Here is a 57,671-nt window from a genome sequence, read left to right as displayed (position 1 = left end):
GCCGGGGCGGGTCACGACGCAGCAGGTCCGTCGCCGACTCCGAGGGCAGGCGTCCGGGTAGCGCGGCGACGGCCCGGCGGGCAAGCTCCCGGACCGCGGTGGGCTTCGGTTCCGGCCGTACGGGAGCGCCGGGCAGCACCGCCGTCGGCAGCGCGCGGCTGACGGCGTCCGGTGCCGCGTTCTCGCGGAGTAGCAGTTCGTGCGGCGCGGCCCGTTCGACCACGGCATCCGTGGTCGCACCGGCGGCGCCCGGCCGACCGAGGTAGAGCAACCGCACGGACTCACCCCGGTCGAACGGATGCGGACGGTTCGGGTCGATGCGTGCCTGCAGCAGCCGCCGGCTGCGCCGCCGCCGACCTGACGGCTCCTCCCAGTCCTCGACCACGGCCCACCCTGTCGGCACGGCGCAGTCGTCGGCCGCCTCCAGGCTCGCCCGGTCGGCGGTCAGCGCTGCGAAGTAGGTCCACCAGGCCGGCTTGTTCTCCCGCCGGTGATAGCCGACGGCGGCGGCGAGCAGCGCCCGAGCCCGTTCCTCGGCCGACCAGGCCGTCGGCTCGGGGGGCAGCCCCGCGACCAGCGCGTCGACGAGGGCATCAGGATCGTCATCACCCGCCGGTGCGGCCGGATCGGTCCCACCCGGGAGATCGGCTCCGACGGCGCCGGGATCCACCGCGACACTCCCACGAGCCGGAACCCCTTCGGCTTCGCGCAGCCGGAGCAGCCAGCGGTGCAGCCGGTGCGTCGACACGCAGTCCACCCGGTTGTACTCGGCGATCTCGCCGAGTACCCGATCGGCCTCGGCCGTCTCCCCCGCGGCCCGGTGCTCCAGGAAGGACTCGTACGCCACGATGCTGTCGGCGGCGTTCTTCACCGCCGCCTGCCGCGCGTCCGGGAAGAACAAGGGCTCGAGATACTTGATCGAATATGACGGCTGGGAGATCCGCAGACTGCGCCGGACCACCGCGTAAAGGTCGATCAGCCGGTTGCCGGCGAGCAGCTCGTCGATCTGCCGCTCCCTCGTACCGTGCCGGGCCGCCAGCCGCCGCAGCGCGTTGAGCTCGTAGGGCGCGTAGTGGTAGATGTGGGCGCCCGGATGCTCACGCAACCGCGCCACGGCCCAGTCGACGAAGGACTCGAACGCCAGCCGCTCGCCGAGCCGGTCATGCGCCCAGAACGCCCGGAAGTCCTCCGCCGCGGCATCGCCCGCGACCCGCCCGCCCGGGGGGTCGGTCAGCGTGACGGCCCCGAAGAGGTACTCCAGACCGGCGGCGTCCAATGCATACGGATCACCCTCCATGTCGAAGTAGATGTCGGCCTGGTCCGCCACCGGCAGCGACGCGAGGCCCGCCGGATCGACCATCCGCACGGTCACCGTCCCCAGGGGGTCGTCCGTACTGCGGGTCGCATCCTGCGTCGCCTGCAACTCGGCCTGTAGGCGCAGCCCAGCGAACGCCGCAGCGGACATCGCCGCCGGCCGTTGCTCGTCGCGCGCGGCGGCAAGCTCCTCGACGGACGTGATGCCCGCGCCACGAAGCACCCGGCGCTGTTCGGTTCGCAGCCCCGCGACCAGGGACAGATCGCGGGCCGTCGCCCGGCCCTCGGCGCAGTGCTCGGTGAAGGCACAGCTTGCGCACTCCGGACGGGGCTGCGCCCACGACGGGTCGGGAACAACCACCGGCGCAGCCAGCCGGGCGTCGAGGCGGCTGCGAGCATGGCGGACCATCGGCGCAACGTCATCGACCCGGAACGAACGCACCACGCCGACGGTGGCCGCCCGGTCACCCCCGCCGCCACGCCCGGCCTCGGCGGCGCCCGGTTCCGTCGACACGGTGGCGCCCGTCGTGCCTGCTCCCCGCGCGGGATGCAGGAGGTGCATCATGCGCGGCACCGCCGCGCCGACCGACGGTAACGCCACCGCGTACGCAGCGAGCTGCAGCACAGCCCCGGGCCGGGCCTGCCGGGCAAGCTTGGCGTCGTAGGGCTCGTAGTGACCCGGCTGAGCGAGGCCGCTGTGCGCGCCGGTTCTCGGATCGAGATGCGCTGCGATCAGGAAGTCCGGACGGCCCTGGAAGGAGCCGTCGAACAGCACACCCTGATAGACCACCGGCGCGCCGGCGCCGAGAGCGCGACGCGTCCGCTCGCTAGCCTCGGCGAGAGCGTCGGGTGTTGGTGCCGGACGAGGGATCTCCACCACCCCGTCGGCACCGAAACACCGCCGTAGATGTGCCAGCCAGCGCCGTTCGTGGGCCTCGCCATGCCGGACCGCGGTCGGGTCCGGGGCGCTGATCCGCAGCCGTCCCCGCAGGCCATCCGCCGTACCCCCGGGCACCGCGTCGGCGGCGCGGATGCCGGCGGACGACGCACCGTCCGTGCCGGCATCCCCGCCGACGACATCCCCGCCGACGACGGACAGCAGGCCGGTGGCAAGCGCATGGGTAAGCCCGACCCGGTGCCCGCACTCCACGTCGTCAACGAGGTCGCCCGCGGAGACGACCCAGTGGTCGTCGAACCTCTGCACGTCACCATCCAGTCCGGACCATTCTGTCCGGACCATCCGTGCGGTCCGGGTGCCAATTGTCCCGCGTCCCTCCATCGGCATTCGGCCGGGTCCGGAGCACCAACACGAGGGCGCGGACGCTCCCGGGCGGCGAGTCCCGCAGGTCAATCGGTGCGGCGGCCCGACCATTCGGGCCACCTCGATCAGGTGCACCGTGTCCGCGCGGGCGACCGGGAGGGGGATCGAGCGGTGCGTGACAATCCTCACATCAAGATGCCAGCGCCGTCCACCCGCGAGCAGTCCGCCACGCGGAGCCAGGACATCCGGGACTGCGCCACGGTCACCCAGCGCACCGATCGCCCCCGCAATGAGACCTCGTCGACGCCGTCCGGCATCTAGAAAGAAGACCCGCTCCGAACGGCAGAGCCTGATCGACTCCACTCCAAAACGCCTCTTCGCCGAGCGGATTTCCCGGGATGCCACCGGTGGTGTGATCGCCTGCCCCGACGGATCGACGGATCGACGGATCCCACCGCGCAGCCGCAGGCCCAACCTCGGGCACAGGTCTACAGACCATGTGGCGATGAGATCCGGTGCCGACTCAGTGGTCGGTGTAGTCACCGCCACACCTGGTAGGACCTGACCCGACCGTCGCCGTCCTCGTCCGAGTAGGTGATTCTGAGATTGTCGGCGGACACTCAGCCGACGGTGGATGTGCTCTCGACCCGTACCCTCTACCAGGAATTGCCATAAGCGTTCGCGGCATCGCCACACGCGGCGTGCGGCGCCTTCTTGAGGTGGTATGCGCCCTTCATGACGCCGTATCCCTCACCGTTGTAGTCATGATCAAATTGACGTCCTCCCCCGCCTGAAGGCGGTGGATTCCCATTCCTGCACCAACCAGAAGGCAGGGCGCGTCGTGTTGAGGTTCGCGGTTCACAGGCTCGGCCGGTGCCGTGCCTCCCCGTGCAGTCACCCCACGTCCCGCGGCGATCTTCCTGGCTGCGTTCACGTCCGCGTGGCACCGCAATCCGCAGGCGACACACCAGAACCGCGCTTGGCTCTCACGCAACGCGGCGGCCACCTGCCCGCAGGCCGAACAACCCTGCGACGTGTAGACGGCGGCCGGTGTCATCTCGACCCGGCCGGCGGCTTTCTGTTCCAACCGTTGCGCGAGCAGACCCCACCCGCTGGTGAGGATCCCCCGGTTCAACCCGGCCTTCTGCCGCACGCCACGTCCCGGCTCCGCGACCGTCCCCCGCGCCGACCTGGTCATCGCCCCGATCCGCAGATCCTCGACCCGGACCAGATCGTAACGGCGAGCAAGATCCGTGGAGGTTTTCTCCGCCCGGTCCTTCCGTCGGTCGGCCTCACGGGCCTTCACCCGGGCGATCCGCGTCGTCGACCGGCCGCGCCGGGTGCTGCCCCGCTTCGCGCGGGCGAGCCGACGCTGGAGCCGGTGCAGCCGGGCGGCCTCGGCGGGCCGCAGACCGGGGCAGGACAGCAGCTCACCGGTCGACAGCGCCGCCGACACGGCCACACCCCGGTCCACCCCGACGACCTCGCCCGTACCCGGCGCTTCGATCGGCTCGGGAACCACGGCGAACGCCACATGACAGCGGCCCGCACGGCCCCGCGTGATCCGGTACGACCTCGCGTCCGGCACCGGACGGCTGCGGCGAGACCGCACCCAGCCCACTTTGGGAACACGCACCTCGGACCAGCGGCGGTTGATCTGCCGGACGTCGCCGGATCGCACCGCGACGATCCGAAAACCATCGCCGCAGCCACGCTTGCGGTATCCCGGACGCCGATGCGAACCCCGCCAGAAATTGGTCATGGCCGTGGCAAAGTCGCGTAATGCCTGCTGCTGGACGACGATGCTTCCCGCCGCGAGCCAGTCGAATGCGCGGCGGGCCTCGGTCAACTGCCGGTTCTGCTCGACATAACCCGGCGCTGGACCACGCCCCGGCCGGTACCACGACTGCTCTGTTCCACCGCGAGGTTCCACACGCACCCCGCATGTCCGCAATTGGTTTTCGGAATCACCGACTGTTCGATGGCCGGACAGCGCCAGAAACGGGCGATGCACCCATTTTATGGAAAGTCTGTTTACCGGTGAACGAGGTGGGGCTGCGTTTCCTTTCCGGCCTGACGGCCGGGGCATCCACGCCGAGACCATGGTGAGCCGAGCAGTCTGTGTCCGGCTTCGGCGAAGGCTTCACGGCCGGTCCCACGGGGGAAGCGGCCGGCACGGAAGCACCCGGCTGGGGATCGGAGGCGGACCCCGCCGTGACACCGACCGGCGGTGTGCCGGCACCCGGGCCAGTCGCCCCAGCCGAGCGCTCCTGCCCGGACCCACCGTCCCATCGCCGCGGACCCGTCCCGGTTGGCGGCCTCGCCCGGGAGCCGCCGGGTACACCTCATGGTTGTCGATCCCATATGGGCATCTCCGCGGCGGAGTGGCCCCTACTGCAACGGCTGACCGGCGCACAGACCCCGCAGTCACGACCAGGTATTACGATGGAACGAAAAGAAGATCATGAAATGGGGCGGGTGGCCCGCCGCCGCTCCTCGCGGTCCGACCTGGAGATGCGAGGGCCCTTGCCGCTTCGTAGCCAGACGTAGCCGCCTGGCGACGAGCGGGCGCTGAGCCCCGGGAGGACGCATCGTGGCAGCTTCCCAGCCAGACCGGTCGACACCTGCTTTCACCCCCGCCCGCAGGGCCGCGACGCCGGCGGCCCCGCCGCCCGGGCAGGCGGCGACGTCTCCCCTGGCTCCGTCGGCCAGTGCAGCCAGGCCGACGAGCACGGCGGCGGAACCGGGTCGGGGCGCCGAGGATGTCGTGCTCGCCGACGGCGGATCGGTCACGGTACGGTCGCTGGGCCCCGATGATGCCGGCCGACTGGGTGCCTTCCATCTGCGCCTGAGCGAGGCGAATCCGCACGACCCGGACCTTGCCGGCGCCGCGGCGAGTCCGGCGATGCTGGCCGGGCGGGTCATCTCGCCCGACAGCCAGACGTCCGCGGTGCTCGGCGCGCTCGTCGGCAACGAGATCGTCGGGATGGTGGAGTACAGCAAGGTCGGCGACGGCGGCGACGCGCGGTTCGGGATCCTGGTCGAGAACGCTCATCAGGGGCGAGGGCTCGGCACGCTGCTCATCGACATCCTCATCGACACCGCAGGGGAAAGCGGTGTGCACCGGCTTGTCGCGGACGTGCCTGCGAGCAGTCGACGGGTTCTGGAGGTTCTGCGTTCGATCGGTTTCGACCTCACACCCACGGACGACAATCAGATCCGCGTGAGCTATCCCGTGGAACCGGGAGACGACTTCCCGAGCGGTGCCAGGGCCCGCCGGGGACGGGTCGGCGGCAGTCAGGACCATCCGGACGGGTCCCGCAGCATCGACCGGCTACTACACCCTCGGGCTGTCGCCGTGATCGGGGCAAGCCGCGAGCCTGGAACGGTCGGCCACGAAGTCTTCCGCCGCCTGCTCCGGAGCGGGTTCACCGGAGCGGTGTATCCCGTCAACGCAGCGGCCACCCATGTCGCCTCGGTTTACGCCTACCAGGATCTGCGTGAGGTGCCCGCCGAGATCGATCTGGCCGTCGTGGCGGTGCCGGCGCAGCGAGTGACCGAAGTTCTGCGGGCCTGCGCGCAGAAGCGGGTCCGCAGCGTCATCGTCGTGTCGGCCGGCTTCGCAGACGGCGGAGACGAGGGCCGCGCCCTGCTTGCGGACGTCATCCGGATCGCACGCGACGGCGGCATGCGCCTGATCGGCCCGAATGCGATGGGTGTCATCAACACCGCGCCGACCACCCGGCTGCATGCCACCTTCGCCGTCGGGGAGCCCCCGGCCGGCCGGGTCGGAGTGTTCACCCAGTCCGGCGCTTTGGCCGGCACATTCCTCACGGACGCGGCCCGGCGCGCGGTGGGATTCTCCACCTTCGTCTCGACCGGAGACCGATCCGACGTCTCGACGAACGATCTCCTGGAGTACTGGCAGTCCGACCCACGGACCGACGTGATCATGCTGCATCTGCAGAGCTTCGGCAATCCGAGGCACTTCGCCCGGATTGCCCGCCAACTCGGTCGGCACAAGCCCGTCGTGGCGTTGAAGAGCGGCCAAGAGTCCGCAGACACCGGGGTGGATGCGCTGTTCACCAGCGCCGGAGTGGTCCGCGCCGACACCCTGAACCAGCTCTTCGACGCCGTGCAGCTGCTGGCCCACCAACCACTGCCCGCCGGACGACGGGTTGGCATCGTGGGAACAAGCAGCGCACTCGCGGCGCTCGCCACGGACGCCTGCCGTACCTACGGACTCGAGGTCCCCCCGCTGTCCGAGGAGACCTGGTCCGATCTCGCCGCTCTCGTCGGCCACCGGTATGCCACGAACCCGGTCGATTTCGGTCCGCTGGCCGATCCCGAGCGCTTCGACGCCGCGCTGCGCCTGGTCGCGGCCTCGGGCGACGTCGACGCGATCATCGCGCTAGTGACCCCGCACGCTCAAGTTGACCGGCTCGGGGCCGCCGTGCGGGCGGTGGCGGCCGACAGCGGCCTGCCGGTGCTCGCCTCCTACCTCGGTCAGGACGGCATTCCCGCCGCGCTGACGGTGCCGGACGCGACCGGCTCTGCCGGCCGAGGCTCGGTGCCGTCCTACTCGTCGCCGGAATCGGCCGCGCTGGCGCTCTCCCGTGCCGCCGATCACGCTGCCTGGCGCGCCCGGGATCACGGCCGGGTGCCCGCGCTGGATCACATCGACCTGGACGGCGCCCGCGCCGAGGTCGAGCGCCACCCGAAGAACGGCACCTGGCTGCCGGAACCGGCCGTGGCCACGCTGCTGGCCGGAGTGGGGTTGCGCGCGTGGCCCAGTGCTCGCGTCGCTGACCAGGCGCAGGCGCGGGCGGCGGCGGAGGCGCTCGGCTGGCCGGTAGCCCTCAAGATCGCCGATGAGCGCTTCCGTAGCAGGCTCGACGTCGGGGCGGTCCAGCTTGGTCTGGGTGACCCGGATGAGCTCTCGGGTGCGTGGGGGGCCGTGCGGGCCGCCGTCGGCCCGGGCGACATGCTCGTGCAACCGATGGCGCCGGCCGGGGTGTCCACCGTCGTGCGGTTGCGTCAGGACCCGACCGTCGGCCCGCTGCTCTCGCTGCGGCTGGGCGGCGCCGTCGCGGACCTGCTCGTCGATCCGCTGGCGCGCACCCTGCCCTTGACGGACCGGGACGCCGAAGAGCTGATCCACAAGATCCGCGGCAGCGTGCTGCTGGTCGGGGGGGCGGGCGCGCCGGCCGCCGACACCGAAGCGCTGGCCGATCTCCTGCACCGGGTCGCCCGGCTCGCGGAGGAACTACCGGCCATCGGCGAGATCCTGCTCGACCCGGTGCTCGTCGGCCGTCGCGGCGTGGTTCTGCTGCACGCAGGTATCCGCCTACTACCGCCCGAGACCGAGTCACGCACGCTCCTGCGAGCGCTCGCCGCCAGGACCTGACAGCCCGGTACGGTCATACACATGACCGCACGACAGAGGATCGCGTTCCAGGGCGAGCGGGGAGCCAACTCGCACATCGCCTGCCGGGATGTCTATCCGGACTACGACGCGGTCCCCTACCAGACCTTCGACGAGTGCTTCACCGCGCTGGAGGATGGTGCGGTGGACCTCGCGATGATTCCGGTCGAGAACTCCACCGCAGGTCGGGTCGCCGACATCCACCATCTGCTGCCCAGGCCGGCGGTGCACATCATCGGCGAGTACTTTCTCCCCGTCCGCCACCAGCTGCTCGGGACACCCGGCTCGGCCCTCGACGACGTGAAGACGGTACACAGCCACCCGCAGGCGCTCGCCCAGTGTCGCGAGGCGCTGCGCGAGCTGGGGCTCGTCGCCGTCGCCGCCGCCGACACCGCGGGCGCCGCGCGGGAGATCAGCGAGGCGGGCGATCCCTCCCGGGCGGCGATCGCCTCCCGGCTCGCGGCCGAGGCGTACGGGCTCCAGATCCTGCGTCCGGACCTGGAGGACGAGGAGCACAACACGACCCGCTTCCTCATCCTCTCCGGCGAGAACCTGCGTGCCGCGTCCGGGGTCGGGCCGATCGTGACCACGTTCGTCTTCAAGGTGCACAACCGTCCGGCTGCGCTGTACAAGGCGCTTGGCGGGTTCGCCACCAATGGCGTCAACATGACGAAGCTGGAAAGCTACATGGTAGGCGGAGAGTTCGTGGCCACCCAGTTTCTCGCCGATATCGAAGGCAGCCCCGAGGACTCCGCTGTCGCCCGCGCGTTCGAGGAACTGTCGTTCTACGCCGACTACCGCATTCTCGGGGTCTACCGCGCGAGCCGGTACCGGGAACGCGAACGTATCGGCGCGCGCGCCGGACTCTGATCCCGAGCGGCGGCCGCCACCAGTCCCCCCCGGCCCGGACCAGACGGAGGTTGTACCTTGCACGCCATGCCGTCCCAACCCGTCGGACCTGCAGATGGCCCTCAGCTCGGCTCACGGGGTGCCCGCGTGGAGGTGCGCCGGGGGCCGGCAGCAGAGCGCTGACACGAACCGACTGGCTCGACTCCCGGCATTCGTTCTCATTCGCCGACCACTACGATCCCACAAACACCCACCATGGCTTGCTCATCGCCAGCAACGACGATGTCATCGCGCCTAAACGCGGATTCGAGACGCATCCACACCGGGACACCGAAATCATCATCTGGGTGTTGCTGGGTTCCCTCGTCCACCAGGACTCCACCGGACAGCACGGCATCGTCTACCCGGGTCTGGCACAGCGGATGACCGCCGGCCACGGAATTCTCCATTCGGAGAAGAATGGTTCCGGGTGGTACAGACACGGCGAGCAGGACCACGAACCAGTCCACTTCGTTCAGATGTAGGTCGTTCCGGACTCGCACGGGATCGAACCCGACTATGAGCAGGCCGAGGTCGACGACGAGCTTCTCGGTGGTGCCTTGGTACCCGTCGTCTCAGGCCTACCTCTACACCGTGGCCGCAGCGCAATCCGTATCGCGAACCGCTTTGCGGCGTTGCACGTGGCTCGACTGAAAATGCGGCAGAGCATAGAGCTTCCCGAGGCTCCTTTCCTGCATCTTTTTGTCGCCCGGGGCGACCTGGAGCTGGAGGGAACGGGCAGGCTGGCTGCCGGGGACGCCGCCCGCCTGACCGCCACCAACGGCCAGCGGATCAGCGCGACCGCCCCGGCCGAAATCCTCGTCCGGGAGATGCACGCCGACCTGACTTCACTGGCACTGGCAGGCTGACCGGACTTCGACGAACGGGCCGGCCGCTGGCACGTTTCCCCGCGCCGAGTCGGGCACCCGAAGCACCAGTTCGACGGACCAGCCTCGACGGCTATTTCGCGAACGTCGAGGGACACGGCGGAATATAACCAGCTCACCTGCTCTAATTTTCCCTATTTTTGACGGTCTCGGCGTCGACGTTCGCGTGGAGTTTCCGGAACCAGCCGGTGTCCGGATACCCGACCTCTTTCCTTCGTCGACCTCCGCGCCGGGCCGGTCACCCACAGACGACATTCCGCCTTGGACGCGTGGACCGTCGTCGGAGCCATCGGTGACCAAGCAGTCGATGCCCGCCACCTCAGCGGCAGAAGGTCCGCGGTCGACAGACGGGAGCTTTCCAGCGCGAGGGCCGGGATCCCATGACGACTCGAATGTTTTCAGGACAGGCCCGGCGGCAGCCGCCGGACCAGGAGCGCCTCTCAGCAGGGTGGCGCGACTTCTGTAGCCACTCGCGCCGGGCTCTCGAGCGGGCCGCAGCCCGGATGTCGGCGATCACCGAGCAACGCCCGGAGCCGGGCACCCCCGTTTCCGCCTCCGGTCCACCGGTCGGGCTTGCACCCAGGGCGGGCGATGGGGGCGGGAACGACGGTCGGGGCGCCGGCCTGGTCCTGCCGAGGACATTGGATCCGACGTCCAGTACAACGACGGGGCATCCACGCGAGTCCGGTCTGTCTGCTGCGGCAGGCGGCAGTAGAACCGAGAGCGGACAGGAGTCAGCGCAACGCTCCCCGTTGGAACGGACCGCGGTCCTTGGACTTGACGTTGTGGCGGCCGGCCTCGCCGCGACCGCGCTTGTCCCTCCCCGGTCGCCCGGCAGATGGAACGCACATCTGCGACCACGGTTGATCCGCGGCGACCTCGACCGCCGCGTCTTAGCGAGGCAGCATGGCGTGTCCCGACAGTTCGCGGCACTCGGTGCGCTTGGTCCGGAATCCCGGTAGCGCCTCGAAGCTGGGTACGGGTGGGAGCGGGGTCAGATCCCGGTGCCCGCACAGCGCCACATCGCCCCGTTCGGGGTGGATCGCGTGCACAGGCCCGTCCGGCACCGGTGGTCCGGGGCGCTCGTGGACGACTCCGGACCGCCGGCTCTTGCTCTGGAGCCGAATCATGCGCTCAGCGCCGCGGCGATGTTCCATTTCTCGAACGTACGGTACGGGCACGCGCACGAGAAGACCCAAGATCATCAGAGGGCGGTTCCACTCAGCTCCACGATCTCCAGGCAGGAAGAGAGGCATTTCACCCAGTTGGCCGACCGGCTGGTCTACCCAGCGTCAGCCTGGCAGGCTCACCGGGATGGGGCGCGCGACGGTGAACGCACAGGCGGGCGGAAGCGGGCGTTCATGCCCGGCTCATCGCTCGGGCGGACATGGCGGCGGCCGGTCTCCGATCGGAGATCGAGGCGGCTCGCGGAGCAGCCTCCCGGATAGAGGATACGGAAGGTGACTGCACCGCCGCGGCCAGGCCCCGAGCTTCGGGTACGGTTGCCGCAGGTTGCCCCATCGGTGCGGGAGTTCCTCGCGACCGAGGCCGGCGGCGCCGTACTCCTCCTGCTCGCCGCGGTCGCCGCCCTCATCTGGGCAAACTCGCCGTGGTCGAGCAGCTACGACAGTTTCTGGAGCACCACGGCGGAGCTTCGCCTCGGGGACGCCGGGTTCGACATGACGTTGCACCACTGGGTGAACGACGGCGCGATGGCGATCTTCTTTGCCGTCGTGGGCCTGGAGATCAGCCGCGAGTTCACCACGGGCGAGCTGCGCGACCGGCGCACGATCGCCGTGCCCGCTCTCGGCGCGATCGGTGGGCTGACCCTACCGGCAGTGATCTACTTCCTCTTCAACCGATCCGGGCCGGAATCGAGCGGGTGGGGCATCCCGATGTCCACCGACACGGCGTTCGTCATCGGGATCCTCGCCCTGTTCGGCCCCCGGTGTCCGGACCGACTGCGGCTGTTCCTGCTCACCCTCGCGATCGTCGACGATATCGGCGCGATCACCGTGGTAGGGATCTTCTACACGGATCACGTGAATCTGGCCGGTCTCGCAGTTGCGGGCGCGACGGTGCTAACGATCATCGCTCTGCGCTGGCTGCGGGTGTGGCAGCTTCCCCCGTACATCCTCGCGTCGCTTGTGCTCTGGGGCGCGATCCATGCCTCCGGCGTCCATGCGACGCTGGCGGGAGTTCTCGTCGGTCTGCTCATTCCCGCCGTCCCGCCTCGTCCCGACCAGGTCGAGGAGGTGCCGGTCTACGTCCGAGCGTTGCAGGAGGATTCCAACGCCACCCGAGTCAGCCTCGCGGTGGCGGCGGCGAAGGCAACGGTGCCCGCAAACGACCGGTTGCAGCGTGTGCTGCACCCCATCAGCGCGTTCGTTGTCGTCCCGGTTTTTGGTCTGGCGAATGCAGGCGTTCACCTGGACGGCTCGACCCTGCGCGCGGCGGCGACGTCATCGGTGACGCTGGGTGTGGCGCTCGCCTTGGTCGCCGGCAATGCCTGCGGGATCACCGTGGCAAGCATGGCGGCAATCCGGACCGGTCTTGGTCAACTGCCCGGACGCGTGCGGTATGGCCACCTGCTCGGCGCGGCCACCCTGGCGGGGATCGGCTTCACCATCTCGCTGTTCATCACGGAACTGGCATTCACCGACGATGACCTGCGGGAACAAGCCAAGATCGGCATTCTCGCTGGTTCGCTCGCGGCCGCTCTCGCCGGAACTGTCATTCTTCGGGTGCTCGGAGAGCGAATGCCGCTGTGCTCGCCGATGACCGATGAACCCGTACCTCGACTACCTCCGCGACCATGGCGCGCGCCGGTGCCGGCGAAGTGACAGGCTCGCCGCCTTACGCAGCGGCGCGATCTCCGTACGCCCCCGGTAGGGCGCGCCGTTGATGAAGATCGTCGGCGTGCCGCGCACCCCCTGCTCGATCCCACGCGCATAGTCGGCCTCCACGGCATCCCCGAAGGGCTGCGCCGCGTCCCCGATGACCAGATCCCCGTCGAGGCCGAGTGACGCAGCGTAGGCCTGAAGAAACTTGTCGGCAAGCCGGTCCTGGCGGGCGAAGAGAAGATCGTGCATCCCCCAGAAACGGCCCTGCACACCGGCGGCCTCCGCGGCAAGCGCCGCGGTGAGGGCGTAGGGATGGACGTCGAAGACGGGGAAGTGCCGGAAAACCAGCCGAACCTGTCCCTCCGAGGTCTCGGCGAACTCATGCAGGACGGGTGCCGCCCGCGCGCAGTAGGGACACTGGAAGTCGGCGTACTCCACGACCACGATGGGCGCGTCCGCCGGCCCTCTCGAGTGCCGGAACGGATCGATCGGCACACCGGTTGGTACTTCGCGCCCATCCCGGCCAGCCGGAGAGCGCAACCGGCTCCACCTCCCGGTCTCTCCCAGCGAACAGGACTCGGCCGCACCAGTGGGGTCGGTCGACTCGGAAGACCTCGATGGTCTCCCCGAGTCAGACCACATCCCCACAGGCGTCGGTGCGTCCTCCATGGTGCGATTATCACCGCCGCATGACGGATGGCCATGCCAGGCCAGGAACCGGATACCAGATTATGTGTTGCGAGTCACATTCATCCGTGTGCCCCTGCTCGACCCGCCGCGGTGTATGTGACCATCGCCCCGTTGCCTGGCGTCGTCGAGGCCGCCGTCCGCAATCGCGGCTCGCCGGTGAGACGAATCGACTCGCACCAGCGTGCCCATGAGACCGCGAGGAGCACCATGCTCGACACGCAGGCGGGACTCGACGCCGATCCCCAGTCCCGCCCGAACCTGGGCCTGGCCGCCGACGGGGGAATGCATCGGGGCACCGGGCCCGGGACGCCGCTCGAGGGAGGATCGGAGGCGGCACGCGGGTTGCGCATCCACCGCATCCACACGAAGCCGGGCATCCATCCCTTCGACGAGGTCCGATGGGACCGACGGGACGTCGTCACGACCAACTGGCGGGATGGTTCAGCAAACTTCCGGCAACGCGGAGTCGAGTTTCCCTCGTTCTGGTCGTCCACCGCGGCGACCATCGTGGCCAGCAGGTACTTCCATGGCGCACCGGCCAGCATGGAACGGGAGTGGTCCCTGCGGCAGCTCATCGAGCGGGTGGTGCGTCCGTATGTTCGGGCCGGCCGTGAGCACGGGTACTTCGCGTCCGACGACGATGCGGAGATCTTCGAGCACGAGCTGATCTGGCTGCTGCTCCACCAGGCGTTCAGCTTCAACAGCCCGGTGTGGTTCAACGTAGGCACCGACCTGCCTCAACAGGTCGCCTCGTGCTTCATCCTCGCCACCGACGACAGTCTTGACTCCGTCCTTGACTGGTATCGGGACGAGGCGTTGCTCTTTCGGGGCGGCGCCGGCTCGGGGGTGAACCTCTCGCAGCTTCGATCGACGGCGGAGCTACTACCCTCGGGGCGGCCCGCGCCAGGTCCGGTGAGCTTCATGCGCGGAGCGGATGCATCGGCGGGAAGCATCCGCGCGGGCGGAGCCCCTCGGCCCGCCGCAAAGATCGTGATCCTCGATGTCGATCATCCCGACATCGGTGACTTCATCGAGTGCAAGGCACGCGAAGAGCGAAAGATCCGCGCCCTTCGGGACGCCGGCTTCGACATGGACGTCGGCGGCCGCGACATCGATTCGGTCCAGTTCCAGAACGCCAACAACGCGGTGCGGGTCAGCGATGCCTTCATGCGCGCCGTTGCGGCGGATCAACCCATCGAACTGCGAGCCCGAGGTGACGGGCAGACGGTAAGAACGGTCTCCGCTCGCACGATCTTCCGCATGATTGCGCAGGCCGCCTGGGAATGCTCCGATCCGGGACTACACTTCGACGACACGATCAACAGCTGGCATACCTGCCCCGAAAGTGGCCGGATCAGTGCCAGCAACTCCTGCAGCGAATACATGCACCTGGACAATTCCTCGTGCACTCTAGGATCCTTGAACCTCCTGCGGTTCCTCAACAAGGATCGTCGCTTCGACGCGACGAGTTTTGCTGCCGCGGTCGAGCTGGTGGTCCTCGCCATGGACATCTCGCTGTGCTTCGCCGAGGTGCCGTCCGCGCAAATCAGCAGCGTCACCCGTTCTTTTCGTCAGCTCGGTGTGGGCTACGCCAACCTCGGTGCGCTGCTCATGGCCACCGGGCATGCCTACGACAGCGAGGAGGGCCGGGCCACCGCGGCTGCCATCACCTCGCTGATGTCCGCAACGGCCTACCGTCGCTCGGCGGAGATCGCCTCGGTGCTCGGCCCCTACGCCGGTTTCACCACGAACGCCGCCGCCCACCGCCGGGTCGTGGCCCGCCATGCCGCCGCACACGCCGCGATCCGTCAGCCGAAGGCGATCCGCCAGTCGATGGAGGTGAGCATCCACGACCAGGTCCTCGTCCGCGCTGAGCAGGAGTGGGAACGGGCTATGCATCTTGGTGAGCGGTACGGCTGGCGCAACGCTCACCTGACCTTGATCGCGCCCACCGGGACAACGGGCCTTGCCATGGACTGCGCCACGATGGGCATCGAGCCTGATCTCGCTCTCGTCAAAGTCAGAAAGAGCGCGACAGGCTCGGCGATGCGTCTCGTGAATACGACTGTGCCGACGGCACTACATGCCCTCGGGTATCCGCGGGCTGCGGTGGCACGCATTGTGAGTTTCATTGCGGCGCACGGTCACGCCGTGGACGCCCCCGGGCTACACCCCGAGCATCAGCCGGTCTTCAACTGCGCCATCGGACCACATGCCATCGATCCGATGGGCCACGTCCGAATGATGGCCGCCGTACAACCGTTCCTGTCCGGCGCGATCTCGAAGACGGTCAATCTTCCGGCGTCGGCAACGGTCGACGATGTCGCTGCACTCTTATACGCCGGATGGCGTAAAGGACTAAAGGCACTGGCCGTCTACCGGGATTCGGCCAAGGTCGGTCAGCCCATCTCGGGTGTGACGCTTCCGGGCGGCCTCGCCGGTCCGTCAGACGCGTACCTGGGTCCACGATCGGCCGGGGCATCCGCGCAGGCAAAGTGAGCAGCGGCTCAGGACGAGCTCGGCCAGCCGATCGCCGGGACCCGCGACGCTCGCGGCGCCGCCCTCACGGCATCAGGCCCGCAGAAGATGCCCGTCGCACCAGCGGGCCGAGCGGTCGCATCCCGGGGAGACACAATGCCGGTCGCCTGCGCTCGCGGCCTGGCGCAGGTGCCGATGAGCATCCTGGCGCCAACGTCCAAGATCAGTGTGGATGGCGGTCAGATGCGGCCAGACGTGCCCGCTTCGAGACCTCAGGGCCAGCTTGGGCGACAGAACGGGTATCGAGCGTCCACCCGTTCCAGAGTCCGGTGGCGGGCTCCCGGCCGGCCCCAGAACAGCCCACGGAACGTCGTCGGCCAGGTCGGTGGCCACCCCACCGGTCACCGTCCACATCGCGGCCACCTGCGCACGCCGGACAATCTCGGTCAGGGCATCGACCCGTCGGAGCGCAGCAAGGCGGTCGTCCGTCCCGGTGTCCGCTCCGGTGAGCTGCGCCAACGCCGAACGCAGCGTGGCAGCGGCCTCGGCGTCAAGCTCTCCGTCGAGCCGGGTCATCCCCTCAGGCAAATCGGTCAGCCACAGACCCCGTCGGGTACGCGCGTGGTCCCGTGAGTCGGGTGTCGTGATGCCGCCGGCACGCCGATCCTGGTCGGTGCCATAGGCCGGCGGGTCACTGCCGTTGCGCAGGCTGCCGGGGGACGCGCCCATGTTCTGGGCCGGGCCTTTCTCAGCGTCGCCACCGGCACGGTCGTACGCGTTGCCAGCGTCATCGTGGCTCCCGGCGGTCGGAGCAGGGTCCGAAGCACCTGGGACAGCCTCGTCAGAGCCGTCGCCGGCCGCGCAATCGGGAGGATCGACGTCGGGAGCGTCCGCGTCGGGAGGGTCCGCGTCGGGAGGATCGGCGTCGGGAGGATCGGCGTCGTCCGATCCGGCGGTGAGCTGAGAGATCCGCTTATGGATGCGCTGACCGATTCTGGTCAGCTCGGCCGGATCGAAGGTCGCCGCGCATTCGACCAGGCATTCCTCCGCGGCCGCGATGACGTCCGCGGACGTCATCGCCGGCATCGAGCGCATCGCCTTGCAGATCACCAGCGCCTGATCGACAGTGATCCTGCCCTCGGCCAGCGCGGCGCCCGTCGCCGTCAACGGGCCGTCCAAGGCGGCCGCGAGATCGAGTAGGCGGCGCGCGTCGACCGGTCGGACCCGCAATCGCTCCCGCAGCCATGCCTGTGTGCTCTCCGCTCCTGCCCGCAAAGCCATGCCGCGTCCATGCACCTCGCGGACGAGCTGGAGTCGCGCCGCGGCCAGCCGGGAGAGCGCGGCGGCGCTGTCGTCCACGGCAAGCGCCAATTCCGCATCGGACAACGGCCACATCGGCGCGTTCAGAACCCCGTCGATAGAAGTGCGAACAGCAGCCAGCCCGACGATACATCCAGGCGGCGAAACAAAGGAATCGGTGATCACGGTCATGCGGACGACTGTAGTTCGCCGCCGCCCTCCTGTCCATTTCGTATCAGTAATTTGGCGTCTTGGTAGCCATTTCTTCAAGCACCGACACACAGAGCGTGATGGCCCTGACCGCGTCACGATCAACTCGAATCCGACCGCCACGCGAAGCGGTGAACGAGGTAAGGTCATCCCAATGCCGGATCCGCGACAGGGAGAGGAGATCAGCATTTCAAAGACACCCCGATGGTCACTCCACGGCAAGCATTTTGCGCGGCCACGCAAGATTTCCGCAACTTTTTCATCCAACAGGAGGAGGTATTCCCCGACCACCACGAGAATCAACGGCGAGCTAATACCGCCGACCCTTTTTCCACCCCGCGCCCGGCCGGGCAGCAGGCTGTCGTCCCCTGCCTTCGCCGGCCCTTCCGGCGCCGAGGACGCGCCTACGGAGGCCGAACCTTCATCCAGGACCGGTGATCGGGGCGGGGCAGCCGGCCGGCATGGTGAACAATCGAGGGCATGGCCGACGCGCGAGCTGCCCATCAACTCGGGGAAGGTCCACAGGACCGTGCGGCCGTCGTCGCCGACGTCCCGGACCCCGCGGTGTCGGCCGCCGAGCGGCCGTCCGGCAGGCAGTCGGCCGCTGGCTCCGGGGGGCATCCCCTGGACCTCAACGCCGACCTTGGTGAAGGCTTCGGCGTCTGGCGCCTCACCGAGGACGAGGCGCTACTCGGCCTGGTGACGAGCGCCAACGTGGCCTGCGGCTTTCACGCCGGGGACCCGGCGACCATGCGACGGACCTGCTATGATGCCGTCCGCCTCGGGGTACGCATCGGTGCTCAGGTCAGCTATCGGGACCTCGTGGGATTCGGTCGCCGACGCATCGATATGGATCCGGATGACCTGCGTGACGATGTCACCTACCAGCTCGGCGCGCTCGACGCCTTCGCCCGCGCCGCGGGCGATCGGGTGCGCTATGTCAAACCGCACGGGGCGCTCTACAACACGATCGTCGCCGACGAGGAACAGGCACAGGCGGTGGTCGACGCGGTCCGCGACTACGACGCGACACTGCCGGTTCTCGGCCTGCCGGGCTCGGTCTGGCTGCGGCAGGCCGCCGCCGCCGGCCTCACGACGGTCGGTGAGGCGTTCGCGGATCGCGCCTACACGCAGGCGGGCACGCTCGTGCCTCGACGCAGCCCTGGTGCCGTGCTGGACGATCCGGACGCCGTGGTCGCCCGAGGCGTACGGATGGCCACCGAGGGAATCGTGCTCAGCGAGCAGGGCACGCCGGTGCGGATACTCGCCCGGTCCCTGTGCGTCCACGGCGACACTCCCGGAGCCGTCGAGGTGGTCAGGCAGCTGCGCCACGCGCTGCATACCGCCGGAGTCGCGCTGTCGCCGTTCTGCTGAAAGGACCGTGATGCGCATCCTGCCCTGCGGGGACGAAGCACTGCTCGTCGAGGTAGCGAACCTGCAGGAAGTCGAAGATCTTTATGTGCGGCTACGACGGGACACTCCGCCCGGCGTCACCGACCTGGTACCCGCAGCGCGCACCGTCCTCGTCGCGTTCGATCCGACAACCACCGGTCCCGCCCGACTCCGGGCCCAGCTGCACGAGGTGTCACCAGGACCGGCCGGTCGGGGGTCGCGCCCCACCGGCGCCCCTGCACCCGGGACACCCGGCCGGGACACGCCGGCTTCCCCACCCGCGGCAGTGACGGGTGGGGACGGCTCCCGTGCCGCCGCCGACGCGATCGTGACCGCTGCGGAGGATGCACCATCGACCGTGATCATTCCCGTGCGTTACGACGGGCCCGACCTGGTCGACCTTGCACGACTCACCGGGCTGACACCGGCACAGATCATCCGACGGCACATGCGTGGCCCACATCGGGTCGCGTTCTGCGGCTTCGCCCCGGGTTTCGCCTACATTGCCGGTCTGGATGCGGGCCTGCGGGTTCCCCGCAGAGACAGCCCCCGCACGCGGGTGCCGGCGGGCGCCGTCGCGATCGCCGACGAGTTCACCGGCGTGTATCCCCGCGCCTCGCCCGGTGGGTGGCATCTGATTGGCCGGACTGACCTGACCGTCTTCGACCTCACGCGAGATCCGCCCGCCCTGCTCGCCCCGGGCACCCCGGTGCGCTTTGTCGCGGTTGGCGCTGCGTCGGTGCGGACGTGACGGGAGCGAGCCAGCGCTCCGCCGAGATCGCGATCGTAGCCCCCGGGCCGTTCGCCACGGTGCAGGATCTTGGCCGACCCGGACTCGCACACCTGGGGATCACCCGGTCCGGAGCCGCCGACCGCCACAGCCTGCTCCTGGCAAACCGGCTGGTGGGCAACCTAACGGGCGCGGCGGCGATCGAAGTCACCTACGGAGGCCTGATCGTCCGCTTTACCCACCCCGGAATGATCGCCGTCACCGGCGCGCCCTGTCCGCTCGAGCTCTCGGGGCGTGAGATCGGGATGTACGCGCCGGTCGACGTGCAGGCGGGCGCGCTGCTTCGGGTCGGTGCTCCCGCCCGGGGCGTACGCACGTATCTGGGAATCCGCGGCGGGGTGGACGTACCGGCCGTACTCGGCTCCAGGTCCCGAGACACCCTTGCCGGCATCGGGCCCGAACCGCTGGTGGCAGGTACGCGCCTTCCGCTCGGTGGGGAGATGTCCGATCCGCCGACGGTCGATCTCGCGCCGCATGCTCGTTATGTCGACGAGCCGGAGCTGCGGGTGCTGGCCGGTCCACGTACAGACTGGTTCACCGCGGACGCCCTGCGGACACTGTGGGCGAAGGCCTACGAGGTCACGACGGACAGCGATCGCGTCGGTGTTCGGCTGCGCGGTCCCGCGATGCGTCGGCGGACCACCGCCGAGCTGCCCTCCGAGGCGGTCGTCGCCGGCGGCATCCAGATTCCACCGAGCGGCCAGCCCGTAATCTTTCTTGCCGATCACCCGGTCACCGGCGGCTATCCCGTACTGGGTGTCGTCGCGACCGAGGACCTTCCGCTAGCCGCACAATGCCGGCCCGGTCAGCTCCTTCGATTCCGCCCAGCCCGCAGGCTCGTGAACGGCTTGCCCACCCGCTGACTTCTCGGACCAGGACTTGCCTGGGTGAGCCGACCGCCCGCGTGGCGACAGTGACTGCGAGCTCCCCCGCCGGCGGGGATGGCCGGCGATGCCGCGCGGGTAGGAGCGGGGATCCAGGTCTCATTTCGGCCGATCATCCGGATGGACTCGGACTGTCACGGGGCGAGTCAGCGCCAGGCGAAGACGGGCTGTTCGAATCCGGCGACCCGGGTGTGCCGGTCGCGCAGCACGAGCTCGGCGAACTGGTAGAGAATCGCGCCCGTCGGGGCGTGAATGAGGCTGCCGAGCAGCGGAAGCTGGATGACGGGCCGGTCCGATTCGGGAATCGTGAGGAAGCGCGGCTGCACGTCCAGCTCGTCGAGCGGCACCACGTGGACGGAGGCGACCTCTCGAGCCTCCGGGCTGGTGATCTGCAGTCTCGAGCCCGCCCACAGCACCACCGGGGTCATCACGAAACCGGAGCGGGTTCCGTAGTCGTCAAGGGTGCCGAGAACGTCCTCGGGCGGTAGCTCGACACCGACCTCTTCGGCCAGCTCGCGGCGTGCGGTGGTCGCAGCATCCTCGCCGTCCTCGGCCCGACCGCCGGGAAGTGCCCACTGCCCCGCGTGGGTGCGCATGCGGGCGGCCCGGCGGGTGAGCAGGAAGCTGGGCCGGCCCTGCACGTCCTCGCCGAGCGTCACCGCGACCGCGGCGAGGCGGCGTCCCTCTGCAGGCAGTCGCTGTCGCGGGAATCCGGCTACCGCCGACGCCACCCTGGCCCGCAGGTCGGCTATGTGGTTATGCGTCACCTTGACATGCATACCAGTATGCGTGCCGACGTGGCGTCGACATGTCACGATCCCGCGGCGGCGCTTCAGTGCCGCCGCGGGATCGTTCCGCTCAGCGATCGGTGTGGCGTCGATGGCGTCCGAGGTCACCCGTACGTTCGCCCGCGGGGAGGGCCGATCCCGCCGAGTCGACCTCGGCCGGCGTTTCCGTCCCGGATGCGGGCGCCGAGGGACGGTCACTCGGGTACACGTGCGGCTCGGACACCGGCGGCGGCAGCGTCTCCCCGCGGCCGCCACGCAAGCGCAGTGCCTTGCGCTCCCGGTGCCGGCGGGCCGCGGCGACATCACGAACTCCGCGGACACTCAACCTGCCCAAGGCCGTCGAGCCCAGGAAAAGGATCACGGCGCCCAGGCCGTAGAAGAAGCTGATCCACTCAAGAGCCTGCCGCGCGGATCCACCGAGGGGTGCCCCGATCGACCCGAGCTGCCATGGTCCGGCAAGGGTCGGACCGATGATGAACCAGGCCCCGGCGGCGATCGCCAGCCAGGCGCCGAGTACAGCGGTTCCCCTGTTGGTGCTCGCCAGCAGTAGCAAACCCCCGATGAATGCCGCGATGCCCGGCAGTACCTCCAGCCAGAACCGTGCGGAGCTCCAGGCCCAGGCATCCTGAGTGAATGCAAAATCGAAGTACGGGCCGACGAAGGGGATAAGTGCGCCCCATACGCCCAGGAGCATCAGCAGCAGGCCGCTGACAGCGCCACGGCTGCGGGGGATGTGCCAGGTGCCCAGCCCGCGGGCGTCGGCGTTGACGACGTCAGCCATCAGTTGCTCCCTCCCCTTGGCCTACAGGAGGGAGCGTGCCCCGCAGGATGTCAACGAACCACCTGGTCCGAGCTCCGCAGAACGTTGGTGGGCCAAACGGCCGACGGCCGACGTCGCGGTCAGAGCGGAACGAAGGAGAGCCCCCGCGCCCGCAGCCTCGGCAGTACGCGCTGCAGGGCCGCCACGGTCTGCGCGCGGTTTCCGCCGCCGTCGTGGCAGAGCAGGATGTCGCCGGGACGGGCGGCCCCCAGGGACCGTCGGATGGATGCGGTTCCCGGACGCGCCCAGTCGCGAGGGTCCACATCCCAGCCCAGGGACGTCATGCCCAGGCCGGCCGCAGTCTCAAGGACGGCGGAGGACCAGTCACCACCCGGCGCACGGAACAACCGAGGTGGCCCAGCGCCCGCGTCGACGATCGCCGACTGGGCGCGGGTCATCTCGCCACGGATCTGCTCCGGTGTGCGACGACCAAACGGCTGCGGATGGGTCATCGTGTGGTTACACAGCGAATGGCCTTCTGCGACGATGCGACGCACCAACCCCGGGTTCGCCACCGCCTGCACGCCCACCAGCGAGAACGTGGCGGATACCTGGTTGACGCGAAGTATGTCGAGTATCCGGGGAGTCCACACCGGATGCGGACCATCGTCGATCGTCAACGCGACGGCGTCGGCCGGCGCGTCCGGCCGTAGATCGTGGATCCGGTAGGCGGGTTGCGCGGGAGTCGACACCGCCGCGATGGGGGGCGTGCCGCCTCCGGCTTGTCCCGCCGAGCCGTGGACGGTGCCGGACCGGCCATCGGCCGGCCGGGTTGCGGAGCCGGCAGCCCCCCGGCCGGTACGGGACTCCCCGCTCGCACGCGCCGGATCGACCGCGGTGAGCAGGATGAGGCCCGCCGCGCTCGAAGCCGACCAGGCGAACAGCCCTCGACGGGAGACCTGCGGCTCCGGGTGGTCGGCGCCGGTCCGGACACCCGCCGCGAGCTCGCCACCGGACGACCTACGACCCCGGTCACCACTACTCATCCGGTGTCTCCACACCGCACCTGGCATCGCTGCTCATGTCACCGCTCCCCCGCTCTGACCTGGTGGGCCACGAATCCGCCCGGCGGAGGCCCTTCCCCGAGCCGGAGTGGCCAACGCCGCCAACCGGCCGACCCCGATGAGGACAGCGCGGATGCCGGTAGACCATACGACGGAAATACGTACCGAAAGCAAGACTGACCCCACAATCAGGTAGATCTCTTAATGGATTCACGGGAACTAACGCCTAGCGTCATGAATATGCATCTCTCGGTGCACGTGCGCGCGGACGCCGGCAGCTGTAGGCACCGCCCTGTGGCCGGGCGCACCGAGGAACACTGATCTTTGTCTCGCCGACCATCCAGCGGGCGCAGCCCGCCGGTGCCGACCAGCTCGAGCACGGCGGCAAGATCCTTGCCGGCAGGGAATGCACACCCCACCGCCACCACCGGCCGCCACGGCGAGGCGAGGCGAGGGTACCGGCGGCGAATTGCGTCGGCTCCCCCGGCACGGCACCGACGCTCCAGGCGGTGCCCCGGTCGACGAGGAGATCGACCGCGCAGCCGCCGACCGGATAGAGGACCGAGCTCGGCAAGTACCTTCTCGGTGCCGATCATGTCCACTGATGCGTGGGCGGGAGCCGGCGCATCCCACCGGGTGCCCCGGCAGCGCGGACTGCCACCATGACGAAACCCGCCGGCATGTTCCGACAGCACTGGCGGGACAGGTCATTTACCCGGTTCCGGTCCCGGCGGCGTTGCAGGTACTGGCGGCGTCGCGTGGCCAGGCCCACCCGGCTCCAGCAGGCTTCGGGTCGTTCGGCCTCAGCGTCCGCTCGGGCCGAAGCGTTCGGTCCTGACCCGGGCCGGATCATGGCCGAGCGCGACAAGCATGTCCGCGACGGACTCGACAAAGCTGTTCGGCCCGCAGACGTAGCACGTCGGCGCGAACTCGGCGGGCCACGCGACCGTGGACAGCTCGGCGAGACCGAGACGACGCGGCGGGACCGGCCAGTCCGGCGGCGTCGCTCTGGTGTAGATCCGCGTGACGTCAAGGCCCGCATCGGCGCGGGAGCGGTGCCGCAGCTCCTCGGAGTAGTAGGTGTCGCCTGGCGTGCGCACCGAGTACGCCAGGCGGAACGGCGCCCGGCTTGCCGCGGCGACCCGGGCCCGCACCATGGCCATCAGCGGCACGATGCCCGAGCCGCCGGCGACCAGGAGCACCGGTTCTCGGTCCTGCGGGCGCCATACGAACCACCCACCGATCGGGCCGCGGATCTCCACCGGGTCGCCGACGGCGAAGACCTGCGTCAGGTATGGCGAGACCTCGCCATCCGCGACCCGCTGCACCGTGAGGACGACGCGCGCCCCGTCGGTGGGGGCCGCGAGCGAGTAGCTACGGCGCGCGGTGTAGCCGTCCTCGGCGGTGAGACGCACATCGACCCGCTGACCGGCGAGATGCCCCGGCCACTGCGGCACATCGAGCACGAGAGTCCGCGCGCTCGGCGTCTCATCGCGAACCTCGGCCAGGCGGGCGACGCGCCAGGGTATCCGTGCAGCCGCCGTCCGCCGAGCCGCCGGCTCCCGCGGCGGCCCCGTCACGTCCCACCCCTCTTTCTGCCGCGCGCCCCCAGCCGACCGGCGGTGGGACGAGCGATCCCGCGAAATCCGTCAGTCGCCGCGGTACCGCTGCTCGAGCCAGGGATCACCGCGCTCGTGATACCCGGCGGCCTCCCAGAAGCCCGGCTCGTCCTCGGACAGGAGACGGATGCCACGCACCCACTTGGCGGACTTCCAGAAATACAGGTGGGGCACGAGCAGTCGGGCCGGGCCGCCGTGCTCGGGGTCCAGCTCGTTTCCGTCAAAACGGTGGACGACCCAGGCGCGCCCGTCCAGCAGGTCATCGAGCGGCAGATTGGTGGTGTAGCCACCGTAGGAGTAGGCGACGGCGAAGTCCGCCGAGGTCTCGACATCGGCGAGCAACACGTCCAGCGAGACGCCCTGCCACACCGTGTCCAGCTTGGACCACTGGGTGACACAATGGATGTCGACGGTCGGTGTCTCGCCCGGCAGGGCGAGGAACTCCTGCCAGGTCCAGCGATACCGGCGTCCAACCTCATTGGTGATCACGAACTCCCACTGGTCGCGCGTCACCCGTGGAGTCGGCCCCGCAGAGAGGACCGGGAACCCCTTTTCCAGGTACTGACCCGGCGGAAGGTGGGGACGAGCCGACCGCCGGCGGCCGTGAAAGCCCGGCGAGACGATGCCCATGGACCACACCTACCACAGCCGAGCTCACCATGCTGCTCGGTGTATTCGGTGCCGCGCGAGAGGGATATCACTCCGAGCTCCGAGCGACCATCTCCCGACCAGAGCCGGACGCCCCTTCCGGCAACCACAACGGCGGCGGCGGTCTCCTGGCAATCCGGGCGAAAGGCGTCTGTTAACATAAACAGCCCGCACAGTCCACCGATACCCGACGATCATCGATCGGCGATCGACGCGCGCCTTTGCAGGAGGACCGCTCATGGCCCGGCCAGCCGCCCCGGCGGCATCCCGCCCAGGCACATCGCAGGCACCATCCGCACCGGTCGGCGGCCGGGTGTCGGCCGAGCCACCGGGGTCCCGCCCCGCCGCCGACGATCGGATCTCCCGGGTGCCACCTCCCACCGGTTCGCTCCCGGTAAGCGCGGCACCGGTGGGCCGCCGGGTCCGCGTCCCCAAGACCGCGGAGCTCGTCGCCAGCCAACTGCGGCGGAGGATCATCCGCGGTGAGCTCACCGAGGGTGACGCCCTTCCTCCGGAACCGACCCTGATGACGCAGTTCGGCGTCTCCCGGCCCACCCTGCGCGAGGCCTTTCGCGTCCTCGAGGCGGAGGCGCTGATCTCGGTGCGCCGCGGGGCCCACGGCGGGGCACGGGTCCACACCCCGAGTCCAGCGGTCGCCGCCCGCTACGCCGGCCTCGTCCTCGAACATCGCGGTGCCACCCTGGGCGACGTCCATCAGGCCAGTGCCGTCATCGAGCCACCGTGCGCGGCGCTGCTCGCCGAACGGCGCAACCCCGCAGACGTGTCGGTCCTGCGCGGCATCCTCGCCGAGGCCGACGAGGTCACCGACGACCCCGCGGCACTCGCGGCGGCGCAGGCTGCCTTCCACCTGGCCGTGGTCGAGCTCACCGGCAACAAGTCCCTGTCGGTGGTCACGGGAATGCTGCAACATCTCGTCGAGCTGACCAACGCCCACCACGGGCACGCCACCGTAGGCGCGAGCCCCGAAGGACTGCCCGCGCCGGCGGCGGCCGTCGGCCGGGCGACGGACGATCGGTTGAGCGCCGGTGCCACCCGCCAGATCCACGCCACGCTTGTCGACCTCGTCGAGATCGGCGATACGGCGGGCGCCGACCGCCACTGGCGCCACCACCTGGCCGCGCCCGACCACGCGATCCCCGGAGGTCCGGCCGACCGCTGCGTCCTGGACCTGCTTGGCTGATCAGCGGTCACCGTCGGCGGCGTGGTCACCCGGCCACACCGTCCACTGGGTCACCGGCATCGCCGTGCGCCACCCGGTGAAGCCACCGACCGGTGACGCCCGGCTGACCGACAGACGGATCAGGTCCCCACCCCACCGCGCGTACCAGGCCGCCAGAACTCCCTCCGACTCGAGAGTCACTGCGTTGACGACGAGCCGGCCGCGCCCCCTCAACGCCGCCCAGCAGGATTCGAGCAACCCGACGGTCGTGACACCGCCACCGACGAAGACCGCGTCGGGTGCTGGCAGCCCCGCGAGGGCCTGCGGGGCACGCCCCTCGACGACCCGCAGCGCGGGTACCCCCAGCGCCGTGGCGTTGCGCCGGATCCGCTCTGCTCGATCGGCCCGGGGCTCGATGGCGATCGCCCGACAGGTGGCATGGGCGCGCATCCACTCGATGGCGATGCTGCCGGAGCCCGCCCCCACGTCCCACAGCAGCTCGCCGGGTACGGGGCCGAGCCTGGCCAGGGTGACCGCCCGGATCTCGCGCTTGGTGATCTGGCCATCGTGCTCGAAGGCGTCCTCGGGCAACCCGGGTGTACGCGGCCGGTGAGCGGCGCCCGGCGCGGGCCGCGGCTCGACGGCAACCACGTTGAGGTCGGCCGGTGGGCGCAGCGCCGGCACCATCCGGTCGCTGCTCGGCCCCACGGTGCTGCCCACCGGACTGCCCTGGCCGGACCCTGTAGGCGCGACGAGATCGTCCGCGGTCCCGCTCTCCCACCCGAGCACGCCGGCGTCGGTGCCGTCCGGTGGCCCACTGACCAGTCCGTCTCCCGCCTTGGAGCCTCCCGCCTTGAAGCCTCCCGGCGTGCTGCCGCCCGGTTCAGGCTCCGTGGCGGAGCCGTGCGGGAATTGGGAAGACGCGGCGGCCCGCCAGATGGCGGCCGCGGCCGCCCACTCGCGGGCGGTCGCCTGCTGCTGTGCCTCGTCGGCCGCACCAAGCCGCTCCAGCACCGTCATCGGACTCCCGCCGTAGCCGCGGTCGACCAGTAGATCGGCAAGCGCGATGGGCGTGGCCCTGTCGGCGCTCAGAACCAGCAGCCGGCGATTCGGCGCGAGCGCGGCGTGCACCTGGGCCAACGAGAGGCCCACCGCGCTCACGACGTCGACCCCGTCCACGGCCCACCCCAGTCGGGCGCAGGCCAGGGACGCCGACGAGGGATGGGACAGCACCCGTACCCGATCCGCCCCGAGCAGGCGAACGAGCGTGGTACCGATTCCGTGGAACATCGGGTCGCCACTGGCGAGAACACAGACGTCACTCACAGGACTCGAGCGCCGCGGAGCCAGATGTCGATGATCTCCACCGGACGCCGCGCACGTGTCGGCATCGGCACCGCCTGACCCGGCCACCGGTACGCCATGCTCCGCCAGCAGGCCGGCGAGGGCTGGCAGCAGCGGCGACGGCCAGGTCACCCGGCGCGCGTTGATCCGGTGCCCGCCGGTCCGTTCCGGGATGAGATCGAGCTGTCGCTGCGCCCCGAAGAGCACGCCGGCCGCGCGGACGGCGTCGCGCGCCGCCGGGGACAGGCCGGCCCAGCCATCCGCACCGACACCGACGACGGTCACCCGCGGTGTCGCACGCGTGTCCGCCGTTTCCGGGGCGGACGAAGGCTCCGACACCGGCACCGACGCTGGCTCTGGCGGTGACGCTGGCTCTGGCGGTGACGCTGGCTCTGGCGGTGACGCTGGCTCTGGCGGTGACGCTGGCTCTGGCGGTGACGCTGGCTCTGGCGGTGACGCTGGCTCTGGCACAGCGCGCCAGCGTAGTCCCGCACCGGACCTCAGGCCCAGGTGTCGGCCAGCCCACGAACACAGGTGCGGGCTCCGGATCAGGACCGGCTGCGGCTCGGCCCCGCAGGTCTGACGAACCGTGGGCTCCGCAACCATGGCAGCCCGTACCGTCGTGGAGTGGCACGCCGCCGTGGTATGCGGGCGTGACGACGTCCGCGGCTCCCGTAAGACGCAGACGGCGATTCCCGATGCGACGAGAGGATCCTGGACGTGACGCTGCTGTTCCCACCTCTGGACGTCGATCACGATGCTCCCGCCGTACAGGTCGGCGACGTGGTTCTCTCCCGGGCCGAGCTGCTGGGGGCCGCAGCGACCGTTGCCGGTCGCGTCGCGGGGGCCGGGACGGTCGCGGTGCACGCCGAGGCCTCGATGGCCACTGTCGTCTCCATCGTCGGATGCCTGCTCGCCGGGGTGCCGGCGGTCCCGGTGCCACCGGATTCCGGACCGCGGGAACGCGGTCACATTCTGCGGGATTCGCGCGCCGAGCTGCTGCTCGGCAGCCCGGACTGGGATGATCTTCCGATCCCGGCGGTGTCTGTCGATCCCACCCGCACGGCGTCGTCAGTGGGGACGGCGGGCGGGCAGCGACGCCCGGCCCCGGTGGTGTCCCGTACCTCGGCGGCGGGAACGGCGGTCACGGGCAGCGCCTCCGTGAGCACAGCGGGCGTGGACGGATCATTCGGAGCCACGGCCACCCCACCAGCACTCATCCTGTACACCTCCGGCACGACCGGAGCGCCCAAAGGCGTCATGGTGCCGGCCGCAGCAATCGCCGCCGACCTCGACGCCCTCGCCGACGCCTGGGCCTGGACCCCGGACGACACCCTTGTGCATGGGCTGCCGCTGTTCCACGTGCATGGCCTCGTCCTGGGTGTCCTCGGCGCGCTGCGGGTCGGCAGCCGACTGATCCACACCGTCCGGCCGACACCGACGGCGTACGCGGCGGCCGGTGGCAGCCTGTACTTCGGCGTGCCGACGGTCTGGTCCCGGGTCTGCGACGACACGGTCAGCGCGCGGGCCCTGGCCACGGCCCGGCTGCTCGTCTCCGGAAGCGCATCTCTGCCGGCGCCGATCCTTGACCGGCTCGCCACGCTTACCGGCTCGGCGCCCATCGAGCGGTACGGGATGACCGAAACTCTGATCACGACGAGCGGCCGCGCCGACGGCGAGCGTCGCGCCGGCTGGGTCGGCCCGCCGCTGAGGGGCGTACGCACCAGGCTGGTCGACGACGAGACCGGCGCCCCGCTGCCGGCCGACGGGCAGAGCATCGGCGAGTTGCAGGTCCAGGGGCCAACCCTGTTCGGAGGCTACCTGGGCCGCCCGGAGGTCACCACCGCCTCCTTCACGGCCGACGGCTGGTTCCGTACCGGTGACGCCGCGGTGATAGCCCCAGATGGGCATCACCGGATCGTCGGACGGCGGTCGACCGATCTGATCAAGTCCGGCGGATACCGGATAGGTGCGGGCGAGGTGGAGGCCGCGCTGCTGGCACATCCGGAGGTACGGGAGGCTGCCGTCGTCGGCCTTCCCGACGACGACCTTGGCCAACGGATCGCCGCCTTCGTCGTCGCCCCCGAAATGACCGGTGGCGGGAAGAGCAGCAGGTCGGCCGCCGACGACCTCACCGACTTCGTGGCCCGGGAGCTGTCCGTCCACAAACGACCACGGGAGATCCACTTCGTCGCCGAGCTACCCCGCAATCCCATGGGCAAGGTCCGCAAGTCCGCCCTGGCTCCCTCGGCGAGGCAGTAGTACCCATGATCGGTCACGGCGGCAGTCATGGATCTTGAGATCCGGACGCTGTTATCGTGGTCGTCGCGATGACTAGCATCGGCGCGAGCTCGATCGACACGCGCCCGGCAGGCGGGCCCGCGGAACCGGGCACGGGACCCGAGGCGACAGGCACGGCACCCGAGGCGAATCGAACGGCGCCGCGATCCCGCGGACCGGCGCCGCCGCCTCGTCCACCGGACGGACAGCGGCACCCGGGCCCTGACCGAGGCGGAGCGACGCATGGACGGGGTCGAGGAGGCGGGTACTCGGTTCGCTCACCCCACTGCAGTGCGACGCCCTGCGCGTCCTGCTCGACGGTGCCCTGGCGGGCTGAGGGGTCCCACCGAGCCGTCGCCGGCCGCCGGCGGTGGTCCGAACGGACCCGCCGGGGAGCACTCTTCCCGGCCAGTCCGCTCCCCCGCCGGTCCCTCGGGCCGTGACGGCGGGGCGGTGGCGAGCCCCCGATAGAACGCACTGGTCGCCATCAGCTCGTCGTGGGATCCCTCTGCGATCACGCGTCCCTCGTCCAGCACGATGATGCGGTCGGCCGCCCGGACCGTGGAGATCCGGTGGGCGATGACGAGCAGGGCACGCTCGGCCGCGATCCGACGCATCGCCAGGGTGAGCGCACGCTCGTTGACTGCGTCGAGCTGGGAGGTCGGTTCGTCCAGCAGCAGCACGGCGGGGCTCGGCAGCAGCGCGCGGGCGATCGCCACCCGCTGTCGCTCTCCACCGGAGAGCATTACGCCGTGATCGCCGACCGGGGTGTGCAGCCCGTCCGGCAGTCGGTCGACGAGATCCCGCAGCCCCGCCGTCGCCACCACCTGCGCGATCTCGTCCTCGCCTGCGTCCGGCATCGCATAGACGATGTTGTCCCGCAGGGTGCCGTGCAGCACCGGTGTGTTCTGTTCAACCAAGTTCACCCACGTCCGGGCGCTACTGCGGGGGATGGAACGGACGTCGCGGCCGGCGAAGAGGATCAGACCCTCGTCCGGCTCGTAGAACCGCTCGATGAGTTCGAGAACGGTCGACTTGCCGGCCCCCGAGGCTCCGACCAGCGCGACGTGGCCCTGCCGCGGCACGCGGAACGACACTCCACGCAGCACTGGCGTCGTGGTGTATGCAAATCGCACGTCCCGCAGCTCGATCGCCGCGAGGCGGTCGCCGTCACCTGTCATCCCCGGCGCTCCGGCCACTGCGAGCCGTTCCTCTCCGACCGCCCATTTCGGTGGGGGCCCGGACGGAATCTGCACGTGCCCCGGCGCCGCTCGCGCGAGCAGGCGGACGGGAGGCGGTGTTAGCCCGACGGGCCATGCGACCGCCATCGTGCGCAGCGGGCCGGGCAGCACGGTGTCGTCGTTCTCCCGCGGCAGGGCGAACACGGCGTTCACCCGCGCGAGCGCGCCAAGACCGCGCTGGATGGTCGCCGCGGACTCGATGAGCTGGGACAACGGCATGACCAGGTAGGTCGCATAGAGCAGGAAGGCGACGAGGCTGCCGAGCGAGACCGAACCCCGTGCCACCAGCACGCCACCTGCCAGCAGGACGACCAGGACGCTGCCCTGCACGGCCAGCTGCATGGCGGGCGCGATGATCGAGTCCAGCTTCGCCATCCGGATACCCGCCTGGTAGGCGGCGGCGGCATGATCGCCGATGCGCTCGGCCTCTCGGAGCTCGGCCCGGTTCGCCCGCACGGTACGGATCGCGACCAAGGCCCGTTCCAGGTCGGCGGTCATGCCCCCGACGCTGGCCTGCCCGCGCTCGGACACTGAGCGGATCCGGGACAGCGCACCGAGGACAACCACCCCAGCCACCGCGACGACCACGAGGACGAGCAGGAACAGCCATGGGTTGAGCCAGACCATCAGGGCGACGGCGCCGACCACCCCGATGAGGCTGGTGACCAGCGAGGTGAAGCTGTAGGCCACTGCTTCCCGCACCACGGTGGTGTCGGTGTTCGCCCGCGAGATGAGATCCCCGATCCGACGGGTGTCGAAGATCTGCACCCGCAGCTGAAGCAGATGGCCGATCAGCCGCCGGCGCAGGCTCAGCAGGATCCCCTGACCGGCTCGTTCCAGCAGGTAGTGGCCGGTGGTGTCGATGACCGCCTGGCAGACGAACAGGCCCAGAAGCGCCCCGACCAGCCACAGCGGGATGCCACCCGCCTGCGCGGTGTCGATCACCCTCATCACGAGCAGCGGTTGGAGCACCCCGACGCCGGTACCGATCACGGTCAGCACCGTGGCGATCATCACGGGCCGTCCATGCCCACGTAGCAACGCCCAGAGCTCGGCCAGGCCCTTCACCATGGCGCGCTCCCCGGTCCGACGGCGAGCAGCGCCCGCAGATACCCGGGCGGCATGGGCTCACCGACAATCGCGCCCTCCGCCTCGACCCACGCGTGCGCGGCGAACGGCGCGACGGTTCGCACCCCGACGCACCAGGTCGGCACGCTGCCCGTCATCCGGCACAGCAGGGTGGTGGCGATCGAGCGGGGCACGCAGCCCCGCGCCCCCCGGCAGGTGAGACTCACGGCCATCACCGCCTGGCGGGCGGCGAGTGCGGTGGCGTAGTCCGCCGGCTGAGCGCCGGCGCCCAGCCGGGCCAACACCCGACGGATGCGCGCCGGCGACTGGGTCGCGAGCAGCCGCGCGGCCCCGACCGCAGCCATCGCTCCCAGCCGACGACTGGGCCGCAACACCACCTCCGGCCGTTCGAGCACCGTCGGCGCGGTCACCGCCGCGCCTCCGGCTCGCCCACGTTGTTGTCGGGGCACCCGGCCTCGACCTCGGGCGACCAGCGGGCCTCGGACTCCGGCTCGATCAGGCCGACATCGGCAAGCTGGGCGAGCAGACCCTCGACGTCGCGGCGCGCGGCCTGCGGATCGACCTCTGCGGTCGCGCACAACTCCCGCACGGCGGCGGCGGTGTCACCCCCGTCCAGCATGACGCGAAGCACCAGATCACCCGACCGGTTGAGCGTCCAGTACCGCCCGTCGTCGGTGTGCAACAGCACGGCGCCGTACTCGGTCGGCGCCCGCACCACGTCGGATCGCAACATCACCATGATCACTCCTGCTGGTCGGTCGTCGGCAGATCTCCCCGGCCGGGCGTACCGGTGCCACGGGCGCCGCTCCCAACCCGCCGGCGCTCACCCGCGGCGGCCGGCGAGGGTACGCAGCCACGCGTCGGCCGCGAAAGTCGGTTGGAGCGCCTCGGCCCGGCGGTTCGAAGCGGCCCCTCGCCGGCACGCCTCCCGCAGCACGCCCGGCTCGATGAGCCCGAGCTCGGCCAACGGTGAGTCGTCGCACAGCCTGACCAGGACGCCACGATTCGCGCGCAGCCCCCGGTCCTGCTCGGCGCAGGCGTCCGTCCTGCTCTCCCGGCGCAGGCAGTCCGCGGGCACCACCTGCCGCATCGCCTCCTTGAGCAGCGGCCTGTACTCCCACGGAGAGGTGCGCTCCTCCGGCCGCACGGCGAGCGCAGCACGGACGACCCGGTCGTCGAGGAACGGCGCGCTCAGGGGCGGGCCGATCGGGCCGGCGAGCTGGTCGGACAGCCGGAAGACGGACGCGGCGGCACGGATCGCGAACAGGTCGGCGTGTCCGTCCCGCGTCGGTGCCAGGGGACCGGCTCGGCGGGCCGCATCGATGAAGGCCTCGGCGATCAGCCCCAGGGCGGCGCGGGTCAGCCAGCTCGGGACGACGGGCGGCAGCGTCCAATCCAGGGCCGTCACGTAGGGCAGGCCACGACAGGGGGAAATCCCCCCATGCCGGGCCTCGAGGGCGCGGGCCATGTCGCCGAGGCAGTCAGAGTAGTCCCGACGGCGCATCATCCGCAGGCTCGCGCCCCACGGCCAGCCCTCCTGGGCGCGGTAGCCACGCAGATGCCGCAGCGCGGTCCAGGGCCGTCGGCGAGCCAACCGAGGCAGGTAGTTCGGCGTTCCCCCGGCGATCTCGTCGCCGCCGAGCCCGGTCAGGTGCAGGCGAGGGCCGTAGAGGGCGACGCGGTCCAGCCCCGCGCGCAGCTTCGCCCGGTCGACCACGCCGACGAAGGGATGGTCGAGCGGCTCACCGGCGGAGGCGATGCCGTCGAAGGCAAGTGGAAGCTCGCTTGCGGGCAGGATCTCCCGGGCGACGCCGGGCAGCGAGGCGGCCGCCCGGGCTGCCCAGCGCGGATCGTCGTCACCGGGGTCCTGGGCGATGCCGGTGACGGCGACGATGTCGGCGGCACCACGGGCCGCCAGGCAGCACACGGAGGTCGAGTCCAGCCCGCCGGACAGGTCCGCGCTGACGGTGCGCCCGGCGGCCACCCGCACGGCCACCGCCTCGGCGAGGGCCGCACGCAGGATCGGCGCGCCCTCGGCGCGCGAGCGCACCGACGCCGGCTGCCGCCACCAGCGCATCCGCTCGACCCGCCCGTCACGATCGAGGAACAGATAATGATCGGGTGGCACGGCCTCGACCGACTCCCAGGGGACGAGGTCATCGAGCGGGTACGGCGGGGACGGGTCAAGCAGGGACAATGCAAGCACCGTGCGGTTCAGCCCGCCGCCGGTCAACTCGGCAAGGACGTCGGCACGGTCCGCGGCGATGTGCTGCCCGCCCGAAACCGCGGTGAAGATCCGCCGCGTGCCGGTCGGACTGCCCTGGATCCGGCGCTGTCCGTTGATCTCGGCGATGACGTGATAATCGCCGGCGATGGCGCGCGCGACGTCGAGGGAGTGCACGTCCCGCGCCGCCAGGAGCAGGCGCAGGAGCTGGCTGGGATTCGTCGCGGCGCAGCCGACGAGCGCTATCCGGGCTCGGCTGGTCGCTACGCTGACCAGGGCGTCATCCGGCCAGTCGCCGACGATCCACGGCCGCCCCGAGGCATGTCGCAACACCCGCCGGACCCCGGCGGGCAGCGTCACCGGACCCCGGTCCGCCAAGGCGACGAACCAGCAGCTCGGCCGGGACGACGCGGGCCGGACGGCGCAGCCCGGCTGCCGGACCGTGATGGGCGTTGTCACCGCGACCTCAGGCGCTCAGAAGAAGAACCCGCCGGCGGCGAATCCGCCACCGCCGTGTCCCCGGCCCCAGCGGCCCCGGGTGACCTCCGCACATCGACCGGCCGCCGCCAGGCGCGGAGGTTCATAGGTCGCCGTCATGCGTGCCCTCCCTGTTCGCGTTCTTCCGCCTGGCGGGCAGAAGGCAAAGCCCACCGCAGGTCGCCAGCCACCGAAAGCTCTCCCGCCCCCTGCGCGACCAGGCCGGTCCGACCGCCTATGCGAACGCCACGGCAGATCTGCGGACCGGACGATCGAGCCCGCCCGGTAGGGATTCCCGCGGAAGGTTCATTGCCGGTTCAGCGGCGCCGGCGTGCCTGCCGGCCCCCGGGAGGAACGTGACCAGCCAGGCTCCGGGTCCAGGACCTGCTGATGCACGCGGCGCAGCTCGGCACCGGGCTCGATCCCGAGCTCCGTCACCAGCCGTTGGTAGAGGACGCGGTACTCGCGCAGCGCCTCGGCCCGGCGACCGCTGCGCTCCAGGGCGACGAGCAGTTGCGCCCAGAGACGCTCCCGGGTCGGGTACTCCACGGTGAGCGCGCGCAGCGCCGGCAGCACCTGGTCGTGCTCGCCCAGGGCGAGGCGGGCGTCGATCAACGCCTCCCGGGCCGCCCACCGGGCCTCCTCGAGGCGGAGGCTCTCAGCACCACCGACCTCGGCCGGCAGCTCGTCGAATGCGCTTCCCCGCCACCAGCCGAGCGCCTGCTCGAACAGCTCGGCGGCTTGGGCCGGTGCCCCGGCTCGCGCGGCGACCCGGCCGCGTTCGACTGCCTGCTCGAAGCGGATGACGTCGATCTCGTCGGGCGCGACGACCAGCCGGTACTCCCCCGGGCGGCTCTCGATGCGACCTGGGCCGGCCGGACGGCGAAGAACCGCGGCCCGCGGGCCCACCGCCCTGATCGACGCCGGCACCGCCGAATCTCCAGGCGACGTGGGCAGCGTATGCCGCAGCTCGGACAGGTAGGTCTTGATGTTGCCGAAGGCGGACCGGGGTGGTTCGTCCTGCCAGAGCGCCAGAAGCATCTCCTCCACCGAGGTCCACCGCCCCGCGTGCAGGAGCAGGGTGAGCAGTAGCGCCCGCTTCTTGCGCTGGTCGATGCGGACGCGCTCCCCCGGCCCGCGCCAGACCTCCAGCGGGCCCAGCACGGCAAACACCACACCCGACCCGGGCCCGCTCGCCGCGGCGCCGGTCCGCCGGGAGCCGTGAACTGGTTCGCCGGGAGTCCGGGCACCGGGACGGGCGATCGGGCCCGAAACGGATCCGAGCTCGTCGACCATGATGATCCTCGTCGGTCGGAGATCCTCGCTGATCGGACCCCGTTCCACCTCCACCCGGGGACCGATGGCCCCGCCTGGGCCGGTGCAGGAAATACCCCGCTCGACCGGCGGTAGTCCTCTCCTCCCGCCGCTATGCGACGGCGCCCCCGGCCTTGGGAGGCGCTTCGTGAGGATGCGCCGGCGCCGACAGACGACGACGGCGCCGCCGGGTGGGCTGGGAACACCACCCGGCGGCGCCGTGCCGATCGAGATCGTCAGATGCCGAGGCTGGCCCGCGTCCGGGGTCCGACGACGCCGTCCACCAGCAGGCCGTGCTTGAGCTGGTAGTCCTTGACCATGTGGTTCGTCTGGTAGCCGAACTGGCCGTCGACGAGGATCGGGTAACCGAGGTCGGCCAGCTTCTGCTGAATCTGCCGGACGTCCTGGCGGTAGCCCCGACCGCTGGCAAGCGACGGATACCCCGTCGAGACCGCCGCAGCGGGCGCCGCGGGCGCGGTGTAGGAGGCCGCGGGCGCGGTGTAGGAGACGGTGCGGACGCTGACGCCACCGGAGACGGCGGCCGCGGCGGCCTGGCCGCGGCCCAGGAACCGGTTGTGCATGCCGCGGGTGTACGCGCTCCAGGCCGTGATGCCCTGGGAGTCGCAGATCCGCTTCGCCGCCCAGGCGTTGGTGGCGGGGTCGTACAGGTTGCGGTTACCCACCCAGCCGGCGTGCGCACGCATGTTGACCTGCCAGAGTCCGCGCGAGTCCTCACCGACCGTGGCGTGGGCGAAGGTGTTGCCGCCGGACTCGGCAAGAGCGACCGCGACCCAGGTGGACAGCGGTATGCCACGGCAGCCGGCGAGGCCCGCGTTCGCCGCCGCGCTGGCGATCGTGACGTCCGAGACGGTGCCGGTGGCGGCACCCGCCGGGCTCGCGGTGGCGATCATGCTGGCTCCGGCACCGATCACGCCGGCGGCGGCGATGACGGCGCCGCGGTGCCGGGTGGAATGCTTCCGATGCTTTCCCTTAGCCATTCTTTGACATCTCATTTCGGTGTCGTCGAACACAGGTTTGGAATCGGTGATGACTACCGCTCAATGGAGGGGAGCGGTTCTCTCTCACCAGATATGGGCAGCACGGACTATCTGGTTTCGAAACACCACTCTGCCGGCCCGCGAAAACGATCGGCCGAGAAGATCTCCGAGATTGGTGAGAGTTCCGGCCCGATCAGCGAGGCGACCGCATCACGCCGGGCCGCCCGCTGCGGGCGGGCCGGGGAGCGCGGTCGACCGCCGACGGCGACCCGTGCGGTCCGTCAGCTGGGCCGGTGATGTCGTACACGCACATGGCCGGCCGGCAAACGCCGGCCGCTGGCACGTTCTCGCGGCTGCGTCAGGGCGAGAACGGCGCCCGTCGTGGCGAGGGCGCATCGCAGAAAGTGCAGGTCGGCAGGGCGGTCATCGAGACCGCGGCCGAGCGTTCCCGATACACAGGCAACGTCGAGTCCTTCCCGTACGCCTGCGAGGTTAGCTGTCGGGTTCGGGCCGGGAAGCCCGGTCGTCTCCGTGGAGACGACTTAACCCCGAGGGCGGCCGTGACGGGGCCGCCCGGAGGAACCTGGTTCCCCCGCTTCTGCCCAAGCTGTCTTGGAGGGACCCCGGACCGTGGGCAGAACTCGGCGTCGGCCCGGAGCGACTAGTGCCCGGCAACCGTAGCGAACTACGTACCGTAGTGACAAGTACTAGTTCTGCCCGGATTCCGGCACATGCCCGTCACGTTACGTGCATAGCGCTGTGACGCCGCAACTCTCAGACATCGACCGAACCTTCGGGCATTGAGGACGATCACCCGTTGTTGGCGGAGTGCCCCGATTTGTTGCCCCTAGCCGAGCCAGGACGCAGCCGGTGGCAGTCGGCGGTGGAGGCCGAGAGCGCAGACAGGACCACGAAAAGCATCATCGCCGCTACGGAGAGCGCATCACGGCGCCAGAGCTGGGACCGATGCCGATGCCGGACCGATCGCGCCGGCTTCTGGGCCCACGGCGGCAGCGGGGCAGCGACGGCGGGGAGGCGGATGCCAAGGTCCGGTCGGGCGCGGCAGGGGCGACGGCTGGGGGGTGACGACGGCGGGAGGCGGGGCGGCGGGGAACGGCGTGCCCCCTGCGAGCACTGGGGCGGCAGATGTGGGCGCGCGGCCCGGTCAGGCTGGCGAGGCCGACCGTCGAGAGGAGGCCAGCCGCGGCATCCGTAGGTTCTCCAGGAAGAGTAGGACGTGCGCCCCGGCGGCGCGTCGGCCCGGGCCGGACAGCACGCCCCGGCCGCCAGGCAGGGTCGCGAGCCTCGCTCGCCGGGCGGTCCGCGTTGCCATGCGAACAAGCGGAAACGGGGTCACCCGATCGTCCTCGCCGTGCAGCAGCAGGATGGGCAGGTCCGGAAGCGATCGCGGGATCGGCTGGCCGGGGGGCTCCCCGGCGACCGCACGGTGCAGCAGCGGCAGGTCCACCAGGATGAGCGCGTCCGGGCGGACGGCGGGCGACGCGGCACCGACCAGCGCGCGCAGGGCGCCGCTGTCCGAACCGAGCAGAACGAACGGCAGCCCCGGTTCGCGCGCCTCGCCAAGGGCCAGGACAGTGTCCCTCCCATGATCGAGAAACATCACCTGATAGCCGTCAAGCGCCAGCCGGAAGGCCAGGTTCTCAAAAATCTCGGCAGATTCCCCGCGGCCGGGAAGGAGGACCACGTTCGCCCCCGCGCGCCGGGTGGGATCGCCGCTCGGCCAGTAGCGGGAACCAGGACCGCCGACGTAGCCGCGTGGACGCAGATGAGAGGGGGGCGAGGAGAGGGGAATTGACACGGCATGCTCCGATCAAAGCCGTCCGGACGCGGATGGCGGCGCGCTCCAGCACGGAAAAAGGCGCGTGTGGGGCCGCGGGAAACCCGATCGGCGCAGCCTGGCTGAACGGCGATGGGCGAAAGCGGCGGAGCACATGCGAGGCGCCGGGGAACGGTGGCGGCGCGCCGACAAGGGAGGACTAGCGAGGTACCCGGACCGGACAGACCGCGGAAGCGACACGCAGGAAGTCGATGTGGCCACGGATGACCAGAACGGTCCGTCGCCGCGCCGGATGAGGCATGGTCGCATTCTGTCGGCGCCCCGAACGAATGTCAACACAATTAACGCTGGTTACCCGAATGTTTCCGCCGGGTGCCGGCGAGGCCCAGCACATCCGCCCCGGCACCGGACGGCGGGGCGATACCCGAAGGTGCTCGCGGCGGCCCAGGCGGAGGGGCCGGTCCGGCGCGGCACCCGCACAGGTGCCGCGGGGACCCCGAACGAGACCGCCGGGTCGCCGGAGTCCGCCACGTTGCGTACTCGGGACGGACTCCGACACCCAAGACGCAGGGGCGGCAGGACCACCACAGCCGTGGAAGATCACGCAGTCACTCGGCATTAGCGGAAACGGCAGGGGCAACGCAGAGCGAGAACGCAGAGCGAGAACGCCGCAGGCCGACGGCGGGCCCCTGGTCAGCTCAGGCAGCAGCACCCGCCATCGCGTTGCAGCTGTCCAGGCAGGACCGGCAGGCCCGGGCAAGGCGTGCGAGCTGGGCGTCGCTCGGCATCTTCTCGCACATTTCGGCACAGGCGCCGCAGACCCGTGCGCACATGGCGCACATCTCGCCGTGGAACGGCGACATCCGGCACATCAGGTCGGCGCAGGTCCGGGTGACCGCCGCGCAGTCCATCATGAGCCGCAGGTTCGCGGCGTCCATCATCGTGCCGGGCATGTCCATGCAGTAGGAGATGGTCTCCTCGCACAGCGCCGAACACGACATACATTCCTCGATGGCTTTCCGCATGTTCTCGTTGATCATTTCGATATGCTGCATCAGGCACCTCCGAAGTGCGGGCGGCGGGTTGTCCGCCGCACCGGGAAGCCCGCGACAGACGGCTGTTCCCGCCTCTCCCCGGGCTCCTCCGACGATAGCTTTCGCAAGCGGATCCGCATCTCGGCAGGCAACCGCCGCCGCATACTTCGGAAATAGTCGGAAAAGAAGGAAGGAGAATGCTCCGGGAAAGAGGCCGGAGGGCTACGTACGGATAGATGATGCAGACCGATCTCGGCACACGGCCCACCCCGGTCAGCCGGTGCCGGGCCCCGACGGGAGCACCTGCTGGCCGACGGCCGCCCGGCCCGCGCCATCCGGCACCGGGCGCGCGGGCGGCGGCGGCGAGCCCGCCATCGAGGCGGGCAGCCGGGGATGCGCCAGCACCGCCCGGCCGCCGAGGAAGACGCCGCTGACCGCGTCCGGCCGCTCGAAGATCGTCAGGTCCGCCGGGTCCTCGTCGAGCAGGATCGCGTCGAACGTGTAGCCGACGGCGATCCGTCCCAACCGGTCCCCCACCCCGCACAGCCTTGCCCCGTTGGCAGTCGCCGCGAGCAACGCCTCCGGCGAGGTGAGCCCCGCCCGTCGCAGCTGGCTGATCTCGGCAAGGTTGGCGCCGTGGCGGGTGCGGTGGCGGGCGTCGCTGCCCAGCGCGACGGGCACCCCGGCCGTGCGGGCCACGGCGATCGTCTCGGCGAGCGAGGCCGCGGTCGCCTCGGCGCGCTCCACCGCCCAGCCCGGCAGCACGCCGGTGGTGGCCAGCGCCGCCAGGTCACGGTAGGGCGTCAGGGTCGGCACCAGCGTCACGCCCCGGGCGGCCATCGCCGCGGCCGCACGTTCGCTCAGCCCGAGGCCGTGCTCGACGGAACGTGCGCCGGCGGCGACCGCCGCCTCGACCGCCCGCTCGCCCAGGGCGTGCATCATCACCGGACGGCCGTAGCGGGCCGCCTCGGCGACCGCGGCGGTCAGTTCCGACTGGCCGAACTGGAAGTTGGGACTGCCGGGGCGGGCGGACATCACCCCGCCGTTGGCGTAGATCATCACCCAGTCGGCGCCGGCCCGCAGCACGCCGCGCACCGCGGCCGGCAGGCCGCCGGCCTCGGCGACCGAATGCGGCGGCCGGCCGGGATAGTCGGGCCCGAGGATGTCGTCGGCGGACTCCAGCCCGGGACCGAGGATCCCGCCGTCGCCGTGGCGCCCGGAACGGCTCAGCGCGACGACGCTGACCGCGAGCCGCGGGCCCGGCACACTGCCCGCCGCGAGCGCGTCGCGGATACCCGCGTCGGCGCCGCCGGCGTCCCGCAGATAGGTGACGCCGCCCAGCAGGGACGCCCGCAACGCGTCTGCGGTCTGCAGGTAGCGTGCGGACAGTGGGGTCGTCACCAGCTCGAACTGGTCGTAGGTCGCCTGGGTCACGTGCGCGTGGCAGTCGACGACCCCCGGCATCAGCCACAGGCCGCGGACGTCGACGTCGATGGCGTCCGGGTCGAGGCCGAGACGCGGCCCGAGGGCCCGCACGACGCCATCGCGCACCGCGACATCGAGCGGCCCGCCAAAACGGCCGGTCGCGTCGAGGACGTGCGCCGCGCGCAGCGTGAAGCTGGTCGCCGCGGGCCCCCGCAGCGGGGTGAGCCGCATGGATTCGGCGGCCGCCTGCCGGCCCGCGGGCCCGGGACGGCCGGGCGGTTCCGGCTGTTCGGATGATGCAAGGGGATCGGTCATGACCAACGCCGTTCCTGCCGGTGTCGACGACCTCCCGCCACCGGTTCATGGATCGGGTCCGAGCCGTGGTTCGGCGACGGCGCGGGCCCGAGGGGCGGGCGGCGTCCCGAGGCCCGAGGCGCGGGGAGGTCAGGGAAGCTGCGGACGTCAGCGGGGACAGGCAGCCGCGCTGACCCGACAGGTGTCGATATGCCTACGCTGCGTGAGCTCGTGCATCCCGCCGCCGGACCGGGGACGCGGCGCCGCCGCACTCCTGGACCAGTCGTCGGACACGAGGTCTCCTCACCGTCACCCGCGCGGGTTGGACATCCGCCCGCGGCTGTCGCCGCTTCCGGCATCACTCACCGAGGTCCACGGTAACCAGCGGTCAGGAACGACGCAAAGGGATCGCCGGCCTGGGCCCGGGGCCTCGCCGTTCCCAGACGATCAGTGCCATTCCTGGGCCAGCAGCTCGTACGAGCGCACCCGGTCCGCGTGGTCGTACGCGATCGTCGTGATGATCAGCTCGTTCGCCCCGGTCACGTTCCGCAACGTCTCCAGCTTGCGTGCGACGGTGGCGGGACCGCCGACGAACTGGGTCTCGACCCGGTCGGCGACGAGGGCGCGTTCCTCCGCGGTCCAGCGGTACGCCGCCGCCTGCGCCGGGCTCGGGAAGGGGCGGGCCCCCTGCCCGGACCGGATGCTGAGCACCCACAGCCCGTAGGGCGAGGCGAGCTCGGCGGCCGTGTCGTCGTCCGGGCCGACGACCACGTCCGCCGAGACCATGACGTAGGGCCGGGCGAAGGCCTCCGACGGGATGAAGGCGTCCCGGTAGGCCTGCACCGCCTCCAGCACCGAGGTCGGCGAGACGTGGTAGTTCGCGACGAACGGCAGTCCCAGCTCGCCGGCCGTCCGGGCGCTCGCGCCCGCGCTGGAGCCGAGCACCCAGATCTGCAGGTCGGCCCCCTCCGCGGCCGGCACCGTCAGGTGCTCGCCCTCGGCGGTCCGGTAGTCGCCCCGCAGGAACGCCTGGATGTCGCGGACCTGCTGGCCGTACTCGTCCCCGGCGCCCGGCCGGTAGCCGACGAGCGCGAACTGGCGGCGCAACCGTTCGGCGTTCACCCGCATCCGGGGCGGCGCCGGCAGCAGCAGCCCGTCGACGACGGTCGCCGCGCGGCCAGGCGCGGCCCCACCGGACGCCGCGCCACCGGACGCCGCGCCACCGGACGCCGCGCCACCGGAGGCGGGGCCACCGGAGGCGGGGGCCGGCTGGTCGGACCCGGGCGGCTGGCCACCACCGTTCGCGGTGGCGAACAGCCGGTCGACGGCGGGACGTCCCAGCCCGAGATCGATCCGGTCCGGATGGACCTGGGCAAGGGTGCCGAACTCCTCGGCGACGGTCACCGCGGTGTGATGGCCCATCTGGACCGCTCCCGATCCGACCCGGATTCGGGTCGTGGAGTCGGCCACGAGCGCGATGACGACCGCCGGCGCCGAGGAGACGACGCCGGGCACCAGATGATGCTCGGCGAGCCAGTACCGGTGGTAGCCGAGTTCCTCGGTGCGCCGGGCGAGGTCGAGGGTGTTGCGCAACGCGTCAGCCGCCGACGCGCCCTCCGACCGGGGCGACAGATCGAGTACGGACAACGGCACGCGATCGGCCTGGGGTACGCGATCGGCCTGGGGTACGCGATCGGCCTGGGACATGAGCACGCCACCTCCGCGCGACGACCCGGTCCCGACGGGGACGACCGACCCACGAGGCGGGGCGCCACATGACAGTGAGTAGGGGGGCGATGGACGCCAGCCGGCTCAGACCCGGGCGCCCGATCGCGGCTGGATGGCGGCGCGGGGCCACGGCCAGCGACAGGTCAGCAACAGAGGCGGCTGGCGATCAGCATGAGGTCGACCGCCCGCCGACGCACGAGCGGGATCCGGCGGCGCATCGTCACCGCCGACCAGCCGCATCCTGGCCCGCACCACGGCGGACATCCCTGGACACCAGGTCGTCCGGGGTCGGCATGATCCCACTCTGGCATGGCGGCCTCGGCGAGACAAGACGCGCCCATGGCCAGGCACAGTTGACGCCGACTCGGCGCCCGTGATGAGATCATTGCGTGCAGTGCTCGGCCGTCCTCGTCACGCGTGGTCACGTTGACTTTGGCCTCGTGAGCTCCGCCATCTGTACCGCGCGCTGAGCCGCGCGGGGGCGTCCTCGCCCCGGGCGGTGCACTCAGCGCGTTCCTGAGGTCCGTCGGCGCCCGGATGCCCCGCCGATTCCGCCGCAGCCGGTCACCGTCGCCAGACAACTCCCGCAGCCATCCCAGCTCTCCGTAGAGGCCTCCTCGCGGGCCAGGTGCGCCCGGCCCCCGCGGCCCACCATCCGAGGGCAAGCCGGATGCGGCGCCCACGAGGAGCGCGCCGGATCCCCCGGCGCCTGATCGGTCCACCCACGCGGTCGGGCCGGCCGCCGATCCACCCGGCGCGGCCGGGCCACGCTTCGGCGATTCCTGCGTGGCGAGACGTCACAGTCCACCGGGCCCAGTCCCAGCCATACCCCGCACCGCCAGGCGGTCCCAGCTACCGCCAGGCCCCCCGGATGCCGTAGCCGCCCAGCCTTCGGGCGGCACCGCTCTCTTCCTCCGCCACCGAAACGAGGTCCCGCATGTCCCGCCGCCTGTTCACGTCGGAGTCCGTCACCGAGGGTCATCCCGACAAGCTGGCCGATCAGATCAGCGACGCCCTGCTCGACGCCTACCTGGCCGCCGACCCGAGCTCCCGGGTCGCGGTCGAGACCCTGCTGACCACGGGGCACGTCCACGTGGCCGGCGAGGTCACCAGCTCCGCCCACGTGGACGTGACCTCGGTGGTGCGGCGCACGCTCACCGAGATCGGCTACGACGCCGCCACCGGCTTCGACGGGGCCACCGTCGGCGTGCTGGTCTCGATCGGCGCGCAGTCCCCCGACATCGCCCAGGGCGTCGACAAGGCCTACGAGGCCCGGGTCGAGGGCGGCGAGGACGCGCTCGCCCAGCAGGGCGCCGGCGACCAGGGAATCATGTTCGGCTACGCCAGCGACGAGACGCCCGACCTGCTCCCGCTGCCGATCACCCTGGCGCACCGGCTCGCCCAGCGGCTGTCCCAGGTTCGCCACGAGGGCCTGCTGCCCTACCTGCGCCCGGACGGCAAGACCCAGGTGACGATCGAGTACAACGACGACGACCGGCCGGTGCGGCTGGACACCGTGGTGGTCTCGGCGCACCACGCCGCGGACGTCGACCTCGCGACCCGCCTCATCCCCGACATCCGCGACCAGGTCATCGCGCCGGAGCTCAAGCGGCTGGCCGAGGAGAACCTCGGCCTGGAGGTGGACGGCTACCGGCTGCTGGTCAACCCGACCGGCCGGTTCGAGATCGGCGGGCCGATCGGCGACGCCGGCCTGACCGGCCGCAAGATCATCATCGACACGTACGGTGGGTACGCCCGCCACGGCGGCGGCGCCTTCTCCGGCAAGGACCCGTCCAAGGTCGACCGGTCGGCCGCCTACGCGCTGCGCTGGGTCGCCAAGAACGTCGTCGCGGCGGGGCTGGCCCGCCGGGCGGAGCTGCAGGTCGCCTACGCGATCGGCAAGGCCGAGCCGGTCGGCCTGTTCGTGGAGACCTTCGGCACCGAGACGGTGCCGGTGGCCGAGATCACCCGGGCCGTCACCGAGGTCTTCGACCTGCGGCCCGCCGCGATCATCCGCGACCTCGACCTGCTGCGGCCGATCTACCGCCAGACCGCTGCGTATGGTCACTTCGGCCGGCCGCTGCCCGACTTCACCTGGGAGCGCACCGACCGCGCCGACGCGCTGCGCGCCGCCGCCGGCCGCTGAGCCGCAGGATTCCGCTCGGGGCCCCGCGCTCCATCCCCCGCCTCACCCAGCCCGGCCCCTCCCGCGGCCGTCCCGGCCCCCGCCGGGACGGCCGCGGCCATGCCCGCACCAGCCGGACCACCGCGGGCGACAGGACCCCCTCCGGCTGGTCACACTGACGGGGATGACCAGACCACGACAGCCCGGGCGGGCGCCCGCCGGAGCAGAGCCCGACGGGCCCGCGCAACACGGGCCTCGCCCGGGCGGACCAGACGTGTCCGCAAGCGAACCTCGCGGCACCGGGCCGCAACCGCCGTCGACCCGACCCGCCGAGCGGCCCCGCGACGCTCTCGGCCGGCCCCTGGCGCACGGAGCGGCCGGCGTGGCACCCCTGAGCCTGCCGAACCCGCTGCCCCCGGGCGCCGCGCTCGCCGCCGCCCAACATCTGCTGGACACCGGCCATCCCTTCCAGGCGCACGAGGCGCTCGAGACCGCATGGAAGGCTGCCGGCGACGACGAACGCGGCCTGTGGCGCGGACTGACCCAGCTGGCCGTGGGCATCACCCATCTGGCCCGCGGCAACGTCAGAGGCGGCGTCGCCGTGCTGGGCCGCGCGTCGGACAACCTGGCGCCCTACGCCGAGCACCCGCCCCACGACGTGGACGTCGCCGGCCTGCGCGGGTGGATCGCCGACCGCGTCGCCGCGGTCGAGCGCGCGCATCCGCGGCCGCCCTGCGTCACGGCCGGGCCGGTCGCCTCGGCCGACCTCCCGGCCGGCGGGGACGAACCCCCCGGCACCGCCGCCGGTGACCGTCCACCGCGGCTGGTCCGATGACATCGGCAACCGTGGTCGCAGCCGGCGGCCCCGGGCCGGCGGGCGAGCCGTCTTCCCCGCTCTCCGCCCCGCTCTCCGCCCCGGGCCCCGGACCGGTCGGTCGGTCGGTCGCACCGCGCCGCCAAATATGGAATTGTCACTCCAATCTGCTTGTTGACCCATCAAGAGCAGGCTCGTAGCGTCAACTCGAACGATCGCGAAGCAGACACGGCATGACCCGCCCAGCGCGATCCTGGCCAACCGTGGCAGGACCGCGCATGTCAGGGCGGACCATGGCAGGGTCTACTTAGCGAGCGCTAGACAACCGAGCGAGCGCTGGACATCGGGTGGGCGACACGGGCAGCGTGACGGGTCGGTCCGCCACGCTGGTGACGAGGGAGATCCCATGGAAAACGCAGTCATCGTCGATGCGGTCCGGACGGCGTCGGGTCGCGGCAAGCCCGGTGGGGCGCTGTCCGAGACCCACCCGGTGGAGCTGCTGGCCACAGTGCTCAAGGCCTTGGTCACGCGCAACGACCTCGACCCGGCGCTGGTCGACGACGTGATCGCGGGTTGTGTCGGCCAGGTCGGCGAGCAGTCGCTGAACATCGGTCGCACCGCCCTGCTGTCGGCGGGCTTCCCCGAGTCGGTGCCCGCCACGACCATCGACCGCCAGTGCGGGTCGAGCCAGCAGGCCGCCCACTTCGCCGCGCAGGGCGTCATCGCGGGGGCGTACGACGTCGTCATCGCCGGTGGGGTGGAGTCGATGAGCCGGGTGCCGATGGGCTCCGCGGTCATCGGCAAGGACCCCAACGGCCCGGGGTTCCGCGCCCGTTACCCGGAGGGCCTGGCCAACCAGGGCATCGGCGCCGAGCTGATCGCCGCGCGCTGGAAGCTCAACCGCGAGGACCTGGACGCCTTCTCCGCCCGTTCGCACCAGCTCGCCGCGGCCTCGGCGGCGGCAGGCGAGTTCGCGAACGAGATCGTCCCGGTGGACATCACCCTGCCGGACGGCACGAAGACCCAGCACCTCGTGGACCAGACCGTCCGGCCCACGACCACGTTCGAGGGCCTGCAGCAGCTCAAGCCGTCCTTCTACAGCGAGCAGTGGGCGGCCCGCTTCCCGGAGATCACCTGGAACATCACGCCGGGCAACTCCTCGCCGCTGACCGACGGCGCCTCCGCCGTGCTGATCATGAGTGAGACGAAGGCCAACGAGCTCGGCCTGCAGCCTCGGGCCCGCTTCCACACCTTCGCCCTGGCCGGCGACGACCCGCTGCTCATGCTGACCGCCCCGATCCCGGCGACCCGCAAGGCCCTCCAGCGCTCCGGGCTGTCCATCGACGACATCGACGCCTTCGAGGTCAACGAGGCGTTCGCGCCGGTGCCCCTGGCCTGGGCCCACGACACCGGGGCCGACCCGGCCAAGCTCAACCCGCGCGGCGGGGCGATCGCGCTCGGCCACGCCCTGGGCGGCTCGGGCACCCGCCTGCTGACCACCCTGCTCAACTACCTGGAGGCCACCGGCGGCCGTTACGGCCTGCAGACGATGTGCGAGGGTGGCGGCATGGCCAACGCCACCATCATCGAGCGGCTCTGACCTTCGAACGGCTCTGACCCTCGAACGGCTCTGACCGACCTGGTGACACGGTGCCGTCGGCGGCCTGGCCCGTTGACGGCACCGGCTCCCGATCGATCACCCGAGCGCCGTCGGCGGCACCAGCCGCCGACGGCCGGATCGCGGCGAACCGGTCACCCCGGCGCGTGGTCCGGGTCCACCCGCGGCACGGCCGGTCCACACTGGGCAGGACCAGCCACACCCGGGAGGCCCATCGTGAAGGCAGGACCCGTGCTGGTGGCGGCGAACTGGCGCGAGTTCGCCCCGCCCCAGCTCACCCCGATCCTGCAGGGCGCGATGGAGGCCCTCTACGAGCACGGGTACCACGGCACGACGGTGCGGGACATCGCCCGCCGCGCCGGCGTCACCGTACCCGCGCTCTATTACCACTACGCCAACAAGCAGGGCATCCTCGTGGCGCTGCTGGACCTGGGCATCGAGGATGCGCTCGGCCGGGCCCGGGCCGCGCTCGCCGAGGTGGGCGAGGACGCGCCCGCCCGCACCCGCTTCGTCGCGTTCATCGAGTCGATGACGCTGTTCATGGCGCACCGGGTGCGGATGGCCGTGCTCGACTCGGAGCTGCGTTACCTGGAGCCGGCCAACCGCCGCGGTTACGCCGCGAAGCGCAAGGAGCTCGAGACCCTGCTGCTCGACATCCTCATCGACGGCAACAGCAGCGGCGTGTTCCGGATGACCAGCCCCGCGGACACCTCCCGGGCGCTGCTCGGCATGCTTCGCTCGATCACCGGCTGGTACCACCCGGACGGGCCACTCACCCCGGCGGAGATCAGCAGTCGTTACGTCGACATCGCCCTGAGCACCGTGGGAGCCGCCGACCCGGCCGGCGGGTGACCGCTGCCAGCGGGGTCAGGGCCGTCAGCGGGTGAAAGGCGGTCAGCGGGTGAAGGTGGTCACGGACAACTGCTGCACGGTCGGACTGCTGCACGCCGAGACATCGGACAGCGCCAGCCGCAGGGCCGTCGTGTTCGCCGGGGGGAACACCCGCAACGCCGCGACGGGCGTGCTCTGCTCCGGCTCGTCGCAGCCCTTCTGGATGCCGGGGTGCACGGTGCGCAGGGTCGCCTTGGCCGAGGCGCCGGGGGCCAGCCGGACCGCCGAGCCCGCCGGACCCGACCGGGCCGCGGCCACGCCGACCTGACGGCCCGCGGCGTCGAGGTAGGAGACGCCGGGGAAGCCGCGCACCACGCAGGGCTTGGTGCCGGTGTTGGTCAGCACCAGGTTCTCGTAGGTGCTGCCGGCCGTGCCCTGAGCGTCGGTGGAGCGCAGCGCCAGCCGGGCGGTGGGGCACAGCCCGCCGGCCGGCGCGGTGACACCCCCGGCCGGCGCCCCCGCCCCCGACGCTCCCGTCGCCGTGCCCGCACCAGCGGCCCGCGCGCCGCCCGCGTCAGCCGTGGTCGGCGTGGTCGGGCCGGTCGGCCATGCGGCGGGCGGGCCACCGAGGGGCGCGGTCACCGTGGCGGGGGCCTTACCGCCATCGGAGCTCCCAGCGCAACCGGCGGCCAGCATCAGGGGCAGCATCGCAAGGAGAAGCGCCGCTCTCGACGCCGGCCTCGACGCCGGCCTCGACGCCGGCCTCGACGCCGACGGCGATCCCGGTGTCACCGTGCGGTGAAACCGCGTGACCATGCGAGCGGGCGAGAGAGCGGGCGCCCGATCGGGCCGGGCGGGGATCGGCGCTGACCGTGTCTGGAGCCGATGCATGGCAACCTCCTCGTCCGGCGGCTGGGTGGCAGCACCCGGCGATGTCACCCATCCTCTTCCCACTGTCACCCTAAGTGACACACGGGGAATTCCGGCGTGTCGGACCCAGGCGGCTTTCTCCCATCCTGAGAACCATCCGGGCCCGCGACCAGCCATCCCGGGGCCATCCCCGGTCCCCACGACGGCCGGCGTCCCGCGGAGCCGATGCCTGTTCGTGGCGGCGCGTGGCCGGGCGGTACACCCTCGGTCGGCGCCCGGCTCCCAGGACCACGCAGTGATCTACTACCGAACGCCCCCCGAGGTCTGGACCGTCCGGCGACCACGGGTCATCGTGAAACGGACGGGAAGCCCGGCGCGTTGAACCCGCGTGATGCGGGTAAGGCCAGCGCACCGGGCCGACCCGGACCGACCGGAAGGGATCATGAAGGACTCCGACGACGCCGGATGTAGTTCCGGCCGGCCCACGCGTGGAGAAGCGCCCGCGGGGGTCGACCGATGATCGAGGCGCTTCTACTGATGCTCGGCCTGGCGCTCGTCGCCGCCTGCGGGGTCTTCGTGGCCGCGGAGTTCGCACTCGTCACCGCCGACCGGCCGTCGGTGGAGCGAGCCGCCGACCGGGGCGAGCGAGGCGCCCGGGGTGTGCTCGCCGCGTTGCGCAGCCTGTCCACCCAGCTGTCCGGGGCCCAGCTTGGGATCACGGTCACGAACCTGGCGATCGGTTTCCTGACCGAGCCCGCCATCGCCGAGCTGCTGCGCGGGCCGCTGACCTCGCTCGGCGCCTCCGACGGGCTGGCCGACGCGTTGTCCGTGGTGGTCGCGATGGTGCTCGCCACCGCGGTGACGATGGTCTTCGGCGAGCTCGTGCCGAAGAACCTCGCGCTGGCTCATCCGCTCAGTACGGCCAAGGCGGTGCAGGGGCCGCAGCGGATGTTCACCCGGGCCACGGGGCTGCTGATCCGCTTCCTGAACGCGACCGCGAACGCCGTGCTGCGCCGGCTTGGCATCGAACCGCAGGAGGAGCTGGCCTCGGCCCGCTCCGCCCAGGAACTGTTCTCCCTCGTGGGACGGTCCGCCGAGCACGGCACCCTGTCGCAGGAGACGGCGACGCTCGTGCAGCGCTCGTTGCTGTTCGGCGACCGGACCGCCGAGGACGTGATGACCCCGCGGATGCGGATGCGCACGGTGCACGCCGATGAGCCGATCAGCGAGGTCATCACCCTCACCCGGCGGACCGGCCACTCCCGGTTCCCGGTGCTCGGCGCGGACAGCGACGACGTCGTGGGAGTGATCCACATCAAGAACGCGGTCGGCGTCCCCGAGGACGACCGGGAACGCACGCCGGTGCGCGACGTCATGGTCGCGCCGGTGACGGTCCCCTCCACGCTCCTGCTGGAGCCGCTGCTGGAGACGCTGCGGGCCGGCGGGCTGCAGATGGCCATCGTCGTCGACGAGTTCGGCGGCACGGATGGCCTGGTCACCGCCGAGGACCTGATCGAGGAGATCGTCGGCGACGTCGTCGACGAGCACGACCGGGTCTCCCCCCGGGCCCTGCGCCGCCACGACGGCAGCTGGCTGCTGTCCGGGCTGCTGCGCCCGGAGGAGGCGAGCAACGTCACCGGGATCGCGATCCCGACCGACGACACCTACCAGACGCTGGGCGGTCTGGTAGCCCGCGCGCTGGGCCGCATCCCCCGGGCGGGGGACGCGGCGGCCGTCGAGGGGGTGCGCTACACCGTCGAGCGGATGGACGGCCGACGGGTGGACCGGATCCGGCTGGAGCCGGCGGCCCCGAGGGGGGTCACCACGGAGGATGACCCGGCCCCGGTGCAACGGCCCGCCGGGGCGCGGGAACGCGAACGGTCCGCGGGGCAACGGGAGCGGCCCACCGGTCCGCGTGAGCGTGGCGGTGGATCCGGCTCCCGGGCGCGCGGCGGCGGGCCGCGGGAGCCGGCGGCGGGTTCGCGGGAGCCCGACACGTTCGGACAGGCGGCGCAGCGATGAGCGGACTGCTGGCGATCGCCGCGACGATCCTGCTGCTGGTACTCAACGCGCTGTTCGTCGGCGCCGAGTTCGCGCTGATCTCCGCCCGGCGCACGAGCATCGAGCCGATGGCGCAGGCGGGTTCCCGGCTGGCGAGAATCACTCTCGGCGCGATGGAGAACGTCTCGCTGATGCTCGCCGGCGCGCAGCTCGGCGTCACCGTCTGCACCCTCGGGCTGGGTGCGCTCGGCGAGCCGGCGATCGCGGACCTGCTGCACGGCCCCTTCGAGGCTGCCGGGCTGCCCTCGGCGCTGCTGCACCCGCTGTCCTTCGCGATCGCGCTGGCCCTGGTGACCTTCCTGCACGTGGTCGTCGGGGAGATGGTTCCCAAGAACATCGCGCTCGCCCTGCCGGATCGGGCCGTGCTGCTGCTGGCTCCGCTGCTGGTCGGCGTCGTCCGGCTGGGCAAGCCGGTGATCATACTGCTCAACGCGGTGGCGGGCATGTCGCTGCGGATCGTCGGCGTCGAGCCGAAGGACGAGGTGGCCAGCGTGTTCACCCGCGACGAGGTGGCCGGTCTCATCGAGGAGTCGCACCGGGAGGGCCTGCTCGCCGCCGACGAGCACGAGCTGCTGACGGGGGCGCTGTCGTTCGAGGAGCGCACCGCGCGCGCCGTGCTGCTCGCTCCGGACGGGCTGGTCACGGTCCCGCCGACGATCACTCCTCGCGAGGTCGAGCGGCTCGCCGCCCGCACCGGGTTCACCCGTTTCCCCGTGCACGACGCCGGCGAGGAGATGATCGGCTACCTGCATCTGAAGGACGTGCTGGAGACCCGGCCGGAGCGACGGTCGAGCCCGGTGGCGGCGAAGTGGATCCGGCCGCTGGCGCACGTCGCCGCCGACGACAGCCTGCGCACGGCGCTCGCGACGATGCAGCAGTCCGGCGCCCATCTCGCCCGGGTCACCGACGCGCAGGGCGCGGTGTTGGGTCTCGTCGCGCTGGAGGACATCCTCGAGGAACTGGTCGGCAAGATCCGCGACGATGCGGTCCGCGGCGGCCACCGGCACGAGCACCAGCCCGCCTGATGGGAGCTGCCGGGCCGCCCGCGGGTCAGGGCCGCCGTGGGCCGCGGGCCACGATGACGGCCATCGAAGGGGCCCACCAGTAGCTGCAGTCCTCGGGTGGCCGCAGGCCGTCGACGATCTGGACGCCGAACGTGCGGAAGTGGCGCAGCAGCGCGCGCTGGTGTCGCCGGGAGACCGAGTCGATCTCGTTCGAGTAGTAGGTGAACGCGCCGCCGTCGGTCAGGGCCGCCGCGGCCGGCGCGAAGAAGTGCTCGGCGAAGGTCGCGTCACGCATGACGTACTCGTCGACCTCGGTCTCGTCCATGGGGTAGGTGTCGAACAGGACACCGTCGAACCGGCCGAGCCCGGGGAGCACATCCTGCCAGCGCCCGGTGACGATCTCCACGCCGCGCCGGCCGTCGGCCCGGGCCCATCTCTCGGCGACAGCAGCGGTCTGTGGGTTCGCCTCCACGATGACGTGGCGGGCGGGACCGACCTCCTGCACGAACCCGGCGGACAGCCCGAGACCGAACCCGATCTCCAGCACCGTTCCTCCCGGCGCGGTGACCGCCTGCGCCAGCGCCCGCATCAGCGGCGCCTCCCAGGTCTGCATCACCTCCTGGCCGGAGACGAGCAGGGTGCCGTCGACCACCGTGGGCGGGGCCGCGTCGATGGCGGTGTCGATCCGCGGACGGGCGGCGCCCGGAACCATGGCCGCGGCCGCCTCGTCCAGCGCACCGAGATCGGCGACGAACTCGTCCAGGGCCCGGTCCAGCAGGAACTGGCGAGGCTCCGCGGACATCGGGGCGAGCAGGGACTGCGCGGTCGGGTTCAGCGTCACCTCGAACTTCGCGGCACGGCGGAGCACGCGGCCTCCCGGGTCAGGGTGCCGGGTGCGGCCCGGCATCCGTTCGTATCGTAGAGCGATCATTCCCCTTCTACCGGCGATCTGCCGGGTGTGGACGGTTATGATCAGGCCACGCTTCGGCGCAGGCGGGGGATTGCGCCGGGGTAAGCAGGAACAGGCACCTCGGGGGAACGTGTGCGCTACCAACTCGGCATCAGTCCCGGCGTCGACGTCACCACGGCCGCCATCGCGGAGAACGGCTGGCCGTCCGCAATCGCCGTCGAGGGCGAGCCGCAGATTCCGACCGTGCTCCATCTCGCCGCCGACGGCGCGGTGCGCATCGGGCGCTCGGCCGCCCGGCTGCGGGCCGGCCAGCCGGACCGGACCGCCGACGGCTTCGTGCACTGGCTCGGCGACTCGACGCCGATCCTCGTCGGCGGGATCGGCTACACCGCCTCGGCGCTGCTCGCCCGCTTCCTCGACGCGGTGATCCGCACGGCCACCGCCCAGCGCGGTCAGCCGCCGGAGCTGGTCGTCGTGGCCTGTCCGGCGACCTGGCCCGCGCGCCGACAGGAGGGGCTCGCCGACGCGCTCGCCCGGCTGGAGACCGTCGCGCCGGTCGTCGCCCGCAGTTCCACGGAGGCGATGGCCGCCCTGTTCTCGCAGACCACTCCCGTGGCCGACGGGCGCGGCGCGGCGACCTACCAGCTCGGCTCGCACTGGTTCGAGGCGGCGGTGTTCACCGCGACGGCCGGCGGCTATGTGTCCGTCGGTTCCCCGGTGGGGCTCGCCGACGTGTCGACCTCGATGCTCGACGACCTGCTCTACGCCCACGTCGCCGGGCTGGTGGGCGATGGCGGCGGCCTGCGCGGCGGCCCGCGGGCCTCGGCCGACGGCGCCCGCCTCGGCGCGGCCTGCGCCGAGGCCCGGGAGGTCCTGGCCGAGGAGACGTTCGCCGACATCGCCGTGCCCACCGGCGACACGACCACCGTGGTCCAGGTCAGCCGGGACGACTACGAGTCCCTCGTCCGGCCGTTGCTCGACGACTCGGTCCGGGCGCTGTCCCGGGCGGTGCGCGCCGCGGCGACCCACACCGGCGCGCTCGATCTGCTCGCGGTCTACGGTCCGGGTGCGCGGATCGGGCTGGTCAGCCGGCTGCTCGCCGAGCAGTTCCCGGACGTGGGCCGGCTGGAGATCCGCCACGACGGCGAGTTCGCCCTCGGCGCGGCGCTGCTCGGCGCGCGCGACGCCGTGGCCGAGCCGGCGAGCTCGGAGACGGTGCTGCTCGGCCCGGCCGCCTTCGCGACGACCCCGCCGCCGAGCGTGCCGCCGGTCGTCGGTTACACCCCGCCACCGGAGTCGACGTCGGTGCCGGCCGGCCCCCGGGGCGCCGACGGCGCGTCCCGCGTCCCGGTGGCCGCAAGCGCCGCGGTGGGTGCCACGGCCAGCGCCGGGGTCGATCCGGGTGCGGGGGATCCGACCGCGCAGGGCGCCTGGGCGGGCTCCGGCGCCGCGACGGCCCCGGCCGGTCCGGGCGGGATCGCGGCCGCGGCGTCAGGCGAGGGCCCGCCGGTGTCCGCGGGCGGCGCACGCCGCCGCTGGTCGCCGCCGGGCGGCGGCCGAGGCGCCGTCGTGCCTCGGCGGGCGTGCTGGCGCTGGTCGTGTTCATCGCCGGCAGCGTCACCCTCGGCCTGGTCCTGGCCGGCGGGGACGACGACGGCGGCCAGGTGACCTCGGTGACCGCCGGTGCGCTGCCCCGCTCGACCGTCGACCAGCACCCCCAGCTGCCCGCCGACGCGATGCGTGCGGCCGAGCGGGCGGCGGGGATCATCGGCGGCACGGGCGGGGCGGGCACGGCCGGGGCGGGCACGGCCGGGGCGGGCACGGGCGACGGCGCCGCCGACCCCAACGCGGTGATCACGACGGGCTCGGCCGAGGTGGCCGCGATCACCGGCACGGCGTACAACCTGTTCCGCGAGTCGGCGAAGGGCGTCACCGTCCGCGTCGGCAGCACCGACACGGACGACGGCTTCCAGAAGGTCTGCGCCGGGCAGGCGGACATCGTCGGCGCCTCCTACGTGCTGACCGACAGGACCTGCGGGGACCGGGTCGTCGGCTTCGAGATCGCCCACCACCTGCTGCCGATCGTGGTGAGTAAGCAGAACACCTGGGTGCAGTGCCTGACCACGGCGCAGGTCGGCCGCATCTGGGCGCGGGACTCGGCGGTGACCAGCTGGAACCAGGTCGATCCGAGCTTCCCGAACGTGCCGCTGTCGCCCATCGGTCCCGCGGCGTCGACCGTCCACGCCAAGGTGTTCCTCGCCAGCATGACCGGCAGCTCGACGAACACCCGCGCCTACGAGACCCGGGAGCTCGACGAGATCCCGGCCCGGGTCGACGGCGACCGCGGCGCCATCGCCTTCATGGACTACTCGAACTTCCTGACGACGAACCGGGCCGTGCGCGCCATCAAGCTCGACTCCGGCCGCGGCTGCGTCGAGCCGAACGCGCTCAGCGCCGGCACCGGCATGTACATGCCGCTGTGCAAGCCGCTGTACCTCTACGCGAACAAGGCGTCGCTGCGCAAGCCGGCGGTGGCCGCCTTCCTGCGGTACTACCTGGAGAACCAGAAGGAGATCACGTCCCAGGCGCACTACATCGCCCGCGACGACGCGACGGTGCGTGACAACATTGTGATCGTGCAGAACCTGACGGCCGGCGTTCGCGCCGTGAAACCGGCCTAGCCCGCGGGAGGCCGGCGTACGGTCGCGAACGTGCCAGTCCTGGTGCGATTCGGAAACTCGCTTCTACATCACCAACTGGTATGAAGATGTGGTCAGACGGACGCCGGTGCCGGCGTGCCGTGGTTGCGGGGCGGGGCATGCGGGGCCGAGGCGGCGCCGCGGGAGTGGGGCACGGTGACGGGCACGACACCACCGCCGTTGTCCGGGAACACCGCGCGCCCGCTGCAGCACGAGGACCCGCGCCGCCTCGGCGCCTACCAGGTGATCGGCCGGCTCGGCCAGGGTGGCATGGGCACGGTGTTCCTCGGCCGGGCCCCCGACGGCAGCGCGGTGGCCATCAAGGTGATCCGGCCGGAACTCGCGCAGCGCCCGGAGTTCCGCGCCCGGTTCGCCCGGGAGGCCGAGAGCGCGCGCCGGGTGCGCCGGTTCACCACCGCGGCCGTGCTCGACGCCGACCCGCACGGCCCGCAGCCGTATCTCGTGACCGAGTTCGTCGAGGGTCCGACGCTGTCCCGGCACGTGTCGGTTCGGGGACCGATGCGGCCCGCCGACCTCGAACAGCTCGCCGTCAGCGTCACCACCGCGCTGAGCGCCATCCACGCCACCGGAATCGTGCACCGGGACCTCACCCCCGGCAACGTGCTGCTGTCCCCGGTCGGCCCGAAGGTGATCGACTTCGGGCTGGCCCGTGAGTTCAACGCCGACACCGAGCTCAGCCGGAACGTGCGCCAGGCCATCGGGACGCCCGGGTACATGTCGCCCGAGCAGATCCTCGACGCACCGATCACCTCGGCGGTCGACATCTTCTCCTGGGGCGCGGTCATGGTCTTCGCCGCCACCGGGCAGCCACCGTTCGGCACCGGCCGGACGGAGGCGATCCTCTATCGGATCATCAACGAGCCGCCCCGGCTCGACGGCGTCAGCGGGGAGCTGCGCGGCCTGATCGAGGTCGCGATGGCGAAGGATGCCGGGGCCCGCCCGAGCGCGGAGGAGCTGCGCACGGCGCTGATCGGCGGCGGAGCGCTACCGGCTCGACCGGCGTCCATGGCGACGCCCGCCGAGCCTCCCGAGACCTCTGCCGCCCAGCCCCG

At 71.5% G+C, this 57,671-nt stretch carries 41 protein-coding genes, 2 pseudogenes and 1 riboswitch (1 of these 44 cut by a window edge); of the genes and pseudogenes, 20 read left to right on the top strand and 23 right to left on the bottom strand.

What is annotated here, in order from left to right; translation table 11 throughout:
• Positions 1 to 2,518, bottom strand: the 5' portion of a protein-coding gene (locus tag FRAQA3DRAFT_RS00310; RefSeq protein WP_198286998.1) for a TM0106 family RecB-like putative nuclease. It extends 1,463 nt beyond the left edge of the window; the window shows 2,518 of its 3,981 coding nt (coding positions 1-2,518); the start codon lies at positions 2,516 to 2,518; its stop codon lies off the left edge, out of view.
• Positions 2,519 to 2,746: 228 nt separating this feature from the next.
• On the opposite strand from FRAQA3DRAFT_RS00310, the gene FRAQA3DRAFT_RS00305 reads away from it, so the two are divergent.
• Positions 2,747 to 2,896 (top strand): hypothetical protein, encoded by a 150-nt coding sequence (locus FRAQA3DRAFT_RS00305; RefSeq protein WP_157466949.1) that lies wholly within the window; start codon positions 2,747 to 2,749, stop codon positions 2,894 to 2,896.
• A 496-nt stretch (positions 2,897 to 3,392) separates the two neighbouring features.
• Here the strand turns inward: FRAQA3DRAFT_RS00305 and FRAQA3DRAFT_RS00300 are convergent.
• A pseudogene (locus FRAQA3DRAFT_RS00300) lies at positions 3,393 to 4,585 on the bottom strand (RNA-guided endonuclease InsQ/TnpB family protein); the annotation flags it as partial.
• A 757-nt stretch (positions 4,586 to 5,342) separates the two neighbouring features.
• Between FRAQA3DRAFT_RS00300 and FRAQA3DRAFT_RS00295 the strand changes: the two are divergent.
• From FRAQA3DRAFT_RS00295 to nhaA, 4 genes and pseudogenes are all read left to right on the top strand, one after another.
• Positions 5,343 to 7,982, top strand: a complete 2,640-nt coding sequence (locus tag FRAQA3DRAFT_RS00295; protein WP_157466946.1) for a GNAT family N-acetyltransferase — start codon at positions 5,343 to 5,345, stop codon at positions 7,980 to 7,982.
• Positions 7,983 to 8,003: 21 nt separating this feature from the next.
• Positions 8,004 to 8,870, top strand: a complete 867-nt coding sequence (locus FRAQA3DRAFT_RS00290; RefSeq protein WP_009399131.1) for a prephenate dehydratase — start codon at positions 8,004 to 8,006, stop codon at positions 8,868 to 8,870.
• Positions 8,871 to 9,028: 158 nt separating this feature from the next.
• Positions 9,029 to 9,757 (top strand): annotated as a pseudogene (locus FRAQA3DRAFT_RS00285) (pirin family protein).
• Positions 9,758 to 11,235: 1,478 nt separating this feature from the next.
• A complete protein-coding gene (gene nhaA, locus FRAQA3DRAFT_RS00280; RefSeq protein WP_009399125.1) occupies positions 11,236 to 12,618 on the top strand; it encodes a Na+/H+ antiporter NhaA in 1,383 nt (460 codons plus the stop codon).
• Here nhaA and FRAQA3DRAFT_RS00275 read toward each other — a convergent pair.
• Positions 12,577 to 13,065 (bottom strand): DsbA family protein, encoded by a 489-nt coding sequence (locus tag FRAQA3DRAFT_RS00275; RefSeq protein WP_051054518.1) that lies wholly within the window; start codon positions 13,063 to 13,065, stop codon positions 12,577 to 12,579. The two genes, nhaA and FRAQA3DRAFT_RS00275, sit on opposite strands and share 42 nt — an antisense overlap.
• Before the next feature lie 450 nt (positions 13,066 to 13,515).
• Between FRAQA3DRAFT_RS00275 and FRAQA3DRAFT_RS00270 the strand changes: the two genes are divergently transcribed.
• Positions 13,516 to 15,807 carry a vitamin B12-dependent ribonucleotide reductase gene (locus tag FRAQA3DRAFT_RS00270; RefSeq protein ID WP_009399121.1) on the top strand — a complete coding sequence of 764 codons (2,292 nt, stop codon included), beginning with the start codon at positions 13,516 to 13,518 and terminating at the stop codon, positions 15,805 to 15,807.
• 72 nt (positions 15,808 to 15,879) lie between these two features.
• On the opposite strand, the gene FRAQA3DRAFT_RS00265 is transcribed toward FRAQA3DRAFT_RS00270, so the two are convergent.
• Positions 15,880 to 17,277, bottom strand: a complete 1,398-nt coding sequence (locus FRAQA3DRAFT_RS00265; RefSeq protein ID WP_035920374.1) for a DUF222 domain-containing protein — start codon at positions 17,275 to 17,277, stop codon at positions 15,880 to 15,882.
• Positions 17,278 to 17,859: 582 nt separating this feature from the next.
• Between FRAQA3DRAFT_RS00265 and FRAQA3DRAFT_RS00260 the strand changes: the two genes are divergently transcribed.
• The 3 genes from FRAQA3DRAFT_RS00260 to FRAQA3DRAFT_RS00250 are packed head-to-tail and all read left to right on the top strand — an operon-like array spanning position 17,860 to position 20,340.
• Entirely contained in the window at positions 17,860 to 18,669 is an 810-nt protein-coding gene (locus tag FRAQA3DRAFT_RS00260) for a LamB/YcsF family protein (RefSeq protein ID WP_009399116.1), read from the top strand.
• Positions 18,670 to 18,679: 10 nt separating this feature from the next.
• Positions 18,680 to 19,438, top strand: coding sequence for an allophanate hydrolase subunit 1 (locus tag FRAQA3DRAFT_RS00255; protein ID WP_009399114.1), 759 nt, complete (start codon positions 18,680 to 18,682; stop codon positions 19,436 to 19,438).
• The gene (locus tag FRAQA3DRAFT_RS00250; protein ID WP_009399112.1) at positions 19,435 to 20,340 is read left to right on the top strand and encodes a biotin-dependent carboxyltransferase family protein; all 906 of its coding nucleotides are present in this window, start codon (positions 19,435 to 19,437) and stop codon (positions 20,338 to 20,340) included. Before FRAQA3DRAFT_RS00255 ends, FRAQA3DRAFT_RS00250 begins: the two co-directional genes overlap by 4 nt.
• 167 nt (positions 20,341 to 20,507) lie before the next feature.
• Here the strand turns inward: FRAQA3DRAFT_RS00250 and FRAQA3DRAFT_RS00245 are convergent, their stop codons facing one another.
• The 5 genes from FRAQA3DRAFT_RS00245 to FRAQA3DRAFT_RS00225 form a co-directional block, all read right to left on the bottom strand.
• A complete protein-coding gene (locus tag FRAQA3DRAFT_RS00245; protein ID WP_009399110.1) occupies positions 20,508 to 21,140 on the bottom strand; it encodes a CoA pyrophosphatase in 633 nt (210 codons plus the stop codon).
• A gap of 79 nt (positions 21,141 to 21,219) precedes the next feature.
• On the bottom strand, positions 21,220 to 21,930 hold the full coding sequence (locus FRAQA3DRAFT_RS00240; RefSeq protein WP_009399107.1) for a hypothetical protein: 711 nt from the start codon (positions 21,928 to 21,930) through the stop codon (positions 21,220 to 21,222).
• Positions 21,931 to 22,049: 119 nt separating this feature from the next.
• On the bottom strand, positions 22,050 to 22,955 hold the full coding sequence (locus tag FRAQA3DRAFT_RS00235) for a polysaccharide deacetylase family protein (protein WP_009399105.1): 906 nt from the start codon (positions 22,953 to 22,955) through the stop codon (positions 22,050 to 22,052).
• 821 nt (positions 22,956 to 23,776) lie between these two features.
• A complete protein-coding gene (locus FRAQA3DRAFT_RS00230; RefSeq protein ID WP_009399103.1) occupies positions 23,777 to 24,553 on the bottom strand; it encodes a ferredoxin reductase in 777 nt (258 codons plus the stop codon).
• Between the two features lie 69 nt (positions 24,554 to 24,622).
• Positions 24,623 to 25,222 (bottom strand): sulfite oxidase-like oxidoreductase, encoded by a 600-nt coding sequence (locus FRAQA3DRAFT_RS00225; RefSeq protein ID WP_009399101.1) that lies wholly within the window; start codon positions 25,220 to 25,222, stop codon positions 24,623 to 24,625.
• 256 nt (positions 25,223 to 25,478) lie between these two features.
• Between FRAQA3DRAFT_RS00225 and FRAQA3DRAFT_RS00220 the strand changes: the two genes are divergently transcribed.
• Entirely contained in the window at positions 25,479 to 26,441 is a 963-nt protein-coding gene (locus FRAQA3DRAFT_RS00220; RefSeq protein ID WP_009399097.1) for a FadR/GntR family transcriptional regulator, read from the top strand.
• Here the strand turns inward: FRAQA3DRAFT_RS00220 and FRAQA3DRAFT_RS36455 are convergent, their stop codons facing one another.
• The gene (locus tag FRAQA3DRAFT_RS36455; RefSeq protein ID WP_063820769.1) at positions 26,442 to 28,049 is read right to left on the bottom strand and encodes a bifunctional cobalt-precorrin-7 (C(5))-methyltransferase/cobalt-precorrin-6B (C(15))-methyltransferase; all 1,608 of its coding nucleotides are present in this window, start codon (positions 28,047 to 28,049) and stop codon (positions 26,442 to 26,444) included. It abuts the gene before it with no gap.
• 435 nt (positions 28,050 to 28,484) lie between these two features.
• Between FRAQA3DRAFT_RS36455 and FRAQA3DRAFT_RS00210 the strand changes: the two genes are divergently transcribed.
• Positions 28,485 to 30,026: an acyl-CoA synthetase gene (locus tag FRAQA3DRAFT_RS00210; RefSeq protein ID WP_009399093.1), complete on the top strand. Its 1,542-nt coding sequence runs from the start codon at positions 28,485 to 28,487 to the stop codon at positions 30,024 to 30,026.
• Between the two features lie 296 nt (positions 30,027 to 30,322).
• On the opposite strand, the gene FRAQA3DRAFT_RS00205 is transcribed toward FRAQA3DRAFT_RS00210, so the two are convergent.
• The 11 genes from FRAQA3DRAFT_RS00205 to FRAQA3DRAFT_RS00160 form a co-directional block, all read right to left on the bottom strand.
• Positions 30,323 to 32,356 (bottom strand): ABC transporter ATP-binding protein, encoded by a 2,034-nt coding sequence (locus tag FRAQA3DRAFT_RS00205; RefSeq protein WP_009399091.1) that lies wholly within the window; start codon positions 32,354 to 32,356, stop codon positions 30,323 to 30,325.
• Positions 32,350 to 32,784: a lasso peptide biosynthesis B2 protein gene (locus FRAQA3DRAFT_RS00200; RefSeq protein WP_009399090.1), complete on the bottom strand. Its 435-nt coding sequence runs from the start codon at positions 32,782 to 32,784 to the stop codon at positions 32,350 to 32,352. Before FRAQA3DRAFT_RS00200 ends, FRAQA3DRAFT_RS00205 begins: the two co-directional genes overlap by 7 nt.
• Complete coding sequence (locus FRAQA3DRAFT_RS00195) at positions 32,781 to 33,113, bottom strand: lasso peptide biosynthesis PqqD family chaperone (protein ID WP_009399089.1); 333 nt, start codon at positions 33,111 to 33,113, stop codon at positions 32,781 to 32,783. The genes FRAQA3DRAFT_RS00200 and FRAQA3DRAFT_RS00195 overlap by 4 nt, the downstream gene beginning before the upstream one ends.
• 84 nt (positions 33,114 to 33,197) lie before the next feature.
• Positions 33,198 to 35,057, bottom strand: a complete 1,860-nt coding sequence (locus FRAQA3DRAFT_RS00190; RefSeq protein ID WP_009399087.1) for an asparagine synthase-related protein — start codon at positions 35,055 to 35,057, stop codon at positions 33,198 to 33,200.
• A 15-nt stretch (positions 35,058 to 35,072) separates the two neighbouring features.
• Entirely contained in the window at positions 35,073 to 35,195 is a 123-nt protein-coding gene (locus FRAQA3DRAFT_RS34365) for a lasso RiPP family leader peptide-containing protein (RefSeq protein WP_009399085.1), read from the bottom strand.
• 186 nt (positions 35,196 to 35,381) lie between these two features.
• Entirely contained in the window at positions 35,382 to 36,371 is a 990-nt protein-coding gene (locus FRAQA3DRAFT_RS00185; RefSeq protein WP_009399083.1) for an AfsR/SARP family transcriptional regulator, read from the bottom strand.
• Between the two features lie 254 nt (positions 36,372 to 36,625).
• Positions 36,626 to 37,387, bottom strand: coding sequence for a peptidoglycan-binding protein (locus FRAQA3DRAFT_RS00180; RefSeq protein WP_009399081.1), 762 nt, complete (start codon positions 37,385 to 37,387; stop codon positions 36,626 to 36,628).
• Between the two features lie 467 nt (positions 37,388 to 37,854).
• A riboswitch (cyclic di-AMP (ydaO/yuaA leader) is annotated at positions 37,855 to 38,044 on the bottom strand.
• Positions 38,045 to 38,552: 508 nt separating this feature from the next.
• Complete coding sequence (locus FRAQA3DRAFT_RS00175; RefSeq protein ID WP_009399079.1) at positions 38,553 to 39,206, bottom strand: alpha/beta hydrolase; 654 nt, start codon at positions 39,204 to 39,206, stop codon at positions 38,553 to 38,555.
• 677 nt (positions 39,207 to 39,883) lie between these two features.
• Positions 39,884 to 40,240, bottom strand: coding sequence for a four-helix bundle copper-binding protein (locus FRAQA3DRAFT_RS00170; protein ID WP_009399074.1), 357 nt, complete (start codon positions 40,238 to 40,240; stop codon positions 39,884 to 39,886).
• Positions 40,241 to 40,492: 252 nt separating this feature from the next.
• Entirely contained in the window at positions 40,493 to 41,959 is a 1,467-nt protein-coding gene (locus FRAQA3DRAFT_RS00165; protein ID WP_232291837.1) for an amidohydrolase family protein, read from the bottom strand.
• Between the two features lie 426 nt (positions 41,960 to 42,385).
• On the bottom strand, positions 42,386 to 43,645 hold the full coding sequence (locus FRAQA3DRAFT_RS00160; RefSeq protein WP_009399071.1) for an LLM class flavin-dependent oxidoreductase: 1,260 nt from the start codon (positions 43,643 to 43,645) through the stop codon (positions 42,386 to 42,388).
• A gap of 958 nt (positions 43,646 to 44,603) precedes the next feature.
• On the opposite strand from FRAQA3DRAFT_RS00160, the gene metK reads away from it, so the two are divergent.
• The 4 genes from metK to FRAQA3DRAFT_RS00135 all read left to right on the top strand — a co-directional run bounded on the left by metK (position 44,604) and on the right by FRAQA3DRAFT_RS00135 (position 49,075).
• Complete coding sequence (gene metK, locus FRAQA3DRAFT_RS00155) at positions 44,604 to 45,812, top strand: methionine adenosyltransferase (RefSeq protein WP_009399069.1); 1,209 nt, start codon at positions 44,604 to 44,606, stop codon at positions 45,810 to 45,812.
• Positions 45,813 to 46,173: 361 nt separating this feature from the next.
• Positions 46,174 to 46,626 carry a DUF309 domain-containing protein gene (locus FRAQA3DRAFT_RS00150; RefSeq protein WP_009399068.1) on the top strand — a complete coding sequence of 151 codons (453 nt, stop codon included), beginning with the start codon at positions 46,174 to 46,176 and terminating at the stop codon, positions 46,624 to 46,626.
• A gap of 385 nt (positions 46,627 to 47,011) precedes the next feature.
• Positions 47,012 to 48,205, top strand: a complete 1,194-nt coding sequence (locus tag FRAQA3DRAFT_RS00145; protein WP_009399067.1) for an acetyl-CoA C-acyltransferase — start codon at positions 47,012 to 47,014, stop codon at positions 48,203 to 48,205.
• Between the two features lie 234 nt (positions 48,206 to 48,439).
• Positions 48,440 to 49,075: a TetR/AcrR family transcriptional regulator gene (locus FRAQA3DRAFT_RS00135; protein WP_009399066.1), complete on the top strand. Its 636-nt coding sequence runs from the start codon at positions 48,440 to 48,442 to the stop codon at positions 49,073 to 49,075.
• Positions 49,076 to 49,117: 42 nt separating this feature from the next.
• Here the strand turns inward: FRAQA3DRAFT_RS00135 and FRAQA3DRAFT_RS00130 are convergent, their stop codons facing one another.
• Positions 49,118 to 49,696 carry a DUF4232 domain-containing protein gene (locus tag FRAQA3DRAFT_RS00130; RefSeq protein WP_232291836.1) on the bottom strand — a complete coding sequence of 193 codons (579 nt, stop codon included), beginning with the start codon at positions 49,694 to 49,696 and terminating at the stop codon, positions 49,118 to 49,120.
• Positions 49,697 to 50,440: 744 nt separating this feature from the next.
• On the opposite strand from FRAQA3DRAFT_RS00130, the gene FRAQA3DRAFT_RS00125 reads away from it, so the two are divergent.
• Both FRAQA3DRAFT_RS00125 and FRAQA3DRAFT_RS00120 read left to right on the top strand, forming a co-directional pair.
• Positions 50,441 to 51,946: a hemolysin family protein gene (locus tag FRAQA3DRAFT_RS00125; protein WP_009399064.1), complete on the top strand. Its 1,506-nt coding sequence runs from the start codon at positions 50,441 to 50,443 to the stop codon at positions 51,944 to 51,946.
• Positions 51,943 to 53,010: a hemolysin family protein gene (locus FRAQA3DRAFT_RS00120; protein WP_009399063.1), complete on the top strand. Its 1,068-nt coding sequence runs from the start codon at positions 51,943 to 51,945 to the stop codon at positions 53,008 to 53,010. Before FRAQA3DRAFT_RS00125 ends, FRAQA3DRAFT_RS00120 begins: the two co-directional genes overlap by 4 nt.
• 25 nt (positions 53,011 to 53,035) lie before the next feature.
• Here FRAQA3DRAFT_RS00120 and FRAQA3DRAFT_RS00115 read toward each other — a convergent pair whose 3' ends face one another.
• Positions 53,036 to 53,857, bottom strand: a complete 822-nt coding sequence (locus FRAQA3DRAFT_RS00115; RefSeq protein WP_009399062.1) for a guanidinoacetate N-methyltransferase — start codon at positions 53,855 to 53,857, stop codon at positions 53,036 to 53,038.
• 174 nt (positions 53,858 to 54,031) lie between these two features.
• Here FRAQA3DRAFT_RS00115 and FRAQA3DRAFT_RS36450 point away from each other — a divergent pair, with 174 nt between their 5' ends.
• The 3 genes from FRAQA3DRAFT_RS36450 to FRAQA3DRAFT_RS34360 form a co-directional block, all read left to right on the top strand.
• Positions 54,032 to 55,567 carry an Hsp70 family protein gene (locus tag FRAQA3DRAFT_RS36450; protein WP_009399061.1) on the top strand — a complete coding sequence of 512 codons (1,536 nt, stop codon included), beginning with the start codon at positions 54,032 to 54,034 and terminating at the stop codon, positions 55,565 to 55,567.
• Positions 55,483 to 56,580 (top strand): substrate-binding domain-containing protein, encoded by a 1,098-nt coding sequence (locus FRAQA3DRAFT_RS36445; RefSeq protein WP_051054070.1) that lies wholly within the window; start codon positions 55,483 to 55,485, stop codon positions 56,578 to 56,580. The genes FRAQA3DRAFT_RS36450 and FRAQA3DRAFT_RS36445 overlap by 85 nt, the downstream gene beginning before the upstream one ends.
• A gap of 174 nt (positions 56,581 to 56,754) precedes the next feature.
• On the top strand, positions 56,755 to 57,671 hold a 917-nt coding region (locus tag FRAQA3DRAFT_RS34360), incomplete at its 3' end, for a serine/threonine-protein kinase (protein ID WP_009399058.1).

The sequence above is a fragment of the Frankia sp. QA3 genome (assembly GCF_000262465.1).
Classification (GTDB): Bacteria; Actinomycetota; Actinomycetes; order Frankiales; family Frankiaceae; genus Frankia.
This window is presented reverse-complemented; position numbering and strand designations above follow the sequence as displayed.

Excerpts from the sequence above, each read along its gene's own strand:
- FRAQA3DRAFT_RS00290 (WP_009399131.1), top strand. The coding sequence starts at position 8,004 with ATGACCGCACGACAGAGGATCGCGTTCCAGGGCGAGCGGGGAGCCAAC.
- FRAQA3DRAFT_RS00270 (WP_009399121.1), top strand. The coding sequence starts at position 13,516 with ATGCTCGACACGCAGGCGGGACTCGACGCCGATCCCCAGTCCCGCCCG.
- FRAQA3DRAFT_RS00265 (WP_035920374.1), bottom strand. The coding sequence starts at position 17,277 with ATGACCGTGATCACCGATTCCTTTGTTTCGCCGCCTGGATGTATCGTC.
- FRAQA3DRAFT_RS00255 (WP_009399114.1), top strand. The coding sequence starts at position 18,680 with ATGCGCATCCTGCCCTGCGGGGACGAAGCACTGCTCGTCGAGGTAGCG.
- FRAQA3DRAFT_RS00245 (WP_009399110.1), bottom strand. The coding sequence starts at position 21,140 with ATGCATGTCAAGGTGACGCATAACCACATAGCCGACCTGCGGGCCAGG.
- FRAQA3DRAFT_RS00240 (WP_009399107.1), bottom strand. The coding sequence starts at position 21,930 with ATGGCTGACGTCGTCAACGCCGACGCCCGCGGGCTGGGCACCTGGCAC.
- FRAQA3DRAFT_RS00235 (WP_009399105.1), bottom strand. The coding sequence starts at position 22,955 with ATGAGTAGTGGTGACCGGGGTCGTAGGTCGTCCGGTGGCGAGCTCGCG.
- FRAQA3DRAFT_RS00225 (WP_009399101.1), bottom strand. The coding sequence starts at position 25,222 with ATGGGCATCGTCTCGCCGGGCTTTCACGGCCGCCGGCGGTCGGCTCGT.
- FRAQA3DRAFT_RS00220 (WP_009399097.1), top strand. The coding sequence starts at position 25,479 with ATGGCCCGGCCAGCCGCCCCGGCGGCATCCCGCCCAGGCACATCGCAG.
- FRAQA3DRAFT_RS00205 (WP_009399091.1), bottom strand. The coding sequence starts at position 32,356 with ATGGTGAAGGGCCTGGCCGAGCTCTGGGCGTTGCTACGTGGGCATGGA.
- FRAQA3DRAFT_RS00195 (WP_009399089.1), bottom strand. The coding sequence starts at position 33,113 with ATGGTGATGTTGCGATCCGACGTGGTGCGGGCGCCGACCGAGTACGGC.
- FRAQA3DRAFT_RS34365 (WP_009399085.1), bottom strand. The coding sequence starts at position 35,195 with ATGACGGCGACCTATGAACCTCCGCGCCTGGCGGCGGCCGGTCGATGT.
- FRAQA3DRAFT_RS00185 (WP_009399083.1), bottom strand. The coding sequence starts at position 36,371 with ATGGTCGACGAGCTCGGATCCGTTTCGGGCCCGATCGCCCGTCCCGGT.
- FRAQA3DRAFT_RS00180 (WP_009399081.1), bottom strand. The coding sequence starts at position 37,387 with ATGGCTAAGGGAAAGCATCGGAAGCATTCCACCCGGCACCGCGGCGCC.
- FRAQA3DRAFT_RS00170 (WP_009399074.1), bottom strand. The coding sequence starts at position 40,240 with ATGCAGCATATCGAAATGATCAACGAGAACATGCGGAAAGCCATCGAG.
- FRAQA3DRAFT_RS00165 (WP_232291837.1), bottom strand. The coding sequence starts at position 41,959 with ATGACCGATCCCCTTGCATCATCCGAACAGCCGGAACCGCCCGGCCGT.
- FRAQA3DRAFT_RS00160 (WP_009399071.1), bottom strand. The coding sequence starts at position 43,645 with ATGTCCCAGGCCGATCGCGTACCCCAGGCCGATCGCGTACCCCAGGCC.
- metK (WP_009399069.1), top strand. The coding sequence starts at position 44,604 with ATGTCCCGCCGCCTGTTCACGTCGGAGTCCGTCACCGAGGGTCATCCC.
- FRAQA3DRAFT_RS00145 (WP_009399067.1), top strand. The coding sequence starts at position 47,012 with ATGGAAAACGCAGTCATCGTCGATGCGGTCCGGACGGCGTCGGGTCGC.
- FRAQA3DRAFT_RS00125 (WP_009399064.1), top strand. The coding sequence starts at position 50,441 with ATGATCGAGGCGCTTCTACTGATGCTCGGCCTGGCGCTCGTCGCCGCC.
- FRAQA3DRAFT_RS00120 (WP_009399063.1), top strand. The coding sequence starts at position 51,943 with ATGAGCGGACTGCTGGCGATCGCCGCGACGATCCTGCTGCTGGTACTC.